Genomic DNA, 57671 nt, shown 5'->3' on the forward strand with positions numbered 1-57671 from the left:
TGGGCATGGCCCCTGAACACCCACCTTCGCGGGTGCCAGATGCTCCTTAGAAAGGAGGTGATCCAGCCGCACCTTCCGGTACGGCTACCTTGTTACGACTTAGTCCCAATCGCCAGTCCCACCTTCGACGGCTCCCCCCACAAGGGTTGGGCCACCGGCTTCGGGTGTTACCGACTTTCGTGACTTGACGGGCGGTGTGTACAAGGCCCGGGAACGTATTCACCGCAGCGTTGCTGATCTGCGATTACTAGCGACTCCGACTTCATGGGGTCGAGTTGCAGACCCCAATCCGAACTGAGACCGGCTTTTTGGGATTCGCTCCACCTCGCGGTATCGCAGCCCTTTGTACCGGCCATTGTAGCATGCGTGAAGCCCAAGACATAAGGGGCATGATGATTTGACGTCATCCCCACCTTCCTCCGAGTTGACCCCGGCAGTCTCCTATGAGTCCCCGGCATAACCCGCTGGCAACATAGGACGAGGGTTGCGCTCGTTGCGGGACTTAACCCAACATCTCACGACACGAGCTGACGACAACCATGCACCACCTGTACACCGACCTTGCGGGGCAACCATCTCTGGAAGTTTCCGGTGTATGTCAAGCCTTGGTAAGGTTCTTCGCGTTGCATCGAATTAATCCGCATGCTCCGCCGCTTGTGCGGGCCCCCGTCAATTTCTTTGAGTTTTAGCCTTGCGGCCGTACTCCCCAGGCGGGGCACTTAATGCGTTTGCTGCGGCACGGAACTCGTGGAATGAGCCCCACACCTAGTGCCCAACGTTTACGGCATGGACTACCAGGGTATCTAATCCTGTTCGCTCCCCATGCTTTCGCTCCTCAGCGTCAGTTGCGGCCCAGAGACCTGCCTTCGCCATCGGTGTTCCTCCTGATATCTGCGCATTCCACCGCTACACCAGGAATTCCAGTCTCCCCTACCGCACTCTAGTCTGCCCGTACCCGATGCAAGCTCAAGGTTGAGCCTTGAGTTTTCACACCAGACGCGACAAACCGCCTACGAGCTCTTTACGCCCAATAATTCCGGACAACGCTTGCGCCCTACGTATTACCGCGGCTGCTGGCACGTAGTTAGCCGGCGCTTCTTCTGCAGGTACCGTCACTTTCGCTTCTTCCCTGCTGAAAGAGGTTTACAACCCGAAGGCCGTCATCCCTCACGCGGCGTCGCTGCATCAGGCTTGCGCCCATTGTGCAATATTCCCCACTGCTGCCTCCCGTAGGAGTCTGGGCCGTGTCTCAGTCCCAGTGTGGCCGGTCGCCCTCTCAGGCCGGCTACCCGTCGTCGCCTTGGTAGGCCATTACCCCACCAACAAGCTGATAGGCCGCGAGTCCATCTCTGACCGATAAATCTTTCCAGACACTTCGGATGCCCGAGCGTCTCGTATCCAGTATTAGACCCCGTTTCCAAGGCTTATCCCAGAGTCAGAGGCAGGTTACTCACGTGTTACTCACCCGTTCGCCACTGATCCACCCAGCAAGCTGGGCTTCACCGTTCGACTTGCATGTGTTAAGCACGCCGCCAGCGTTCGTCCTGAGCCAGAATCAAACTCTCCGTGAATGTCTCATTGGCACCCACCACCCGAAGGCAGCGAGCAACCGACACACAAAGCGGCACCACACACGCTGACGAATGTGGCACCAATCAGATTCGGCTGTATCACACAACCCGGACGGGGTCCGGATCATGCATATCAACCAAAAGCTTCGACCACCCTTCACCCACCACCATGCTGGTAGTAGACTCCAAGCAAGCCGAGCCATTTGGCATCAACTACTTAGGCACACTGTTGAGTTCTCAAAGAACAGTCGCGCATCCTCTTTCGGCTCCTGGTGGAGCTTCCGGCCGGAGGCTTCTTCGTTTTCAAGCTTACCAGACCGTTTCGGGCGGATTCACCGGCCGTTTCCGGCTGATTCATCTTCCTGATCTGGTCTCAGCGCGACGAACGCGACGCCGAAGCGTCTGTCGGTCGATCTGAGGGGATGTCGCTCGTGGGACCAGCCACCGGGTTGATCCGCGGTGTCCGTTCCTCCCTGCCGGGCGACTCAGAGAACATTACGCGGACCCTCGGGTGAGCGTCAAATCAGCTTGACCGCGCGGTCATCCAGGGCATCTGACCTGCGTCGATGCCCGATGTCCGTGCTCGTGGCGCTGCGTCCCGTCGGTTCTCGGCCCGCTCGCGTCCTCGGTTGTGCGTCCAGACTGCACCCGGACCGATCGCGCCGCCAGCCGGGGCGACGACGGGGTGGCTCCACGCATCGGAGCCACCCCGTCGTCGTGGGTGGGTCAGGCGACGACCCGGCCGGCTGCCAGGGTGCGCTTGCCGCGACGAACCAGGACCCACCGCCCGTGCAGAAGGTCGTCGGCGGACACGGTGGCGGCGTCGTCGGTGACCTTGCGGTTGTTGACGTAGGCACCGCCCTCCGCGATCGCGCGCCGGGCTGCGCCCTTGGACGGGACGATGCCGGTCGCCGCCAGGACGTCGACGATCGGGTCGCCGACCCGCACCTCGGCGGTGGGCAGCTCGGCGGTGGCCGCACCCAGGGTGGCGGCGTCCAGCTCGCTCAGGTCTCCCCCGCCGAAGAGCGCCCGAGAGGCGGCGATCACCTTGTCGGTCGCGTCGGTCCCGTGCACCAGGCTGCAGACGTCGTAGGCCAGAGCGCGCTGGGCCTCGCGTGCGGCCGGGCGCTCGGTGGTCAGGCGTTCGAGCTCGGCGATCTCCTCCTGGGTGCGGAAGGTGAAAACCTTGAGGAAGCCGACGACCTCGGCGTCGTCGACGTTGAGCCAGAACTGGTAGAAGGCGTAGGGGCTCATCATCTCCGGGTCGAGCCAGATGGCCCCACCCTCGGACTTGCCGAACTTGGTGCCGTCCGCCTTGGTGATCAGCGGCGTGGTCATCGCGTGCACGGTGGTCTGCTCGCTCTTGCGGATCAGCTCCACCCCGGACAGCAGGTTGCCCCACTGGTCGTTGCCCCCGGTCTGCAGGGTGCAGCCGTAGCGGCGGTGCAGCTCGAGGAAGTCCATCCCCTGCAGGATCTGGTAGCTGAACTCGGTGAAGGAGATGCCCTCGTCGCTGGCCAGTCGACGCGCGACGGTGTCCTTGGCGAGCATGGTGCCGAGTCGGTAGTGCTTGCCGATCTCACGCAGGAAGTCGATCGCCGACAGTTCGCCGGTCCAGTCCAGGTTGTTCACCATCCGCGCCGGGTTCTCGCCGTCGAAGTCCAGGAAGCGACCGATCTGGGTCTGCAGGCGCTGCACCCACTCGGCGACGGTGTCCTTGGTGTTGAGCACCCGCTCACCGGACATCCGCGGGTCACCGATCAGACCGGTGGCGCCACCGACCAGAGCGAGCGGGTGGTGTCCGGCCAGCTGCAGGTGCCGCATGACGATCAGTTGGACGAGGTGGCCGTGGTGCAGGCTCGGCGCGGTGGGGTCGAAGCCGGTGTAGAAGGTCACCGGTCCCGCCGCGAGGGCCTCGCGCAGCGCCTCGACGTCGGTGTTCTGGGCGATGAGTCCGCGCCAGGCGAGCTCGTCCAGGATGTGGGTCACGTCGTACTCCTCGGGGAATCGACCGTGCGGGAGCACCGCACGGGGTGTCGGGGGCGACGGGCGGAGACAGCACGCCCGCGCGAAGGACTCATGCCGACGTCGCCCCGCGCTGCGGGCTGTTCCTCGACGTCGGCCGTCGATACGCCGGTCGATAGGCGGACACGGTCGGCTCACCGGTCAGCCACAGCCGCCACGGGAAACGGGTGGCGTCGCCGCCGTCACCGCTCACCCCGACCCGGGGGCCGGTCGCGTAGGGCGGGCGAGGCACATCCGGTCGACGGTGCAGGGTGATCGGGCCGCCGGGCTCGGTGATGTCCGCGCCGTTGGCCGACAGGTCGATCCCGAGCGCGACGGTGAGCCGGGCGGGCCCCCGGGCGATCTGGCGGTCCGAGTCGACCACACCCGCGGCGGCGCGCCGGGCGCGGGCCAACTCCACCCCGTCGACCACCTCACCGGCACGCAGCAGCACCGCCGAGGCGTGGCCCGCCGGTCCGGTGACGATGTTCATGCAGTGGTGCAGGCCGAGGTGGCGGTAGACGTACAGGCGGCCGGGCTCGCCGAACATCACCGCGTTCCGGGCGGTCCTGCCACGGAAGGCGTGCGAGCCGGGGTCGTTCGCGCCGTCGTAGGCCTCGACCTCGGTGAGCCGGATGGTGACGGTGCCCTCTGGCGAAGCGACGGTCAGCAGGGTGCCGAGCAGGTCGGCCGCGACGTCGAGCGACCCGCGCTGGAACCAGGTGCGGGCCGGGACCGGTAGCGCGTCGACCTGCACGTCGTCGGACGCCGGGGCCTCGGCCGGGGAGGTGACCGGGCCGTGGTCGTGCCCGGCGGGGGCGACGGGGTCCGGGGCCTGGCTCACGGGGCCATCCTGCCGCATGGACGGGGCGGGGCGGGTGAGGTGCCCAGAGCGGGTGGACGTCGACGGCTGCGCGCGGACCGGAGTCGGTCAGGGCAGGAGGTGGCCGTGGCCGTCGAGGCGGAGGTCCGCCCGTTCGCGGGTGCGCTCCGCGGTGTAGTGGGCCCGTTCGGCGGTCATCCAGCGCAGCCAGTGCGGTCGGGCGTCGTCCCCGTCGCGCGCGAGCCCGCGGGCGAGGCGCTCGGCGTCGTCGGTCTCGACCCAGAGCACGGTGCTGGCCGAGCCGGCGGTGCGACGGGCGGCGGAGCCACAGCCTTCGACGATCAGGTGATCGGCGGCGGGGACCTGGACGGTCTCCGCGAGTTCCCCGGAGAACCAGTCGTACCGGCGGTAGGCGGCGGGTCGGTGGTCGGCGAGGGGGCGCAGCACCTCGTCGCGGAGTCGGTCGATGCCGGCGTCCAGTCCTGACCAGCCGAGGTAGAGGTCGTCCATGTGGATCAACGGCGGGTGGTGCAGGGCCGCGGCGAGGGCGGCGGCCAGGGTGGTCTTGCCGGAGCCGGCCGGGCCGTCGACCAGGATCAGGCGGGTGTGACCGAGGTGGGCGGGGGCGGACCGGATCCGGGCGAGCAGGGTCGCCAGCGTGGGGATGTCGGCCCTCGGCGACCCGGGCGACATATCGCCTTCGGTGGAGGGGTGGGGTGCCGGGGTACCGGGAGGCTCGGCGGGGTGGTCGCCGGGGTGGTCGGGCGGTGCGGCGGCGCCCGGGGCGGACGGGTCCGTGCGGGACGGCCTCCGCCCCGGGCGCGCCTGGGTCACCTCAGCGGGTCCACTCGCGCAGCTCCGCCGCCCGGGTACGGGCACGGGTGAGCTGCTCGGCGACCCGGATCGGGGCGGTGCCGCCGCGGGCGTCGCGGGAGGCGACCGACCCCTCGACGGTGAGCACCTCGCGGACTGCGGGGGTGAGGTGCTCGGAGATGGCCGCGAGTTCGTCGTCGGTCAGTTCCCACAGCTCGATCGGCGGGGTGTGCTGCTCGCACGCCTGGACGCAGGCACCGGCGACCTCGTGGGCGATCCGGAACGCGACGCCCTGGCGGACCAGCCACTCGGCGATGTCGGTGGCCAGGGAGAATCCCTGCGGCGCGAGGGAGGCCATCCGGTCGGTGTCGAACCGGAGGGTGGCGACCATGCCGGCGAAGGCGGGCAGCAGCACCGAGAGGGTGTCGACCTGGTCGAAGACCGGCTCCTTGTCCTCCTGCAAGTCACGGTTGTACGCCAGCGGGAGGCTCTTGAGCGTGGTCAGCAGGCCGGTGAGGTCGCCGACCATCCGGCCCGCCTTGCCACGGGCGAGCTCGGCGACGTCCGGGTTCTTCTTCTGCGGCATGATGCTCGACCCGGTGGAGTAGGCGTCGTCCAAGCGGGCGAAGCCGAACTCGTGGGTGGACCAGAGGACGATCTCCTCGGCGAACCGGGACAGGTCGACGCCGAGCATGGCGGAGACCCAGGCGAACTCGGCGACCACGTCCCGGCTGGCGGTGCCGTCGATGGAGTTCTCCACCGACGAGTCGAAGCCCAGGTCGGAGGCGACGGCGACCGGGTCGAGTCCGAGGGAGGACCCGGCCAGGGCACCGGAGCCGTAGGGCGAGACGGCGGCGCGCCGGTCCCAGTCGGTGAACCGCTCGACGTCCCGCAGCAGCGGCCAGGCGTGCGCCAGCAGGTGGTGGGCGAGCAGCACCGGCTGGGCGTGCTGCAGGTGGGTGCGACCGGGCATGATCGCCTCCCCCGCCGACTCGGCCTGCGCGACCAGGGCGTCCACCACGTCCAGGGCCAGACCGGCGAGGTGCCGGGCCTCCTGGCGCAGGTACATCCGCACCAGGGTGGCGATCTGGTCGTTGCGGGACCGGCCCGCGCGCAGGCGACCACCGAGGTCGGCGCCCGCACGCTCGATCAGGCCGCGCTCCAGGGCGGTGTGCACGTCCTCGTCGTCCGGCGCCGGGGTGAAGGCACCGGAGGTGACATCGGCGAGCAGCCGGTCCAGGGCGTCCAGCATCCCGGCCAGCTGCTCGTCGGTCAGCAGACCGGCAGCGTGCAGCACCCGGGCGTGCGCCGTCGACCCGGCGATGTCCTGCGGGGCCAGCCGCCAGTCGAAGTGGGTCGACTTCGACAGTGCCGCCAACGCATCCGCCGGGCCGCCGGCGAACCGGCCACCCCAGAGCGCGACGTGCTCCGTCGGCTCCCCCGTGGGCTGCTCAGGCACTGATGCCGCCCTGCTCGCCCAGGTCCTCGCCGCGGCCGAACTTCACGTCGCGGGCAGCCGCCAACTTGGAGGACAGGCCGTAGATCTCGATGAAGCCGCGGGCCGCCGCCTGGTCGAAGGTGTCGCCGGTGTCGTAGGTGGCGAGGTTGAAGTCGTACAGGCCGGAGTCGGAACGCCGACCGGTCACCGTGGCGCGGCCACCGTGCAGCTCCATCCGGATCTCGCCGGAGACGTAGCGCTGGGTGTCGTCGATGAAGGTGTCCAGCGACTTCTTCAGCGGGGAGAACCACTGGCCGTCGTAGACCAGCTCGGTCCAGCGCTGCTCGACCTGGCGCTTGAACCGGGCCTGCTCGCGCTCGACGGTGACGTTCTCCAGCTCCTGGTGCGCGGCGATCAGCGCGATGGCGCCGGGCGCCTCGTAGACCTCGCGGGACTTGATGCCGACCAGGCGGTCCTCGACGATGTCGATCCGGCCGATGCCCTGGGCACCGGCGCGGCGGTTCATCTCCTGGATGGCCTGCAGCGGGGTGACGGCGACGCCGTCCAGGGCGACCGGGATGCCCTGCTCGAAGGTGATGACGACCTCGTCGGCGACCGGCGGGAAGGTCGGGTCGTCGGTGTAGGTGTAGACGTCCTTGGTCGGACCGTTCCAGATGTCCTCCAGGAAGCCGGTCTCGACGGCGCGGCCCCAGACGTTCTGGTCGATGGAGAACGGGTTGTGCTTGGTGGTGGCGATCGGCAGCTGCTTGCGCTCGGCGAACTCGATCGCCTTGTCGCGGGTCAGCGCCAGGTCACGAACCGGGGCCAGGCACTTCAGGTCCGGGGCGATGGAGGTGATGCCGACCTCGAACCGGACCTGGTCGTTGCCCTTGCCGGTGCAGCCGTGGGCGACGGTGGTGGCGCCGAACTGCCGGGCGGCGCGGACCAGGTGCTTGACGATCACCGGGCGGGACAGCGCGGAGACCAGCGGGTAGCGGTCGAGGTACATGCCGTTGGCGCGCAGCGCGGGCATGCAGTACTCGGCGGCGAACTCGTCCCGGGCGTCGGCGACGTAGGCCTCGACGGCACCGCAGTCCAGGGCGCGGCGACGGATGGTCTCCAGGTCCTCACCGCCCTGGCCGACGTCGACCGCCACGGCGATCACCTCGGCACCGGTCGCCTCGGCGATCCAGCCGATACCCACGGAGGTGTCCAGTCCGCCGGAGTAGGCGAGGACGACGCGCTCAGTCATGTGTGTTCCTTCTTCGATCTCGTGGAGACAGGGAGGGTCAGGTCAGGCGGTGGTTGATGCTGGCGAGGCCAGCTCGAGGAAGCGGGCAGCCAGCGCGCTGCCCTCGGTGCCCTCGCGGGCGATCACCAGGATGGTGTCGTCACCCGCGATGGAGCCGAGCACGCTCGGCAGCACCGAATGGTCGATGGCGGAGGCCAGGAACTGCGCGCCACCGGGTGGGGTGCGCAGGACGACCAGGTTCTGGTTGGCCTCGGCGGTGACCAGCAGCTCGCCGCACAGCCGGGCGAGCCGGGCCGCCAGGGCCTCGGTGTCGGCGACCGGGGTCGGGGTGCGGTCGCCGCCCTCGGCCGGGACCGCGTACGCCAGCGCGCCGTGCGGGGTGCGGATCTTGACCGCGCGCAGCTCGACCAGGTCGCGGGACAGGGTGGCCTGGGTGACCGTGACCCCGTCGGCCGCGAGCAGGTCGGCCAGCTCGGACTGGGAGTGCACCGGCTGGCGGGCGAGCAGGCCGGTGATCAGGGCGTGCCGGGCCGCCTTGGTGCTGGGCACCCGGCCGGTGGTGGTGGCGGGCTCGGTCATGCCCGCTCCAACAGCCAGACCAGCAGCGCCTTCTGCGCGTGCAGGCGGTTCTCGGCCTCGTCCCAGACCACCGACTGCGGCCCGTCGATCACGTCGGCGGCGATCTCCTTGCCGCGGTAGGCGGGCAGGCAGTGCAGGACCAGTGCACCGGGGGCCGCGTGGCCGAGCAGGTCGGAGGTCACGGCGAACTCGTCGAACTGATCGGTGCGAGCCAGCGACTCGTTCTCCTGACCCATCGAGACCCAGGTGTCGGTGGCGATGGCGTCGGCACCGGTGACAGCGGCGATCGGGTCGGTGCCGACCTGGACCGATCCCCCGGTGGTCGCGGCGATCTGGTCGGCACGGGCGACGATCTCCGGGTCGGGCAGGTACCCGGCCGGACCGGCGATCCGCACGTGCAGCCCCGCGGTGGCACCTCCGAGCAGATACGAGTGCGCCATGTTGTTCGCGGCGTCCCCGACATACGTCAAGGTCTGGCCGGGCAGCGCCGCCACTCCCCCGCGATGCTGGGCGATGGTCATCAGGTCGGCCAGGATCTGGCACGGGTGGAACAGGTCGGTCAGGGCGTTCACCACCGGCACCGAGGCAGCCGCCGCCATCCGGTCGACGTTGTCCTGGGCGAAGGTGCGCCAGACGATCGCGGCGGCCTGGCGGTCCAGCACCCGCGCGGTGTCCTCGATCGGCTCGCCGCGACCGAGCTGCGACGAGCCGGAGTCCATCACCAGCGGATAGCCGCCCAGCTCGGCGATCCCGACGCTGAACGACACCCGGGTCCGGGTGGAGGGCTTGTCGAAGAGCACAGCGACGGCGCGCGGTCCGCTCAGCGGGGTGTGTGCGAACCGGTCGGCGCGCAGGTCGAGTCCGAGCTGCAGCACCTCGGCCTGCTCGGCCTGGCTCAGGTCGTCGTCGCGCAGGAAGTGGCGGGTCATCGTCAGGCCCCCAGATGGTGTGGCAGGTCGGCCAGGAAGGCGGTGAACGTCGCCGCCTGGTCGGAGGTCAGCAGATAGGGCGGGGCGAGCCGGATCGTGGTCGGCGTGCAGGGATTGACGATGAAGCCCGCGGACAGTGCCCGGGCGGCGACCTCGGCGGCCACCGGGGCGGTGAACTCGACGGCGATCAGCAGTCCGGCACCCCGCACCTCGGCGATCAGCGGGTGCGCGGCCGCCAGCTCGGGACGCCAGGCGGCGCCGAGCCGGTCGACGTGCGCGAGCAGGCCGTCCCGTTCGATCACCCCGATGGTGGCCAGCGCGGCAGCGGCGGCGACCGGGTTCCCGCCGAAGGTGGTGCCGTGCTGGCCGCGGCCGAGCAGCCCGGCGGCCCGCTCACCGTAGGCCACCACCGCGCCGACCGGGATGCCGCCGCCGAGGGCCTTGGCCAGGGTCACCACGTCCGGGGTGACCCCGCCGCCGATCTCCGGGCGGTGCGAGGCGAGCCAGGCTCCGGTGCGGCCCATGCCGGACTGCACCTCGTCCAGCATCAGCAGCGCACCGTGGGCGGCGGTCAGCTCCCGGGCCTTGGCGAGGTAGCCGGGCGGCATCGCGCGCACCCCGACCTCGCCCTGGATTGGCTCGATCATCAGCGCGGCCACCGTGTCACCGTCGGCGAAGGCGGCCTCCAGCGCGTCGGTGTCGCCGAAGGGCAGGAACTCCACCCCGGCGGGCAGCGGCGCGAAGGGCTCGCGGTAGGCGGCCTTGGAGGTCATCGCCAGGGCACCGAGCGTCCGGCCGTGGAAGGAGCCCTCCAGCGCCAGGATCCGGGTGCGCCGACCGGAGTCGTTGTTCCGGCGGGCCATCTTGAACGCCGCCTCGTTCGCCTCGGTGCCGGAGTTCGCGAAGAACACCCGGGAACCCGCCGGGGCGCCGGTCAGGCCGATCAACCGCTCGGCGAGGGCGATCTGGGTCGGGCTGGCGAAGAAGTTCGAGATGTGCCCGATGGTGCCCAGCTGCGCCGAGACGGCGGCGGTCAGCGTCGGGTGGGCGTGGCCGAGGGCGTTCACCGCGATGCCGCCGAGCAGGTCGAGGTAGCGCTGGCCGTCGGCGTCCCAGACGTGGCAGCCCTCGCCGCGCACGAGGACGCGCTGCGGCGGGCCGAAGGTGTCCATCACGGCGCTGCTGTACCGCTCGGTCCAGTGCTGGACGGAGTCGGTGCCGGTCAGATCGAGGTCGGTCATCAGTGCTGCACCTCCGGGTGGACCAGCGGGATGGGTGCGGTGAACGGGGAGGGCACCGGCTCGTCGTCGGGCAGCACCATGGTGCCGATCCCCTCGCTGGTGAAGACCTCGACCAGCACCGAGTGCGCGGCACGCCCGTCGATCACGTGCGCCCGGCCGACACCGCCGGTCACCGCGCGCCAGCACGCCTCCATCTTGGGGCGCATGCCGGAGGCCAACGACGGCAGCAGCTCGGCCAGCGCGGACGCCCGGATCCGGCGGACCAGGGAGCCGCGGTCCGGCCAGTTGGTGTACAGACCCTCGACGTCGGTGAGCACGATCAGCTTGCGCGCGTTCAGCGCCACGGCCAGAGCGGCGGCGGCGGTGTCGGCGTTGACGTTCAGCACCTGGGTCGGGTCGTCCAGGTCGGGTGCCACGGTGGAGACCACCGGGATCCGGCCGGCGTCCAGCAGATCCAGGACGGCGCCGGGGTTGACCTGCACCACATCGCCGACCATGCCGACGTCGACCTGCTCACCGTCCACCACGGCGGTGCGCCGACGCGCCTGCAACAGCCCGGCGTCCTCGCCGGAGAGACCGACCGCGTAGGGGCCGTGCGCGTTCAGCAGGCCGACCAGCTCGCGGGAGACCTGGCCGGTGAGGACCATCCGGACCACGTCCATCGCCTCGGGGGTGGTCACCCGCAGGCCGCCGCGGAACTCGCTCTCGATGCCGAGCTTGGTGAGCATCGCGTTGATCTGCGGGCCGCCGCCGTGCACCACGACGGGGCGCAGCCCGACCTGCCGCAGGAACACCATGTCCTCGGCGAAGGCCCGCTTGAGCCGGTCGTCGATCATCGCGTTGCCGCCGTACTTGACCACCACCAGCGAGCCGGCGAACCGCTGCAGCCACGGCAGGGCCTCCAGCAGCACCTCGGCCTTCTGGTCCGGCCGCAGGTCGGTGTGGATGTCGAAGTCGTCGGGGATGAGGTCGCTCATGTGGAGTACGCGCTGTTCTCGTGGACGTAGTCGTGGGTCAGGTCATTGGTCCAGATCGTCGCGGTGGCGTCCCCGGCGTGCAGGTCGACGTCCACCCGCACCTCACGGTGGGCGGCCAGGTCGACGCCCTCGCGCGGATCCCCGACACCCCCGGCGCGGCAGACCTGGACCCCGTTGATGGCGACGTCGATCAGCGCCGGGTCGTAGGGGGCGACCTCCTCCGGCACGGTCCCGGCGGCTGCCAGCACGCGGCCCCAGTTCGGGTCGTTGCCGAACACCGCGGCCTTGAACAGGTTGGAGCGGGTGATCGCCCGTGCGACCGCGACGGCCGCGTCCTCGGTGCTGGCATGGGCGACCGTGACCGCGATGTCGTGGCTGGCGCCCTCGGCGTCGGCGACCAGCTGTCGGGCCAGGTCGGCGGTGACGGTCTCCAGGGCGGCGGCGAACGTCGCGGGATCCGGGGTGATGTCCGAGGCACCGGAGACCAGCAGGAGCACGGTGTCGTTGGTGGACATGCAGCCGTCGGAGTCGACCCGGTCGAAGGTGACCCGGGTGGCGGCGCGCAGTGCGGCGTCGGCCTGCTCGGCGGTCAGCACGGCGTCGGTGGTGAGCACGACCAGCATGGTGGCCAGGCCCGGCGCGAGCATGCCCGCACCCTTGGCCATCCCGCCGATCGACCAGCCGTCACCGGCGGCGTGCGCCTGCTTGGACACGGTGTCGGTGGTCATGATCGCGGTGGCGGCGTCCGGACCGCCCTGCGCGGAGAGCTGCGCGGCGGCGGCGTCGATGCCCGGCAGCAGCTTGTCCATCGGCAGCCGTTCGCCGATCAGACCGGTGGAGCAGACCAGGACGTCGCCGGGCAAGGTGTTCAGCACCGTGCCGACGTGCTCGGCGGTGCTGTGCGTGTCGCCGAAGCCCTCCGGCCCGGTGCAGGCGTTCGCACCACCGGAATTCAGCACCACGGCATGCGCGACACCGTCGGCGATCGCCTGCCGGGACCACACCACCGGCGCGGCGACGATCCGGTTGCTGGTGAACACCCCGGCGGCGACCTGCAGCGGCCCGTCGTTCACCACCAGGGCCACGTCGGGCTTGCCGGAGGGCTTGAGACCGGCGGTGACACCGGCCGCCCGGAAGCCACGGGGTTCGGTGACGCTCACGGAGCGACCCCTTCCACGGTCAGGCCCAGGGTCTCGGGCAGGCCGAGGGCGAGGTTGAGGGACTGGACGGCGGCACCGGCGGTGCCCTTGACCAGGTTGTCCAGGGCGCAGACGACCACGACCTTGCCGGCCTTGCGGTCGACGGTGACCTGCACCAGGGCGGTGTTCGCACCGGTGGTCCAGCCGGAGGCGGGCCACTGACCCTCGGGCATCAGCTGCACGAAGGGCTCGTCGGCGTAGGCGGTCGCCCAGGCGGCCCGCACGTCCTCGGCGGTGCTGCCCGCGGCCAGCGGGGCGGTGATGGTGGCGAGGATGCCCCGGGACATCGGCACCAGCACCGGGGTGAAGGACAACCGCAGGTCGGGGTGGGCGAGGTTCTGCAGGATCTCCGGCACGTGCCGGTGGCTGCCCCCGACGGCGTAGGGCAGCGCGGACCCGGCAGCCTCGGCGGCGAGCAGGTGCGGCTTGAGGCTGCGCCCGGCACCGGAGTAGCCCACCGACAGCACGGCGACCACGTCCGGCTCGATCACCCCGGCCGCGATCCCGGGCTGGATGCCGAGGGTGACGGCGGTGACGTTGCAACCGGGCACCGCGATCCGCTTGCTGCCCGCGAGCGCCGCGCGCTGGACGGACGGCGTGGTCTCCCCGGCGTGCAGCAGCTCCGGCATGCCATAGGGCCAGGTGCCCGCGTGCTCGCTGCCGTAGTACTCGGCCCAGGCGGCGGGGTCGGCGAGCCGGTGGTCGGCACCGAGGTCCACGACCACGGTCTCCGGGGGCAGGGCGGCGGCGATCTCCCCGCTGGCACCGTGCGGCAGTGCCAGGACGACGACGTCGTGCCCGGCCAGTTCCTCGACGGTGGTGGCGGCGAGCACCCGGTCGGCGAGGCCACGCAGGTGGGGCGCGTGCTGGCCGAGGGGGGTGCCGGCGTTGGAGTGCGCGGTCAGGGCACCGATCCGGGCCTCGGGGTGGGCGAGCAGCAGGCGGAGGGTCTCGCCACCGGCGTAACCGCTGGCACCTGCGACGGCGACGGAGAAGGGCATGTGCATGACCATACATCCGACTGCACGACGATTCATCATCGGCGACGGCGTGTCAGCGAATCGGCAGCGGCTCCGTCACCGGCTCGGGGTCCATCGCGAGCCGGGCGTGGGTCTCGACGTCGAAGCGTTCGTCACCGTAACGGAGCTTCGCCCGCTCCAGCCCCTCGACGGCGAACCCGGCGGCGGTGGCGACCCGGCAGGACGCGGGGTTGTTCACCCGGTGACCGAGCTCGAGCCGAAAGAGCCCGGCCGTGAAGGCCCAGGCCGCGACCGCCGTCAGCCCCGCGGACGCCAGGCCACGGCCACGGGCGACCGGCGCGAGCCAGTAGGACACCCAGCCCGTGTCGTGACGGGGGTCGATGGCGGTCACCGCCACATTGCCCACCACCCGGCCGTCGAGCACCAGCGCGAACGGCGCGCGGCTGTCTGCGGGCGTGAGGTGGGCCGCGATGTACTCGGCGAGGTCATCGGCGTCCCCTCCGAGCTGGCGCCCCAGGTCCGGGTCGGCGTGCAGAGCGTCGGCCAGATCCGCGGCGTCGGACCGTGACCAGCGGCGCAGGTGGGGCATCCGGACATGGTGCCACTACCGTGACCAGGATGATCGAGCTGCACACCCCGGACCAGAACCCCGACTCCCCCGGCACCGTGCTGGTGCTCGCCGGCGGCGGGTACCACGACCGTGCCGAGCACGAGAGCGTCGACGTGAGCCGGTTCCTCGCCGACCACGGGGTGCGCGCCGCCTGGCTGGACTACCCGGTGGCACCGGCCCGCTACCCGCAGGCGCTGCACCTGGTGCTGCGCGCGGTCGCCGAGCTGCGCAGTCACGGGCCGGTGGCGGTGCTGGGCTTCTCGGCCGGCGGGCACCTGGCCGGGACGGCGGCGACCGCCACCGCCGACGAACTCGCCGCCGTGGGCGGACTGGCCCGCCCGGATGCCGCGGTGCTCTGCTACCCGGTGGTCTCGATGGTGGACCACCCGCACCTCGGCTCCCGGATGAACCTGCTCGGCACCGAGGAGGACGCCCCGGCCCGCGCGTTGTCCGTCGAGCTGCGGGTGGATGCCGACACTCCCCCGGTGTTCGCCTGGCACACCGCCGACGACGCCCATGTCGGGGTGGAGCACTCCCTCGCGCTGACCGCGGCGCTGCGTCGGCACCAGGTGCCGGTCGAGCTGCATGTCTACCCGCACGGGCGGCACGGGCTCGGGCTCGCCGACGGGCTGATCGACTGGACCACACCGCTGCTGCGCTGGCTGGGCGAGCAGGGAATCGCCTGACGGCACCGGGTGTTGTCGGCGGTTATGCACGCGATCATCGCCACCGCCGCAGGTGGACCCGACGTCCTGGACCTGATCGAGGTCGACGACCCGACCCCCGGCCCGCGTGACCTGCTGGTGCGCACCGTCGCGGCCGGGGTCAACTTCATCGACACCTACCGGCGGGCCGGGGTCTACCCGATGACCTACCCGCACGTGGTCGGCTCGGAGGGCGCCGGTGAGGTGGTCGCCGTCGGGTCGCAGGTCGACGGCTTCGCGGTCGGCGACCTGGTGGCCTGGGCGGACGCGCCGTCGTCCTACGCGGAGCTGGTGGTCGTGCCCGCCCGGGCGGCGCTGCCGGTTCCGGCCGGGGTGGACCCGCTGGTCGCCGCCGCGCTGCCGTTGCAGGGCATGACGGCGCACTACCTGGTCGCCTCCACCTTCCCGGTGACCGAGGGCCAGGAGGTGCTGGTGCACGCGGCCGCCGGTGGGGTGGGCCTGCTGCTCACCCAGCTCGCCGTCGCGCGCGGCGCCCGGGTGATCGGCACCGTCGGCACCCCGGAGAAGGAGGAGCTGGCCCGAGCCGCCGGTGCCACCGACGTGATCCGGTACACCGAACTGCAGGACCTGACCGAGGAGCTGCCCGCCATCGTGCGCGGACTGACCGGGGGCAAGGGCGTGCACACCGTCTTCGACGGGGTCGGCAGGTCCACCTTCGACGCGTCGCTGGCATCGCTGCGGCCCCGAGGCGGGCTGGCCCTGTTCGGCGGGGCATCCGGGCAGGTGCCGCCGGTCGACCCGCAGCTGCTCAACCGCGCCGGGTCGGTGTTCCTGACCCGCCCGACGCTGGCGCACTACACCGCGAGCGCCGAGGAGACCCGCTGGCGCTCCGGCGAGCTGTTCGCCGCGGTCGCCGAGGGCACGCTGGACGTGCGGATCGGCGCGCAGTACCCCTTGGAGGAGGCCGCCGAGGCGCACCGTGCGCTGGAGGGCCGCGAGACCACGGGAAAGGTGGTCCTGGTCGCATGAGCAACACCCTGACCGTGGAGATCTGGTCGGATATCGCGTGCCCGTGGTGCTACATCGGCAAGCGCCGGTTCGCGGCCGCCCTGGAGCAGTTCGACCGCAAGGACCAGGTCGAGGTGATCTGGCGGTCCTTCGAGCTGGACCCGAACGCCGAGCACTCCCACGAGCACGCCGGGATGACCGAGGCGCAGCTGCTCTCCGAGCGCAAGGGCATGCCGGAGGCCCAGGTGCGGCAGATGTTCGCCCAGGTGACCGAGGTGGCCGCCGGCGAGGGGCTGCACTACGACTTCGACACCGTGGTCCCGGCGAACACCTTCGACGCGCACCGGCTGGTGCACATCGCGGGCGACCGCGGTGCCGAGCTGGTCGAGCGGCTGATGAGCGCGCACTTCGAGCACGGCCGGGTGGTGGACGACACCGACGAGCTGGTCGCCATCGCCGTGGAGGCCGGGTTGGACGCGGACACCGTGCGATCGGCGCTGGACTCCGGCCAGGGTGCCGACGCCGTGCGGTCCGACGAGGCCGAGGCGCAGGCGCTGGGGGTGAACGGGGTGCCGTTCTTCGTCGCTGACCGTCGACTCGGGGTCTCGGGTGCGCAGCCGGTCGAGGTCTTCACCCAGTTCCTCACCCAGGCACTCCCCGCCCCGGCACCCGCGTTCGTCACCGTCCCCGGCGCGACGGACGCCGAGACCTGCGGCCCGGACGGCTGCTGACGGGCACTCGTGCGCAGCCGGCCGCTGCGCACGGGCACTGACGGGCACTGACGGGCCGTCGAGACTACGGAGACCGTCGCGTCAGATCGGATATTGCGCCGAATTCCGTAGTCTCGGCGACTACGCGACGCGGGCGCGGCGGCGGACTGGCGGCGCGGCGCGGGGACGGCCCGGGGCCCCCGGATGGGGGTCCCGGGCCGTCGTGTGTGCTCAGCGCACGCGGACCGTGACCGGGGCGCTGGTGCTGCCCGCGACGGTGCCCGGGTCGGTGGGCACGAAGGTCGCCGTGTACTGGTGGGTGCCGACCGAGGTCGACCGCGGCACCGTGGTCAGGGCGATGCCCAGCACCACCCGGGACCGGGCGATCACGGTGTCACCGTCCCGGAACTCGACCGTGCCGCTGGGGAACCACTGGCCCTCGACGTGCACGGTGGAGATCAGCACCGCGGGCAACAGCGTTCCCCGGGGCATGGAGCTGCGGGTGGTGAGCAGCGATGTGCTGGACTGCTTCAGCTCCGGTCCGGCCGGTGCGGTGACCGACAGCGGCACGGTGGCGGTGGTGCCGCTGGGTGCGGCGACCAGGGAGACGGTGTGCGCCCCGGCGGTGGTCCCGGCCGGGACCGTGACCGACACCGACCCGGCACCGGCGGTCAGGGCCGCCGATCCGATGGAGGTCCCGTCGAGCTGGACGTCCAGGGTGGTGTTCTCCGGCGCGCCCAGGCTGGTCAGGTTCAGCCCAGCGACGTCGAAGGTCAGGGTGGCTCCCGCCTCGGTCTCCGGCAGCGCGGGCACGTCGACCGCACGCTCCCGGAAGTCCGGGGCCAGCCCCGGGTGCGCCTCCAGGTAGGCGATCCAGGCGTCCCGGTCGATCAGACCGGAGTCAGCGGTGTCGCTGCCCTCGGAGAAGACCCGGAAGTTGTCACCGCCCTGGGCCAGGAAGGAGAACGTGCCCACCCGGTACTCGGCGGCCGGGTCCAGCGGTGCGCCGTCGACGGTCACCGAGGTGATGTGCTCCCCCGCGGCGGCATCCGCGTCGTAGGTGTACGAGATGTTGTCCGACAGCCCCAGCTGCAGGTACGGCCGGGACGGCACGGTGCCGTCCGCGTTCGTCTGCCACTGCTGCTCCAGCATCGTCTCCACCTGGTCGCCGGTCAGCGTGGTGGTCCAGAGGTTGTTCACGAAGGGCAGCACCGCGTTCGCCTCGGCGTAGGTGACGGTGCCGTCCGGGGCGTACAGCAGCTCGGCGCGCAGGCCACCGGGGTTCACCACGCCGATCTGGGCACCACCACGGTCGCTGTCCGACAGGGTGTCCAGCAGGGCGTCGGCCACCAGGTTGCCCAGCGTCGACTCCTTGGAGCGGTCGTCACGACCCGTGGTCGGCTGCGGGCCGGGGCCCTGGTAGCCGTTCGGGCCGTAGCTGCCGCCGGCGAAGGCGGTGGTGATGTCACCGGTGACCGACCCGACCGGCTGGCGGCCGATCTCGTCGGCGGCGGCGATCGCGGCCTTGACGATCTGCTGCACCTCGGCCACCCGGGGGTAGGTCGCGGCAAGCTGGTCGTCGAAGGCTGCCTGGGTCTGACCGGCGGCCGGTGCCAGGCGGGCGACGTTCGTGCCCTCCAGTGCCGAGACGTCACCGGTGGCCGGGTCGTAGGTCAGCGAGACCTTGCCGATGTTCTCCCCGTACGAGCCGGTCTGCACGATCGGCCGGGTGTTCTCCGCACCGACCGGGCCGTACCAGGCGTACTGCTTGTGGGTGTGACCGGTGAAGATCACGTCCACCGCCGGGTCGGTCGCGGTGACGATGTCGGCGAAGGCACCACCGGCGGCGATCTCCTGCTCCAGGGTGGCACCGTCCGGGGTCCCGGCACCGGCACCCTCGTGGTACTCGGCGACGATCACGTCGGCCTCACCGTTGGCCGGATCACCGTCGGTCAGCTGCGCCGCCACCCGGTTCACCGCCTCCACCGGGTCGCCGAAGTCCAGGTCCGCGATCCCGCCCGGGCTCACCAGGGTCGGGGTCTCCTGAGTGACGACCCCGATCACGCCGACGGTGATGCCGCCGACCTCGACCAGGCTGTACTCGTCCAGCGCCGGGTCCTGGGTCCCCTTGGTGTAGACGTTCGCACCCAGGTAGGCGAAGTCGGCGGCCGGGATCACCCGGTCGGTGAGGTCGGCGAACCCGCGGTCGAACTCGTGGTTGCCCACCGCGGAGGCGGACAGGTCCAGGGAGTTCAGCACGTCGATGGTCGGCTGGTCCTGCGCGGAGGACGACGCGAACAGCGAGGCGCCGATGTTGTCACCGGCGGAGAGGAACACCGCGTTCTCGGCGGCGGCCCGTTGCGCTTCGACGGTCCCGGCGAAGGCGACCGTGTTGGCGTCGATCCGGCCGTGGAAGTCGTTGATGTTCAGCAGGGTCAGGTCCACCGGGCCGCTCGGCTCACCGGGTCCGGCGTCACCGGCGGTCAGCCCGACGATCACCGGGTCGTGGTCCGATGACCGGTAGGCGTCCGGGGCGTAGATCAGCGAGCCGTGGTAGTTGTACCGGCTGTATTCCAGGGCGATCGACTCGCCGGAGTTGATGTTCCAGATGTCCGCGCCGGTGGCCCGGTCCAGCGCGGCCTGGTTCAGCAGCACGTGGTCGAGCGAGCCGGACAGGCCGGAGAAGGAGTAGCTGTACTCCCCCGGGGCCAGCGTGCTCCCGGCGTCGGTGTACCCGGCGGTGTAGAGCACCTGCAGCGGGTCCTCGGCGGTGTAGGAGTTGAAGTCGCCGACCAGCGCGACCGCCTCGGCGTCACCCTGCACGGTCGGGATCCAGTCGCGCAGCGCCTCGGCCTGACGGATCCGGGACTCGACCGAGGAGCCCTGCCCGTCGCCGGCGTCGGCGTCGCCCGGCCACGGACCGGCCGAGCCCTTGGACTTGAAGTGGTTCACCGCGACGAACAGCTGCTCGCCGCCACCGACCGGGGCGAAGGCCTGGCCGATCGGCTCGCGCGCGTTGCCGAACGCCTGGCCGTCCGCCGACTGGTCGCCGAGCGCCCGGGCGTCGCCCACGGTCTCGACGGCGGCGGGGCGGTAGATCAGCGCGTTGGTGATGACGTCCTGGGTGTCGATCGCCGGCAGCTCGGCCGAGCGGGGCACGAAGGCCCAGGTCTGCTCACCGGTGGCGGCGTTCAGCGCCTCGACCAGGGTGCGGACGGCAGAGTCGTCGGCGGAGTTCTCGATCTCCATCAGACCGACGATGTCCGCGTCCAGGGCGTTGATCGCCGCGACGATCTTGTCCTGCTGGCGGGTCAGGTCGTCGGCGTCCCAGGCACCACGGGGTGCGCAACCGTCCTTCACCGTGACGCCGTTGCCCGTGCGGTCGGTGTACGCGACGCAGCCGGCGGTGGTCGCACCCAGCGTGGTGAAGTAGTTCAGCACGTTGAAGCTGGCGACCGACAGGTCACCGCCCACCGGGTCCGGGGCGTCGGTCCGGGTGTCACCGAAGCGCACCTGCGCCGCACCGGGTGCGGTCGGGTTCAGCTTCCAGGCGTTGTTCCGGTAGTCGACGATCACCGGGGCGTCGAAGGCCACCGGAGCACCCACCCGCACCGGGTCGGTCAGGGAGATGTACGGCGGGGTCTGGCTCTGGTTGGACGCGGACAGGAAGTTCGTCGACGCGCCGTCGTCCAGGGTCACCGCCCGGGCGGCGTTGTCGGCCGCGACCGCAGCCGCCTCGGGCGAACCCGGCGCGGCGACCTCGGTCGGCTGGATCAGCGGGGTGGTGCCGGTGGCCAGACCGACCTCGCCGTACTGGTTGGTGCTGTAGGTGTTGCTGACCGTGAAGTCGCCGGAGGGCAGGTAGAGCATCGACTCCAGCGCCTCGCGCCCGGCGTCGTCCGCGGGCCACGGGGTGGTCACCGGAGTGACCGGGGCGGCGGTGGTGGCGTCGAGCTGCTCGACCCCGGCCGCCGCGTTCACGGTGATCTCGGTCAGCCCCTGGTACTCGGAGACGGCACCGGTCACCCGGACGTAGTCGCCGACCTGCACCGAACCGACCGTGTTCGGGGAGAACACGAACACCGCGTCCGAGGCGGTGCGCGGCGCGTCACCCCCGGTGCCGGGGGTCTGGATCACGTAGCCCCGGAAGCCACCGGTGGGGTACGCGGCGGTCACCAGGCCGGAGGTGGTCACGGTCTGGCCGTTCAGCGGGGAGGCGTCCCCGGTGCCCTGGACCTGGGCGATGGATGCCGTATCGGCGGTGGTGGTGTCGACCGCGGCGGCGGCGCTGCCGACCGGGATCATCACCAGGGCAGAGAGTGCGGCGAGCGCCGCCCCTGCTCTGCGGTTGCGGGCCGCTGCTCTCACCGAGTTCTCCATTCGTCAGTCACACGGCCGTGTCACGGAGGTCACACAGCCGCCGAACAGAGTTTCAGAGATGTCCGGTTTGCGGAACTATCTGGGGGTAACGACCTGGTGAACTCCTCCCAGGTCTGCGGGTGGGTGACACACGAACGGGGGACCGCACCTGGTGGTGCGATCCCCCGTGGCGTCGATCGGCGGTCAGCCCCGCAGGGTCGCCCCGAACCGCTGGGCGGCCTCGGCGACCACTGCCTCGCGCACCCCGGCGGTCTCCTCCGCCGTCAGGGTCCGGTCGGATGCCCGCAGGCGCAGGGCGAAGGCCAGCGACCGCTTGCCCTCCCCGAGTTGCTCGCCGGAGTACACGTCGAACAGCCGCGCGCTCTCCAGCACCGGACCCGCGGGGCTCGCGTCGGCGCCGGTCCGCACCGCCGCCAGCACCTCGGCCACCGGCACCTCGGCGTCGACCACCAGGGCGACGTCCTCCTTGGCCGCCGGGAAGGTGGACACCTCGGCGGCCACCACCGGCGCGGTGGGTGCCGCCGCCAGCAGCAGGTCGAGGTCCAGCTCGAAGGCCACCGGACGTCCCGGCAGGCTGAGCGCACCGGCGACCTTCGGGTGCAGCTCGCCGGCCCAGCCGACGGTGGTGCCCTGCGCGGTCTCCACCCGGACGCACCGGCCCGGGTGGAAGGGGGCGTGGTCGGCGTCGGCGACCAGGGTCAGCTCGACCCCGAGCACCTGGGCCACGTCCTGGACGGCCTCCACCGCGTCGGTGGCGTCGACCTGGCGGACGCCGGGCTCCCGCCAGCCGATCGCCACCCCGGCGATCCGCCGCGGCTGATCCGGCACCGCCGCGTACAGCGCCGCCAGCACGTCGTCGGTCGGCCGCTCACCGAGGGCCGGGACCGGCGCCGCCGGGGTCCCCGGCGTGGGCAGCGTGACGGCGCCGACCTCGAAGATCGCCCACCCGTCGGTGGCCGAGGAGCCGCGCGCGACGTTCCGCTTCGCGGTGTCCAGCAGCGTGACCAACAGCGAGCTGCGCAGGTACGGCTGCTCCTCCGACAGCGGGTTCGCCAGCCGGAGCAGGGTGCGCCGCCGGTCGTCGGCCGGGATGCCCAGGGCATCGAGCTGACCGGTGCCGATGAACGGGTAGGACAGCGTCTCCACCCAGCCGCGGTGGGCCAGAAGGTCGGACACCGCGCGCCGCCGCAGCTGCTCGCTGGTCAGACCGGCACCGGCCGGGGCGGTGGGCACGATCGACGGGATCAGGTCGTAGCCGTGCAGTCGCGCGACCTCCTCGACCAGGTCCACCGGCTCGGTGAGGTCCGGCCGCCAGCTGGGGACGGTGACCGCGACGGTCGCCTCCGCCCCGGTGCCGGCGATCTCGCCCACGGTGCAGCCGATCCGGCGCAGGATGCCGGTCACGGTCGCCGGGTCCAGGTCCAGGCCGATCAGCCGGGACGGCAGGTCCAGCGGCAGGTGCAGCACCGGCGCCGGGGCGACCCGGTTCACGTCGGTGACCACCGGATCGGCGGCACCGCCACCGTGCTCGACCAACAGCTCGACCACGCGAGCCACCGCCACCGGTGCCAGCAGCGGGTCGACCCCCCGCTCGAACCGCTTGGCCGCCTCCGATGACAGCTTGTGCCGCCGGGCGGTGCGGGCCACCGACACCGGGTCGAAGTGCGCCGCCTCGATCAGCAGATCGGTGGTCGCCTCGGACACCTCGCTGTCGGCACCGCCCATCACCCCGGCAAGTCCGAGCACGCGGGTGCTGTCGATGATCAGCAGGTCCTCGGGGTCGAGGGCGCGGTCCTGACCGTCCAGCGTGGTCAGTCGCTCCCCCGCGGTCGCGCGCCGGACCACGATCGGCCCGTTCAGGGTCGCCAGGTCGTAGGCGTGCAGCGGCTGGCCCAGGTCGAGCATCACGTAGTTGGTGACGTCCACGGCCAGGCTGATCGGCCGCATCCCGGCCTCGGTCAGCCGGCGCTGCATCCAGGTCGGCGACGGCTGGTGGGCGGACACCCCGCGCACGATCCGCGCAACGAACCGGTCGGCGCCCGGCACCCCGTGGATCGGGGCCTCGTCCCGCAGCTCCACCGGGTAACCGCCCTCCGTGGGCAGGTCCTCGACCGGAGCCAGCCCCGGGTCGGTGAACACCGCGCCGGTGGCGTGCCCGTACTCGCGGGCCACCCCGCGCAGGGAGAAGCAGTACCCCCGGTCCGGGGTCACGTTGATCTCCAGGACCTCCTCGCCCAGCCCGAGCAGCTCGCGCGCGTCGGTGCCGGGTGTCGCAGTGTCGATCCCGATCCGGGACAGCACGATGATCCCGTCGTGGTCCTCGCCCAGCCCCAGCTCACGGGCCGAGCAGATCATGCCGTCCGAGATGTGGCCGTAGGTCTTGCGCGAGGCGATCGGGAACGGCCCGGGCAGCACGGCACCCGGCAGCGCGACGACCACCCGGTCGCCGACGTCGAAGTTCTGCGCGCCGCAGACGATGCCGCGCGAGCCGTCGACATTGTGCTCCGGGCCGACGTCGACCTGGCACCAGTTGATCGTCTTGCCGTTCTTCTGCGGCTCGGGGACCCGGGAGACCACCTCACCGACCACCAGCGGACCGGTGACCTGCGCGGGGTGGATCGTCTCCTCCTCGAGGCCGACGCGGACCAGATCGGTGGCCAGGGTCTCCGCGGTGATGCCCGCGGGCAGCTCGACGTGCTCGCCGAGCCAGGTCAGGGGAATGCGAGGCATCAGATCACCGCCTGGAACTGGGTGGAGAAGCGGATGTCGCCCTCCACCATGTCGTGCATGTCAGCGATCGAGTGCCGGAACATCAGCGTGCGCTCGATGCCCATCCCGAACGCGAAGCCGGAGTACTCGTCCGGGTCGATCCCGGCGGCACGCAGCACGTTCGGGTGGACCATGCCGCAGCCGCCCCACTCGATCCAGCCCGGGCCGCCCTTCTTCTGCGGGAACCACAGGTCCATCTCCGCGCTCGGCTCGGTGAACGGGAAGAACGACGGGCGCAGCCGGGTCCGGGCCTCCGGACCGAAGATCGCCCGCGCGAAGTGGTCCAGGGTGCCCTTCAGGTGGGCCATGGTCAGGCCCTTGTCGATCGCCAGGCCCTCGACCTGGTGGAAGACCGGGGTGTGCGTGGCGTCCAGCTCGTCGGTGCGGAACACCCGTCCCGGGCAGGCCACGTACACCGGCACGCCGCGCTGCAGCAGGCTGCGGGCCTGCACCGGCGAGGTGTGGGTGCGCAGCACCAGGTGCGGGTCCTCGGCCTGGTCGCCGACGCCCTGCACGAAGAAGGTGTCCTGCATCTGCCGGGCCGGGTGGTCCGGACCGAAGTTCAGCGCGTCGAAGTTGAACCACTCGGCCTCGATCTCGGGGCCCTCGGCGATCTCCCAGCCCATCGCGACGAAGACGTCGGCGATCCGCTCCTGCAGTGCCGACAGCGGGTGCCGAGCGCCGGCCGGTCGGCGGTCCACCGGGGCGGTCAGGTCGAGCGTCTCGGCGACCAGGATCCGGGCGTCGCGCTCGGCCTCCAGCTCGGTCTGCCGGGCGGCGATCGCCTGGTTCACCCGGCCGCGGGCCTGGCCCAGGGTCTTGCCGGCGGTGGCCTTGTCGGCGGGTTCGAGGCCGCCGATCGCCCGGTTCGCCAGGGCGAGGGGGCTGCGCTCACCGGTGTGCGCCGTGCGCACGGCCTTCAGGGCATCGAGGTCGTCGGCGGCGGCAACGGCGGCCAGCGCGTCGGCGACGGCGGAATCGACGCCAGCAGCGTCGAGCGGGGACAGAGGTGTCTCGGACATCCGGACCTTCCGGGCGGGTTTGAACGCACGTCAGATCACTGACGTGCCGACGGACGAGTCTAGTCGCGCCCGCCCCCGGGTCCGTGGCCTCGTCGGTGCGTCAGCCGAGGATCCCGGGAACGGGCCCGGGAAATCGGCGCGCGAGCAAGGTCATGCGCAGCATCGTGTCACAGCTGCCAGGCGTCCACCACGGTGTCGAGCCGCCCACGGGACTGACCTGCGGTCGAGGCCGCTCCCGGTGGTCCGATGTCGCTCCGTTCAGCGGTGGGCGCGGGACGAGGCGTAGAGGCAGACCGCCGCGGCGGTGGCCAGGTTCAGCGACTCGGCGTGTCCACGCAGCGGCACCCGGACCACGGCGTCGGCCAGCGACCGGTCCTCCTCCGGCAACCCCCAGGCCTCGTTGCCGAACAGCCAGGCGGTCGGTCGGCGCAGGTCGGCCTCGTGGTCGGTCGCACCCAGAGCAGCGGCGTCCTGGAGGTCGTCCAGGTCGAGGGTGCCGGCACCGTCGGCCGCCAGCACCTGCGATCCGGCGCCGCGCAGCGCCGCGACCGCCTCGGCCACCGGCAGCCCGTGCACCACCGGCAGGTGGAACAGCGACCCGGCGGTCGACCTGACCACCTTCGGGTTGGTCACCTCCACCGCGTCACCCGCGATCACGACCGCGTCCGCCCCGGCGGCGTCGGCGACCCGGATCACGGTGCCCAGGTTGCCGGGGTCGCGGACCCGGGCGAGCAGGGCGATCAGCCGCGGGCGGGTGTCGAGCAGCTGCGGCAGCGCGGTGGCGGGCAGCGGGCCGACCGGCATGGCGCGGGCTGCCCCGGTCGCGGCCTCTCGGGCAGCCGGGCCGTCCTGCCCGGGTCCGACGTGCCGGCCGGGCGCGGTGTCGTTGCCGGGCGCGGAGTGCTGGCCGGACGCCAGGTCCTGGCCGAGGGCGATGTCCTGAGCCGTCGGGGTGGTGGCGACCGCGAGAACGCCCTGGGCGTCCGCCGACATCGCGTGCAGCACCTCGGCGGTGCCGATGTGCCGGTACAGCCCCGCCGAGTCGGCGACCAGCTCCGGGTAGCGTTCCGCCGCCTCCGGCGTGAGGTACACGTCCCGCACCCGCTCCGGCGACCAGCGCAGCAGCTCCCGCACCGCCTGCGGCCCCTCGACCAGGTACTGCCCGGTCCGGCGCCGCGCTGTGCGCTGACTCAGGTTGTGCACCACCCGCACCCGATCGGCGTGCGGGTTGGTCAGCGTGGGCAGCTCGATCTGATCGCGGGACACCGGGCCATCATCCCGTAACCGGCGGGTGCGGTGCACCGAGCAGCGAGCACCGGGCGGCGACGCACGACACGATCTGCCCCGGACATGCGACGACCCCCGCCGGACCGGAGTCCGACGGGGGTCGTCGTCAGTGCGAAGCTGCTCAGGCAGCGGCGCGCGGCGCGTTCACGTCCGCGGGCAGCGCCTTCTTGGCGACCTCGACCAGGACGTTGAACGCCGGGGCGTCGTTGACCGCCATGTCGGCGAGGACGCGACGGTCCACCTCGACACCGGCGAGCTTGAGGCCCTGGATCAGACGGTTGTAGGTCAGACCCTGCTCGCGGGACGCAGCGTTGATGCGCTGGATCCACAGCTTGCGGAAGTCGCCCTTACGGACCTTGCGGTCGCGGTAGGCGTAGACCAGGGAGTGGGTGACCTGCTCCTTGGCCTTGCGGTACAGACGGGACCGCTGACCGCGGTAGCCGCTGGCGCGCTCCAGGGTCGACCGGCGCTTCTTCTGGGCGTTGACCGCCCGCTTCACGCGTGCCACGTGATGCTCCTTGCTTGTCGGGGCTCGGGTGTGCCGCGGCCCTCAGGGCCGCACGGCATCAACGACCGAGCAGCTTCTTGATCTTGGGGGCGTCAGCCGCGGAGACGACCTGGTCCTGGGCGAGGCGCCGGGTGCGACGGCTCGACTTGTGCTCGAGTAGGTGGCGGGCGTTCGCCTGCTCGCGCATGAGCTTGCCGGTGCCCGTCACCCGGAAGCGCTTCTTGGCACCGGAGTGCGTCTTGTTCTTCGGCATGGCTGCCGCTCTCTCCTTGTCTCGTGTCCCGCACCTCGCGGTGTGGGACGCGTCCTGACGGGCCGGTGGGACCCGCAGGTGGGGTGGTGGTCCGGTTCAGCTCGTGGCCGACCGGCCGCGGGGGGCCGGACGGGCCGCGGGCTTCGGCGCGGGCCGCGGGGTGGGCTTCGGCGCACCGGCCTCCGCGTCGGCCGGAGCCGGTGCGGAAGGCGTGGCGGGCGTGGGCGTGGCGGCCGCAGGCTTCGCGGCGGCTGCCGACGTGGCTGCCGCGGGCTTCGCGGCAGCGGGCTTGGCAGCTGCGGCGGGCTTGGCGGCGGCCGGCTTGGCAGCAGCAGCGGGCTTGGTGGCCGGCTTCGGTGCCGTGGCGGGCTTCGGCGTGGCCGGAGCGGCGCTGGTGGCGGGCGCGGGGGTCTCGGCAGGGGCCGGGGTCTCGGCGACCGGCTCAGCAGGGGTCTCGACCGGGGCCTCGGCGGAGTCCAGCGGGGTGAGGTCGTCCTCGGAGGGCATGTCGAAGTCGACAGCCTCGGCCGGCGCGTCGGACTCGCTGCGCCGCGCACGACGCTGCTCGTTCTTCTGCTCGGACTTCTTCTTCACCGGGCCGAGGACCATGGTCATGTTGCGACCGTCCTGCTTCGGCATGCTCTCGACGAAGCCCAGCTCCGCCACGTCGTCCGCGAGCCGCTGCAGCAGTCGGACACCCATCTCCGGGCGGGACTGCTCACGACCACGGAACATGATCATGACCTTGACCTTGTCGCCGGCCGAGAGGAACCGCACGACGTGGCCCTTCTTGGTGGCGTAGTCGTGCGGGTCGATCTTGAGCCGGAAGCGGATCTCCTTGAGAACCGTGTTGCTCTGGTTGCGCCGGGCTTCACGGGCCTTCATGTCGGCCTCGTACTTGAACTTCCCGTAGTCCATGATCTTGCAGACCGGCGGACGGGCGGTCGGCGCGACCTCGACCAGGTCGAGGTCGGCGTCCTGAGCCAGGCGCAGTGCGTCCTCCACGCGGACGATGCCGACCTGCTCGCCGTTCGGGCCGACCAGGCGGACCTCGGCGACGCGGATCCGATCGTTGATGCGGGGCTCGCTGATGTGGTGCTCCTCGGTGTCTCGACGTAGTGACCACCAGGAACGGGAAAGGCCCCCGATCCTGAGCACAGGTGGGGGCCAACACGGTCGCGGGGTACACGAAGGCACCTACCGCACGGATCCACCACGGGGGCGATCCGCTGACCGAGACCTGGACTCTGCTGCGATCCGAGGATCGGCGGTCGAGACTCAGGTGGGAATGGCTTCCACTTGTGCACCCGGGTCATATGCGAGACACAACCCAGGCCAGTCGTAGACAACTGTACCAGACCCCCCGCCCGGGACGACGGGTTGCTGACACTCCGTCAGATGCCTACTTGAACAGTTCCAGAAAACCTGCCAGGGTTGCGGCCATGGAGCTCGACCAGCACGTCCACACCGACCCGGGCGACCTGCTGCGCGACCACGGGTTGCGGGTGACCGCGCCCCGGGTGGCGGTGCTGGCCGCCGTCGGTGCTCTCCCCCACGCCGATGCCGACACCATCCTCAAGCAGGCGCGGGCCACGCTGCCCACGGTGTCGGTCCAGGCGGTGTACGACGTGCTGCACGCGCTGACCGGCGCGGGCATCCTGCGCCGGATCGAACCCGCCGGGCACCCCGCTCGCTACGAGCGTCGGGTCGGCGACAACCACCATCACGTCGTCTGCACGTCCTGCGGCGAGGTCGGCGACGTCGACTGCGCCGTCGGTGCGGCGCCCTGCCTCACCCCGAGCTCGAGCTCGGGGTTCCAGATCCACACCGCCGAGGTCACCTACTGGGGACTGTGTCCCCGGTGCGCCGCGACCCCCTGAACTCCCCTCCCCCTGATCCCCCTGGACCGACCGGACACCCGTCCGGGCGGTGCCCAGCATGCCCGCGCACCGGGTCGCCCCGGTCGCACCCACGGAAGGAACACTCCATGACTCAGGAGAACCCCCCGACCACCACGACGAGCTTCGGCACGCCGGTCGCCTCCGACGCCCACTCGCTGACCGCCGGACCGGACGGCGTCACCGCGCTGCACGACCACTACCTGGTCGAGAAGCTCGCGCAGTTCAACCGCGAGCGGATCCCGGAGCGCGTGGTGCACGCCAAGGGCACCGGTGCCTTCGGCGAGTTCGTGGTCACCGAGGACGTGTCCGCCTACACCCGCGCCGCCCTGTTCCAGCCGGGCGCCACCAGCGAGATGCTGCTGCGGTTCTCCACCGTGGCCGGCGAGCAGGGCAGCCCGGACACCTGGCGGGACGTGCACGGCTTCGCGCTGAAGTTCTACACCTCCGAGGGCAACCTGGACATCGTCGGGAACAACACCCCGGTGTTCTTCATCCGGGACGGCATGAAGTTCCCCGACTTCATCCATTCCCAGAAGCGGCTGCCCGGCTCCGGTCTGCGCGACGCCGACATGCAGTGGGACTTCTGGACGCTGTCGCCGGAGTCCGCGCACCAGGTCACGTACCTGATGGGCGACCGTGGCCTGCCGACCACCACCCGGCACCTGAACGGCTACGGCTCGCACACCTACCAGTGGATCAACGCCGCCGGTGAGCGGTTCTGGGTCAAGTACCACTTCATCTCCCGCCAGGGGCTGGAGTCCTTCACCCCGGAGCAGGCCGAGCAGATCGCCGGCGCCGACGCCGACTACCAGCGCCGGGACCTCTACGAGGCGATCGAGCGCGGCGACTTCCCGACCTGGGACGTCTACGTCCAGGTGATGCCCTACGAGGACGCCAAGACCTACCGGTTCAACCCCTTCGACCTGACCAAGGTGTGGCCGAAGGGCGACTACCCGCGGATCAAGGTCGGGCACTTCACGCTGAACCGGAACCCGCGCAACTTCTTCGCCGAGATCGAGCAGGCGGCGTTCTCCCCCGCCACCCTGGTGCCGGGCACCGCGATCTCGCCGGACAAGATGCTGATGGCCCGGGTGTTCTCCTACCCGGACGCCCAGCGCTACCGGGTGGGCACCAACTACGCCCAGCTGCCGGTGAACGCCGCCAAGTGCCCGGTGCACTCCTACACCGCCGACGGTGCGCAGCGGCACGACTTCAACGCGCCCGAGGTGCCGGTGTACGCGCCGAACAGCTTCGGCGGGCCGGTGGCCTCCGCCGTCGCCGCCGGTGAGGGATCGTGGGAGTCGGACGGCGAGCTGGTGCGGGCCGCCGCCACCCTGCACGCCGAGGACGACGACTTCGGCCAGGCGGGCACCCTGTACCGGGACGTCTTCGACGAGGGTGCCAAGGTCCGGTTCCAGGAGACGCTGGTCGGGCAGTACCGCGCTCTCACCGTCGACCGAGTCAAGGAGCGGTTCCTCTGGTACTGGACCCAGGTCGACGCCGGCCTCGGCGCCACCCTGCGCGAGCTGATCGCCGCCGGTGACGGCGGCGCGCCGATCGACCAGCCCAGCGACACCGACGTCTGAGGTGCGCATCGGCCGTCCACTCCCTCGGGGGTGGACGGCCGATCACCACCGGCATGTGAGGATCAGTCCATGACCGAGAACCCGGATGCCACCGCCGCCGTCCGTGACATCGCCGATGTCGCCGCCGTCGAGGTGATCACCACCGCCGCCGTGCACCTGATGAGCGCCGCCGCGGTGAAGTGCGGCCTGTCGCCGGACACCGACGAGTACACCGGTGCCGAGCTCCAGGACCTGGACGAGGCGCGCAAGTTGATCACCGCCCTCGCGGCCCTGGTCACCGCGTCCGCGCCGGACATCGGCAACCAGCACGCGCGGTCGCTGCGGGACGGCCTGCGGTCGTTGCAGCTGGCGTTCCGCGAGGCGTCGCCGTTCCCGGACGCCCTCGGCGAGGGGCCGGGCGAGAAGTTCACCGGCGCCGTGAGCTGACCGAGGTCCGTCCGCCCCGGTCGCTCCGTCCGCCCCGTCTGCCCGGTCGTCGCAGCACCGCCATCGCCGCCAGCCCGGTCCCGGCCAACACGACACCGGCGCCGCCCGCGAAACCGAATCCCGCCTGGGCACCCAGCGCGTCGATCACCGCCCCGGTCACCGGGGCGCCCACGGCACCGCCGAGGGTGTTCGCGGTGCCGCTCCACCCCATCACCTCGCCGCGCCGGTGCTCCGGCACCATCCGGACCAGCGAGGCGTTGATCGAGGACAGCGCCGCCGCACAGGGCAGTCCGGCGATCACGATGGCCACCGCCAGCTGGGTCGGGGTCTGCGCCAGCGCGGCCGGCACGGTGAACAGGCCGAACAGGGCGACCAGGGTCAGCGGGTGCAGCTCCCACGGCGCCGCCCCGTAGACCAGACCGCCGACCGCCGAGCCCAGGCACCACAGCGCCACCACCCAGCCCACCGACCCGGGCCGACCCCAGTCCTCCAGCGCCGCCACGATGCTCACATCGGTGCCGTTCAACAGCACGGCCACCGAGGACGCCGCCGCGAGCACGATGAGCAACCCGGGGCTGAGCCAGCGACGGTCCGCCACCGGCTGCTCGACGGTGGGGGCGGGAGCGGTCACCGGCAGCACCGTGCTCGTGCCCCCGTGCCGGGCGTCGCGCTGGACCGAGGTGGTCGGCGGGTCGGCCCAGAACAGTGCCACCCCGGCGACCACGGTGCTGGCCCCGACCACGGTGAGCGCCACGGTGGTCGAGAGCGACGTCGCGAGGAACGCCGCCAGCACCGGCCCGACCATGAAGGTCAGCTCCGTGCACACCGAGTCGAACGCGAAGGCGGTGCGCTGCTGCTCGGCCGGGACCAGCACCGACAACGACTGGCGCACCACGCTGAACACCGGCACCAGGAACGCCCCGGCCACCACCGCCGCCACGATCAGCCAGCCGTAGCCGAGCCGGGGCGCGATCACCCAGATCACCGACGACACCAGCACCGAGGGGATCAGCGCCCGGCGCAGGCCGATCCGGTCCACCCGACGGCCACGCCACGGGGCACCGATCGCCATGCCCACCGTCATCGCGGCGGCGACCAGGCCCGCCTCGGCGTAGCTGCGGTGCAGGGACAGCACGACGTGCAGCGTGAGGGTCACGCCGGTCATCGCATGCGGGATCCGCGCGACGAAGGCGATCAGGGTGAGCGGCAGCACGCCGGGCAGGCGCAGGACGGAGCCGTAGGAACCGAGGGACACGAGTGACCATTCTTCCTGCCGGTCACCGGTGCTCCGGACCGTGGTCGCGCGGTTCCGTCCCGGGGACGGTCCCCGTAGGGTGATCCGGTGACCGTCGCCGGAACCGGGGACCCCGTGGGTCCGTTCCCCTCCCCCGACGAGACCGTCGTGTCCGGGGCAGCGACCGAGGCCCTGGCCATCGAGTCCCGCAAGCGCCGCCGCCTCCGGTCGATCGCCCTCGTGCTGGCGGTGCTGCTGGTCGGGGTGTCGGCCCTCGCCACGTTCTTCTGGGTGCGCGGCGACCGGTGGGCCGCCTATGCCGCCGGGGTCGAGTCGGACGCCGGGGAGATCGGCGAGGACCTGGCCCAGTTACGCGCCGAGCACGAGGGCACCGTCGCGGAGCTGACCACAGTGCAGGAACAGCTCGCCGCCTCCCAGCAACGGGTCACCGAACTGGCCGCGGAGAAGGCCGAGGTCGGCGACGACCGCGAGGCGCAACGCCAACTGGTCGACTACCAGGAGCGGATCTCCGCCGCCGCCGGGTCGGTCGCCACCTCCTTGAACGAGTGCATCAACCGGCAACAGGAACTGCTCGGCTACCTGGACAACGCCGCCGCCTACGACCCGGCGGACGTGACCCGGTTCCGCCAGCAGGTCGATGCCCTGTGCGCCAGTGCCTCCACCGCCAACGACTCCCTGCAACAGGAGCTGGCCCGCGGCGCGACCGGGACCGGCGGATGACGGCACGGCCCACGCGAACGCGGTCGGTGCTGATCGGCGTGAGCGTGCTGCTGCTCGCCGGGTGCTCGTCCTTCACCCTCCCCGGCGACCCGCCCACCGATCTGGTGCCGTCCAGCGCGCCCTTCGCCACCCCGACGTCGACCGGCAACCTGTCGCCGGACGGCTTCGACGCAGCACAGCGGATGTCGGTCAGGGTGCGCAACGTCGGCTGCGGGTCGGTCAGCACCGGCTCCGGCTTCGCGATCGACGAGCACACGCTGATCACGAACAAGCATGTGGTCGCCGACTCGGCCGAGCTGCAGCTGAGCACCTACGACGGCCGGGACGTCACCGTCGCCACCGCCGCCTCCGCCTCCCTCGCCGACCTCGCGCTGGTCCGCACCGATGACGCGCTGCCGTCGGCGACCCAACTCGGCGACGCCGATCCGGCACCCGGCGACCCGATCACGGTGGTCGGTTACCCCGAGGGCGGCGAACTCACGGTCACCAGTGGCCGGGTGATCGGCACCACCCCGGACCCGCTGAACAGCAACCTCGGCGAGGTGCTGCTCACCGACGCCGCCGTCGAGCCGGGCAGCTCCGGGTCGGCGGTGCTGGACAGTGCCGGTCACGTGGTCGGCGTGGTGTACGCCAAGAACCAGGCGGGGCAGAGCTTCGTGGTGCCGGTCAGCACGTTGCGCACGATCCTCGGCGACGAGGGTGCGCTGATCCCGACGGTGGCCTGCTCAGCGGGATGACGGCGCGTCACGCCCCGGGGCTTCCGGGCGCGCCGTCGACGTGCCACGGTGGGACCGATTCCGCGTCAACGACCACAGGAGAGACCCGATGAGCGAGCACGACGTCACGAGCGGACCGGACGAGAGCGACCTGTCCGCACTGACCGCGGCTGCCAGCGACACCCTCTCGGTGCGGCGGGTGTTCGGCGATGCCTACGAGCAGGACGGCGCGTTGATCATCCCGGTGGCGGTGGTGCTGGGCACCCACGTGCGCGCCAGTGCGGGCGGCCGGGGCCGGGTGGGCGACGGACGGCGCCGAGGTCGATCCGGTGGCCAGGTGACCGGGGCGGACGGCGGGGTGAGCGCGGACGCACCGACGGCCGGCTCGGGGACCGCGACCGACGCGTCCACGGCCACCGCCGCATCCGCGCCCGGTGCGACCAGCACCACCGCCGAGTCCGCACCCGGCGGGCCGCACGTCCGCGGTGGTGCCGCGCGGTGGTGGGGGCATCTGCGCCCGGTGGCCGGTCAGGCTCGCGGGGCGGGCCGCGCCGGGGCGGGCGGGTTCGCCAGTCACGCCCGACCGCTCGGGGTCTATGTGGTGCGCGACGGCGAGGTGACCTGGCGGCCGGCGCTCGATCTCAACCGGGTGATCCTCGGCGGGCAGATCGTCGGAGCCGTGGTCGGGACCGCCCTCGCGGTGACGCTGCCGATCGCCGCGGCGCTGGCCCGGCGCCGCTGACCGGAACCGGTGAACGAGGCTGACCGCAACCGCTGGGCGGCGCAGCCGACCGACGCCGTGTGGGGGCCGGTCAGCGCAGCCGCACCTGCACGGAGTCGACCCGGCGGGTGACGGTCTCACTGCCCGCCAGGGCGGCACCCACGGCACGGAGCACCGCATCCACGGTGCCGCGGTCCAGTCCGGGCACCAGGTGCAGGTCGACCGAGACTTCGGCGCGGTCGCCGGGGACCACACGCAGCTCCCGGATCGCCGGGCGTTCCGTGGTCGGTGCCGAGGTCGCGGGGGCCGAGCGCCGCCACCAGCGGCGAGGCTGCTCGGTCGCGGCGGCGGCCGGTGCCGGGTCGCCGACCGCGACCGCCGCGGTGATCGCCTCGCGCACCGCGTCCCGGACCTCCGGTGCCACGATGCGGTCGGCGCCGGTGCCGGTGACGGCGGGCGACCAGTCGATCTGCTGGGCGAGGGCCCAGACCGCGGGACGGGGCACCAGCACGGTGACCGGACCACCCGGGTCGAGGACCAGCAGCTCCCAGCCCTCCTCCACGGCGGACAGCGCCGCCCGGGCGATCTCGGTCGGCACCGGGCGGGCGTCGGCGCGCCAGGCGGTCATCGCCGCCACCGAGCTGAACACCGGCAGTGCGGTGCGGCCGTCCGGCGCTTGCAGGGCGACGATGCCGGCGGACGCCTGCCGGTCGACGGTGTGGGCGTGACCGTGCACCTCGACGGTCTCGGTCGCCTCCGCCTCGGCGAGCACCGGCACCAGCACCCGGGTCCCGGCCAGCGCGGCAATCACGTCCGCGAGCTCGGCGACCGCTCGGGGATCGCCGGAGCCCGTCGACCGCGTCCGGCCGTAGGCACGGAGCACCGCCGCGAGCGTCGGGTCCGCCGACCCGTCGTCGCCGGAGAACGCCGAGGTCGGCGGCAGTTCCCGCCCGGTCACGGACGGCCCGCGACGTCCAGCGCCTCGGGCAGCGTGAACGCTCCGGCGTACAGCGCCTTGCCCACGATCGTGCCCTCGACACCCTCGCCGACGAGTGCCCGCAGCGCCCGCAGGTCGTCGAGGGAGGAGATGCCACCGGAGGCGACCACGGGGGCGTCGGTGCGACGGCAGACCTCGCGCAGCAGCTCGACGTTCGGTCCGCGCAGGGTGCCGTCCTTGGTGACGTCGGTGACGACGTAGCGGGCGCACCCGGCGTCGTCGAGTCGCGCCAGCACCTCCCAGAGGTCGCCGCCCTCCTGGGTCCAGCCGCGGGCGGCCAGCGTGGTGCCGCGGACATCGAGTCCGACCGCGATCTGGTCCCCGTGCCGGGCGATCGCCGCGGCGGTCCACTCCGGGTCCTCCAGTGCGGCGGTGCCGAGGTTGACCCGGGCGGCGCCGGTGCTCAGCGCACGCTCGAGCGAGGCGTCGTCCCGGATGCCACCGGACAGCTCGACCCGGACGCCCCGGCCGGTGAGGTCGGCGGTCACCTCGGACAGCAGTGCGGCGTTCGACCCGCGACCGAAGGCCGCGTCCAGGTCGACCAGGTGGATCCATTCGGCGCCCCCGGCCTGCCAGTCGAGCGCGGCGGACAGCGGGTCACCGTAGGAGGTCTCCGAGCCTGCCTCGCCCTGGACCAGACGCACCGCCTGACCATCGGCGACGTCGACGGCGGGGAGCAGCACAAGGCGGTCGGTGGTCATGGAACTCCTCGGTGGGTGGTGCGGGAAGGGGGCGTCAGGACAGGGTCTGGACCCAGTTGCGCAGCAGGGCCGCGCCGGCGTCACCGGACTTCTCCGGGTGGAACTGGGTGGCCGACAGCGGGCCGTTCTCCACCGCGGCGACGAAGCGGCCGCCGTGGTCGGCCCAGGTGACCCGGGGCGCGGTGAACAGGTCGGGATCGGCGGTCTGCTCCAGCGGGAAGGACCGGGCGGCGTAGGAGTGCACGAAGTAAAACCGTTCGTCCTCGATGCCGTCGAACAGTCGGCTCCCGCTCGGCGGCTCGACGGTGGCCCAGCCCATGTGCGGCACCACGTCGGCCTCCAGGCGGTCGACCAGACCGGGCCACTCACCGAGGCCGTCGGTCAGCGTGCCGTGCTCGTCGCCCTGGGCGAACATCACCTGCATCCCGACGCAGATGCCGAGCACCGGACGCCCACCGGCGAGGCGCCGGTCGACGATCTGGTCGCCCCGGACCTCGCGCAGCCCCGCCATCACCGCGGCGAACGCCCCGACGCCGGGCACCACGAGTCCGTCGGCCTCGGCGGCACGATGCGGGTCGCCGGTCAGCTCGACGGCAGCGCCCACCCGTTCCAGGGCGCGCACAGCGGATCGGACGTTGCCGAATCCGTAGTCCAGGACGACGACATCAGGTGCAGACACGGGTTCAGGTTAACGGTCACCACGGACAGAGCGGGCGGCGTCTCAGTCCTTGCCGCGCTTGCGTCGACCGGCGGACAGGGCACGCATCGCGGTCCATCGCGACATGCCGACACTGGTCACCACGCCGGGCACCTGGTCGACGGTCCGGGTGCCGAGCAACAGGTCCTCCAGCTCCGGCGGGGCACCGGAGAGCACCAGACCGGCCGCCAGGTCGTCCTCGTGCTCGCCACCGTTCCACCGGCTCGCCGCGATCCGCCCGCCGCGCCGGTCCAGGAGCAGCACCGGGGCCATCGGGAGCAGGCGGGACAGCGCGGCGGCGGCCTCGGTGGCCACGGCCGCCCGCGGTGCCGACCGCAGCACCGCGAGCGCCCCGATCGGCGACGGCACGACGTCCACGTCGAGTCCGGCCAGCGAGCAGGCGGCGGCCAGCGGCTTGGCCTCGGCGACCTGGGTGACCAGCAGGGTGATGGTCGGTTCCTGCGGGGAGGCGGCGTCGTCCAGCCCGGACAGGTCGTCGGGGATCTCGATGTCCCCCAGGTCGGTCAGGTCGTCGGGCAGGTCGTCGGGTCGGTCCTCGGGGCGGTTCTCGCTCACAGGGCACCCTTCGTGCTCGGGATGCCGTCCACCCGGGGGTCGACGGCCACCGCTGCGCGCAGGGCTCGTGCCAGGGCCTTGAACTGCGCTTCCACGATGTGGTGCGGGTCGCGACCGGCCAGCACGCGCACGTGCACGGTGAAGGCGGCGTGGTGGGCGATCGACTCCAGGACGTGCCGGGTCAGCGACCCGGTGAAGTGCCCGCCGATCAGGTGGTATTCCTGGCCGGCCGGCTCACCCGAGTGCACCAGGTAGGGCCGACCGGAGACGTCGACGACCGCCTGGGCCAGTGCCTCGTCCAGCGGCACGGTCGCGTCGCCGTAGCGCGAGATGCCGCGCTTGTCCCCGAGCGCCTCCCGCAGCGCCTCGCCCAGACAGATCGCCACGTCCTCGACGGTGTGGTGCGCGTCGATGTCGGTGTCGCCGGTGGCTCGGACGGTGAGGTCGATCAGCGAGTGCTTGCCCAGGGCGGTGAGCATGTGGTCGTAGAACGGCACCGTGGTGCTGATCTCGGTGCGGCCGGTGCCGTCGAGGTCCACCTCCACCACGACGCTGGACTCACTGGTCGTCCGCTCGATCCTGGCCGTGCGTGCGCTCACTGCCCCACCACCTCGCTCAGTGCGGCCTTGAACGCCGCCGTCTCCTCCGGGGTGCCGACCGACACCCGCAGCCATCCTTCGGGACCGACCTCACGGATCAGCACCCCCCGGTCCAGCAGTCCCTGCCAGACGGCGTGCCGGTCCGGGAACGTCCCGAACAGCACGAAGTTCGCATCCGAGTCGGCGACCCGGTGTCCGCGCGCCCGCAGCCAGTCCACCAGGGCGTCCCGCTCGGCGCGCAGCGACCCGACCTGGGCCATCAGCGCGGTCGAGTGCCGCAGCGCGGCGCGGGCGGTCGCCTGGGTGACCGCGGACAGGTGGTACGGCAACCGCACGATCCGCAGCACGTCGACCAGCTCCCGGCTCGCCGCGAGGTACCCGATCCGCGCACCGGCCAGACCGAAGGCCTTGGACATGGTGCGGCTGACCGCCAGGTGCGGGTACTCGGCGAGCAGGGTGAGCGCGGACGGCACACCGTCGCGGCGGAACTCGCCGTAGGCCTCGTCGACCACCACCACGCAGCCGCCCGGCACCTGCGCCGCGGCGTCCAGCACCTCGCGGACGGTGTCCAAGGACAGCGCGGTGCCGGTCGGGTTGTTCGGGCTGGTCAGCAGCACCACCGACGGGGCCTCGCGGGCCAGCAGCGCGCGAGCCTCGGCCGGGTCGACGTCGAAGTCCTCGGTCCGGCGACCGGCGACCCACCGGGTGTGGGTGTCCCGCGCGTACTCCGGGTACATCGAGTAGGTCGGCGCGAAGGACACCGCGGTGCGGCCGGGGCCGCCGAAGCCCTGCAACAGGTGCAGCATGACCTCGTTCGAGCCGTTGGCGGCCCAGATCTGCTCGGCGGGCAGGCGGACGCCGGACTCCACCGCGAGGTAGTCGGCCAGGTCGGCGCGCAGGTCGAGGAACTCCCGATCCGGGTAGCGGTTCAGCCCGTGCGCGGCCTCCGCCACCGCCTCGGCGATCTCGCGCACCACCGCGTCGGAGGGCGGGTAGGGGTTCTCGTTCACGTTCAGCAGCACCGGCACGTCGAGCTGCGGGGCGCCGTAGGGCGCCTCACCTGCGAGCTCGGGGCGCACCGGCAGCACCGGGGTGCCGGGCAGGTCGCGCGCGGCGTCGGGGGAATCGGTCACCGGGCAAGGGTATCCGCGCCGCGCCGTCGGAGGTCGCCCCTAGGCTCGCGGCCATGAGTTCGTCGGATCTGCGAAGTGAGGCCGAGGCCGTCCTGCGCCGCCTGGTCGGCCGGGAGGACGCGCGGCTGCGCGACGACCAGTGGCGGGCGATCGAGGCGCTGGTGCGCGACCACCGGCGGGCACTGGTCGTCCAGCGCACCGGGTGGGGCAAGTCAGCGGTCTACTTCGTGGCGACCGCGCTGCTGCGCGCCCGGGGTGCCGGTCCCACCGTCCTGGTCTCACCCCTGCTGGCGCTGATGCGCAACCAGGTGGCGTCGGCCGCCGGTGCCGGGGTGCGGGCGGCGACCCTCAACTCCGCGAACGTCACCGAGTGGGACGCGGTGCACGCGGCCGTCGCCGCCGGGGAGATCGACGTGCTGCTGGTCAGCCCGGAGCGACTGAACAACCCCGCCTTCCGGGACGAGGTGCTGCCGTCCTTGGCCGCCGACGCCGGGCTGGTGGTGGTGGACGAGGCGCACTGCATCTCGGACTGGGGGCACGACTTCCGCCCCGACTACCGACGGTTGCGCACCCTGCTGGCCGAGCTGCCCACCGGCATTCCGGTGCTGGCGACCACCGCCACCGCGAACGGGCGAGTCACCGCGGACATCGCCGAACAGCTCGGCACCGGGGGCGACCAGGACGTGCTGGTGCTGCGCGGGCCGCTGGACAGGTCCAGCCTCGACCTGTCGGTGGTGCGGCTGCCGGACACCGCCGCGCAGCTGGCCTGGCTGACCGCGAACCTGCCGGCGCTGCCCGGCTCCGGGATCATCTACTGCCTGACCATCGCCGCCGCCGGGCAGGTGGCCGACCACCTGCGATCGGCCGGGATGGACGTGCAGGTCTACACCGGGCAGACCGACCCGGCCGAGCGGGAGCAGGCCGAGGCCGACCTGCTCGCCAACCGGGTCAAGGCGCTGGTCGCCACCTCCGCCCTCGGCATGGGCTTCGACAAGCCGGATCTCGGCTTCGTGGTGCACGTCGGCGCGCCCTCGTCGCCGATCAGTTACTACCAGCAGGTCGGCCGGGCCGGTCGTGCCGCCGAGGCGGTCGGCGGCCGGGCCACCGCCGTGCTGCTGCCGGGCCGGGAGGACCGGGCGATCTGGGAGTGGTTCGCCCAGAACGCCTTCCCGCCGGAGCCGGAGGTGCGGGCGGCCCTCGACGCGCTGACCGAGGCGGGCACGCTGTCCACCACCGCGCTGGAACCCCGGGTCAGCCTGCGCCGCGGACGGTTGGAGCAGATGCTCAAGGTGCTCGACGTCGACGGCGCCGTGCACCGGGTCCAGGGCGGCTGGCAGGCGACCGGCAGACCGTGGAGCTACGACGCCGAGCGCTACGCCCGGGTCACGGCGACCCGGCAGGCCGAGCAGCAGTCGATGCTGGACTACATCGCCACCGACGGGTGCCGGATGGCCCACCTGCGCCGGGCACTGGACGACCCCGACCTGACCGACGACAGCACCTGGCGGTGCGGACGGTGCGACACCTGCACCGGCCGGGTGACCGGCGCCGCCCCCGACGCCGAGCAGATCGCCGCCGCCCGGGACCAGCTCGCGGTCGCCGGCGTGCCGGTGGAACCGCGGCGGCAGTGGCCGAGCGGGATGAGGACCCTCGGGATCGAGCTGTCCGGCCGGATCGCCGAGGGTGAGCGCGCGGCCACCGGTCGCGCGGTGGCCCGGATGGACTCGGTCGGGTGGGGCGGGTTGCTGCGCGACCTGTTCGCCCCCGGCGCTCCGGTGCCCGACGGCCTGCCCCCGCAGCTGCGCGGGCCGGTGCTGGCGACGGTGGACGCCTGGGACTGGTCGGCCGCCCCGGAGGGGGTGGTGCTGATCGAGTCCGCCCAGCACGGCACCCTGGTCCGGCACCTGGCCGAGGGCGTGTCCCGGCACCTCGGCATCCCGGTGGTCGGCGCCGTGCGGCCCGCCGCGGACAGTGCGCCCGGGCGGCACGACGTGAACTCCGCGCACCGACTCGCCGGGGTGGTGCGGCGGTTGGAGCTGGACCTGTCCCCCGCCGCGGCCGCCGGTCTGCCCGGTCGGCGGGTGCTGCTGATCGACGACCGGGTGGACAGCGGGTGGACCCTGACCGTGGCCGCCCGGTTGCTGCGGCAGGCCGGGGCGCAGGAGGTGCTGCCGTTGGTGCTCGGCCTGGGGTGACACAGCGCGTCCGCGCGCCGGAGTCGGCGCGGTGCGTCCGCGCGCCGGAGTCGGCGCGCGGACCCTCAGAACCGCGCGGTGACCGCCTCGCCGTGCGCGGGCAGGCCCTCGGCCTCGGCCAGCGCGACGATCTTGTCCGACACCTCACGCAGTGCGTCGGCGTCGTACTCGATCACCTGGACCGGCCGCACGAAGGAGTGCACCCCGAGCCCGGCGGAGAAGTGCGCGCAGCCGCCGGTGGGCAGGACGTGGTTCGACCCGGCGATGTAGTCACCGAGCGACACCGGCGAGTACGCGCCCACGAAGATCGCACCGGCGCTGGTCACCCGCTCGGCCAGCTCGGCGGCGTTCGCGGTCTGGATCTCCAGGTGCTCCGCGCCGTAGGCGTTCACCACGTCCAGCCCGGCCTGCAGGTCGTCGACCAGCACGATCGCCGACTGCCGACCGCCGAGCGCCTGGGCCACCCGCTGGGCGTGCCGGGTGATCTGCACCCGATCCACCAGCTTCGCCTGCACCGCCATCGCCAGCTCCACCGACGGGGTGACCAGCACGGAGGCGGCCATCGGGTCGTGCTCGGCCTGCGACACCAGGTCGGCGGCCACGTGCACGGCGTTCGCGGTGCCGTCGGCCAGGATCGCGATCTCGGTCGGCCCGGCCTCGGAGTCGATGCCGACCAGTCCGCGTACCAGACGCTTCGCGGCGGCGACGTAGACATTGCCCGGCCCGGTGATGACGTCCACCGGGTCGCACAGCACCGAGCCGTCCGCCTCGTTCGCGCCGTACGCCAGCATGCCGATCGCCTGGGCGCCACCCACCGCGTAGACCTCGTCCACGCCGAGCAGGGCACAGGTCGCCAGCACCACCGGGTCCGGCAGACCACCGTTGTCCCGCTGCGGCGGGGAGGTCACCGCCAGCGCACCGACCCCGGCCTCCTGCGCGGCGACCACGTTCATGATCACCGACGACGGGTACACCGCCAGGCCACCCGGCACGTACAGCCCGACCCGGCGCACCGGGATCCAGCGCTGGCGCACCTGTGCACCGGGCGCCACCTGCACGGTGAAGTCCTGCGGCCGCTGCGCGGCGTGCACGGTGCGCACCCGCCGGATGGTCTCCTCCAGTGCTGAGCGCACCTCCGGGTCCAGCACGGTCACCGCCGCGCTGATCGCCTCGGCCGGTACCCGCAGGTGTTCGGGCCGCACGCCGTCGAAGCGCTCGGCCAGGTCACGCAGGGCGTCCGCACCGCGATGGCGCACGTCGGCGAGGATCGGGGCGACCGCCTCGGTGGCGGCCTCCACGTCCACCTCGGGGCGGGGCAGCTCGTCGAGCAGCTCACGACGGGTCAGGGTGCGACCGCGCAGGTCGATCCGGGAGATCACCCGGCCGAGTGTAGGCGGTGCGGCTGAGGTGCGGCTGGGTGATCCGGTCGGTGGGCGGCATGCACGGGCGGTCGGCGGCCTGGGCGGGTGGACGGGCGGTCGGCGGCCTGGGCGGGGTCGGGCGATGTGCCTGGCAGGATGGGCGGGTGGACACCGTGCCGATCTCCGATGACGTCATCCGCCTGGGTCAGTTCCTGAAGCTGGCGAACCTCGCCGAGTCGGGTGCCGACGCCAGGACCCTGATCGAGAACGGCGACGTGCGGGTCAACGGTGAGGTGGAGCAGCGGCGCGGTCGCCAGCTGCGCCGGGGCGACCGGGTCGAGGTGGACGCCCCGACCGGCACCGACGGCGCCGAGGTCGGCTGACCGCACACCCCGCGGACCCCACGGACCGGGGGTACCCCGCAGACCCGGCGGGGTGGGGTCAGAGCGGTGCGGCAGCCGTCGCGGCGAGGCAGCTCGGACCCAGCAGCGCCTTGAGGTCGCCGTAGAGCGCGGGTGAGCGCTCCACGCGCAGGGTCGGGTCGAGGCGCATCACGGTCGCCCGGCCGGGCCGGGTCAGCCGCAGGTGCACCTCGGAGACCCCGGGGTGGGTGGTGAGCACCTCGCGCAGCCGGTCCACGACCGGGACGGTGGCCCGCGACTCGGGCAGCGTGACCACGACCGGCGCGTCCGCGACCGCCGAGACGTCCGGCAGGGACACCTCCATCGCTTGCAGCTGCATCTGATCGTCGCGGCGGCGTACCCGGCCCCGGACCACGATCACCGCGTCCTCGGACAGCACCGTCGAGTAGGCCAGGTAGGTCTCGCCGAAGAACATGATCTCGACCGAGCCGGCCATGTCCTCCAGGGTGACGGCCGCCCACGGGTTGCCCTGCTTGGACATCTTGCGCTGCAGGGAGGTGATGAGGCCGGCGACCAGCACCGTGGAACCGTCCGGTCGGTCCTCGTCGGCCACCAGGGTGGCGATCGGCACGTCGGCGGCCGCGCTCAGCACGTGTTCCAGACCGGACAGCGGGTGGTCGGAGACGTACAGCCCGAGCATCTCGCGCTCGAAGGCCAGGCGCTGCTTCTTGTCCCAGTCCGGCACGTCGGGCACCTGGACGGCGAAGCTCGGACCGTCGTCGACGCCACCGAGGTCGGCGAACAGGTCGAACTGGCCCTCCGCCTCCTTGCGCTTGACGCCGATCACCGAGTCCACCGCCTGCTCGTGCACCAGCAGCAGCGCCCGGCGGGCGTGGCCGAGGGAGTCGAAGGCACCGGACTTGATCAGCGACTCGATGGTCCGCTTGTTGCAGACCACGGCCGGGACCTTGTCCAGGAAGTCGGTGAACGAGGTGAACTCGCCCTTCTCCTGGCGCGCCTTGACGATCTCGGTCACGACGTTGGCGCCGACGTTGCGCACCGCGGTCAGGCCGAACCGGATGTCGTCGCCGACGGCGGTGAACAGCGCGTCCGAGGAGTTCACATCCGGCGGGAGCACCGTGATGCCCATCCGTCGGCACTCGTTCAGGTACAGCGCCGACTTGTCCTTGTCGTCGCGGACGCTGGTGAGCAGCCCGGCCATGTACTCGGTCGGGTAGTTGGCCTTGAGGTACGCGGTCCAGTACGAGACGACGCCGTACCCGGCCGAGTGCGCCTTGTTGAAGGCGTAGCCGGCGAAGGGCACCAGGGTGTCCCAGACCGCCTGGATCGCGCCCTTGGAGTAGCCGCGCTCCTTCATCCCGGCTTCGAAGGGGACGAACTCCTTGTCCAGGATCTCCTTCTTCTTCTTGCCCATCGCGCGGCGCAGCAGGTCCGCCTGGCCCAGGGAGTACCCGGCGAGCACCTGCGCCGCCTTCTGCACCTGCTCCTGGTACACGATCAGGCCGTAGGTGCCGTCCAGCACCTCCGCCAGCGGCTCGGCCAGCTCCGGGTGGATCGGGGTGATCTCCTGCAGGCCGGTCTTGCGCAGCGCGTAGTTGGTGTGCGAGTTCATGCCCATCGGGCCGGGGCGGTACAGCGCGATGACGGCGGAGATGTCCTCGAAGTTGTCCGGGCGCATCTGGCGCAGCAGCGCGCGCATCGGGCCACCGTCGAGCTGGAACACGCCCAGGGTGTCACCGCGGCCGAGCAGCTCGTAGGTGGCCTTGTCGTCCAGTTCGATCTCGTCCAGCTCGATCGCCGACTTGTCGTTCGCCACGATGTTGCGCAGCGCGTCGTCGAGGATCGTGAGGTTCCGCAGTCCGAGGAAGTCCATCTTGATCAGGCCGAGGCCCTCGGACGTCGGGTAGTCGAACTGGGTGATGATCGCGCCGTCCTGCGGGCGCTTCATGATCGGGATGATGTCCAGCAGCGGCTCGCTGGACATGATGACGCCGGCCGCGTGCACGCCCCACTGGCGCTTCAGGTTCTCCAGGCCGCGCGCCGTCTCCAGCACCCGCTGGGCCTCCGGGTCGGCCTGCACCACCTGGCGGAACTCCTCCGCCTCCGGGTAGCGCGGGTCGTCCGGGTTGTAGATGCCGGACAGGGTGATGTCCTTGCCCATCACGGCGGGCGGCATCGCCTTGGTCAGCTTCTCCCCCATCGCGAACGGCAGGCCGAGCACCCGCGAGGAGTCCTTGAGTGCCTGCTTGGCCTTGATGGTGCCGTAGGTGACGATCTGGGCCACCCGGTCGTCGCCGTACTTCTCGGTGACGTAGCGGATGACCTCGCCGCGCCGACGCTCGTCGAAGTCCACGTCGACATCCGGCCAGGAGACGCGCTCCGGGTTCAGGAACCGCTCGAAGATCAGCCCGTGCCGCAGCGGGTCGAGCTCGGTGATGCCCATCGCGTAGGAGGCCATCGACCCGGCGGCCGAACCACGGCCCGGCCCGACCCGGATGCCCTGCTTCTTGGCCCACTCGATGAAGTCGGCGACCACGAGGAAGTAGCCGGAGAACCCGAGCTGGACGATGACGCCGGTCTCGTAGTCGGCCTGGCGGCGCACGTCGTCGGGGATGCCACCCGGGTACCGGTTGTGCAGCCCGCGCTCGACCTCCTTGATGAACCAGGAGTTCTCGTCCTCGCCCGCGGGCACCGGGAAGCGCGGCATGTAGTTCGCGTCGGTGGGGAACTCGACCTCGCACCGCTCCGCGATCAGCAGCGTGTTGTCGCAGGCCTCCGGCAGCTCGGACCAGGTCCGGCGCATCTCCTCGGCGGTCTTGACGTAGTACCCGTCACCGCTGAACGCGAACCGGGAGCCGCCGTTGTCGTAGGTGGGCTCGTCCAGGGTGGAGCCCGACTGCACCGCGAGCAGCACCTCGTGCGCGTGGGCGTCGTCCTTCTTGGTGTAGTGCAGGTCGTTGGTGGCGACCAGCGGAGCGCCGATCTGCTCGGCGATGGAGAGCAGCCCCTTGATCGTGCGGCGCTCGATCTCCAGGCCGTGGTCCATCAGCTCGATGAAGAAGTTCTCCTTGCCGAAGATGTCCTGCAGCTCCCCGGCCGCACGGAGCGCCTCGGCCTCGTGGCCCAGCCGCAGCCGGGTCTGGATCTCGCTGGACGGGCAGCCGGAGGTCGCGATCAGGCCGTCGGAGTACCGCTCGATCAGCTCGCGGTCCATCCGCGGCCACTTGCCCATCTGCCCCTCGATGGAGGCGAGCGAGCCGAGCCGGAACAGGTTGTGCATGCCCTCGGTGGTCCGGGACAGCAACGTCATGTGGGTGTAGGCACCGCGGGCCGAGACGTCGTCGGACGCCTGGTGGGCCTCGCCCCAGCGCACCCGGTTCTGGTCGAAGCGGCTGGTGCCCGGGGTGACGTAGGCCTCGACGCCGATGATCGGCTTGATGCCGCGCTTACGGGCCTGGGCGTAGAAGTCGTAGGCGCCGAACAGGTACCCGTGGTCGGTGATCGCCATCGCGGTCTGGCCGACCCGTTGCGCCTCGTCCAGCAGCTCGCCGATCCGGGCCGCACCGTCCAGCATCGAGTACTCGGTGTGGACGTGGAGATGAACGAAGCCGTTGTCTGCGCCGCCAGCCGATGCCATGCCGACCATCCTAAGGTCGACCTCCGACGCCCCCGGACCAGATCGTGGGGTCAGCGGTAGGAGTCGCGCAGGGTGTCCAGCGCCGACTGCAGATCGGCCGGGTACTCGCTGGTCAGCTCCAGGTACTGGCCGGTCGCGGGGTGGTCGAAGCCGAGCTTCATCGCGTGCAGCCACTGCCGGGACAGGGCGACCTTCTCCGCCAGCGTCGGGTCGGCGCCGTAGGTCAGGTCACCGACCAGCGGGTGCCGCAGCGCGGAGAAGTGCACCCGGATCTGGTGGGTGCGGCCGGTCTCCAGATGCACCTCGCACAGCGACGCGGCGGGCAGCATCTCCAGCACCTCGTAGTGCGTCACCGAGGGCTTGCCGTCCGCGACCACCGCGAACTTCCAGTCGTTGCCGGGGTGGCGGCCGATCGGCGCGTCGATGGTGCCGGTGGTCGGCTCCGGGTGCCCCTGGGCGAGCGCGTGGTAGATCTTGCTCACGGTGCGCTCCTTGAACGCCCGCTTGAGCACCGTGTAGGCGTGCTCGGACTTGGCGACCACCATCAGGCCGGATGTCCCCACGTCCAGCCGGTGCACCACGCCCTGGCGCTCGGCGGAACCGCTGGTGGCGATCCGGTAGCCGCGGGCGGCGAGCACGCCGACCACGGTCGGTCCGGTCCAGCCCGGCGACGGGTGGGCGGCGACGCCGACCGGCTTGTCCACGACCACGATGTCCTCGTCGTCGTGCACCACCCGCAGCTCGGGCACGTCCTCGGCGATCACGGCCGGGCCCACCGGTTCGGGGTCGGGCAGCTCGACCTCCAGCCAGCTCTCCGGCAGCAGCCGCGCCGATTTGCCGACCGCCACGCCGTCGACCCGGACGTGTCCGGCCTCGGCGAGTTCGGCGGCGCGGGTGCGGGACAGGCCGAGCATCCGGGACAGGGCGGCGTCGATCCGCTCACCGGCCAGCGCGTCGGGGACCGGGAGGCTGCGCAGCTCAGGCATCGGCGCGCGGGACCTCGGTGGCGGCCGCCTCCGGGGCGGCGTCGGGCGTGCCGGAATCCGCCGTCGTGGCAGTGGGCGCAGCGGCAGGCGCAGCACCGGGAGCAGCGGCGGGCGCCACGGCGCCGGTGGCGGCGGGCGTCGCGGCGACGGGGGCGGCGTCGTCCGCGTCGGTGACCGCGCCCTCCCGGGTGCCGTCCAGCCGCACACCGCGGAACGACAGGATCATCAGCAGTCCGGCGGCCACCACGATGGCGATGTCCGCGACATTGCCGACGAACAGGTTCCCGTAGGCGATGAAGTCGATGACGTGACCGCGGCCGAACGCGGGCTCGCGTACCAGGCGGTCGATCAGGTTGCCGACCGCCCCGCCGAGCAGCAGGCCGAGCGCGATGGCCCAGCCGGTGCTGCCCAGTCGCCGGGAGACCCGCACGATCACCACGATCACCACCAGGGCGATCACGGTCAGCAGCCAGGTGGTGCCGGTGGCCAGCCCCAGGGCGGCCCCGGGGTTGAACAGCAGCTGGATGCCGAGGGCGTCACCCAGGACCGGGTGCCGCACCCCCTCCTCCAGCGCCGACAGCGCCCAGGCCTTGGTGACCTGGTCGATCACCAGCACGCCGACCGCCAGGGCGATCAGCCACCCGATCCGGGCGCGACGGGCAGGAACGCTGGGGTGCGGGTTCGTCGACATCGAGCAGGAGTCTACGCAGCGCTCAGCGCCGCTCCTCGCGCTGCTTGCAGGAGACGCAGAGCACGGCACGCGGGAACGCCTGCACCCGGGCCTTGCCGATCGCCTCGTGACAGGAATCGCAGCGGCCGAAGGTGCCGGCCGAGATCCGCTCCAGCGCCCGGTTGGTCTGCTCCAGCATGTCCCGGGTGTTGTTCACCAGGGTCAGCTCGTGCTCACGCTCCAGCGCGGAGGAACCGCTGTCCGCCTGGTCGTCGCCCGCGCCGTCACCGGAGTTGCGCAGCAGCTCGTTCAGCTCCTGGTCGGCGCTGGCCAGCTCCGCGCTCAGGCGATCGGACTCGGCGAAGAGCTCGTCGGCGATCTCCTGCACCTCCGCCGGGGTCCACGGGTCCTCACCGGCACGCACCGGGAAACGGTCGGCGGCGTCGGACAGATCGGGGAGGGCGGGGCGGGCGAGCGACTCGTTCAGGGCCACGGGGAGACGTCCTGTTCTCTCGGGTGAGTCCGCGAAGCGTATGTGTCCCACCCACAACGCACAACACACCACGCCCGACGAGCGGGCGTGGTGTGTTGTGAGGTGACGCGGAGTGTGTCTGGCTCAGATGTTGCTGGCCGGGGCCGCACCCTGCGCGCCACGGGGCGGCAGCGCGGAACCACGGTTGTCCAGGTCGCCGAGCAGGTTCTCCAGGTAGCTCTTCAGGCGGGTGCGGTAGTCGCGCTCGAACACCCGCAGCTCGTCGATCTTGCGGTCGAGCATCGACCGCTCCTCCTCGAGCTGGGCGAGGGTCCGGGCCGAGGTCTCCTCCGCCTCGCGCACGATCCGCGACGCCTGGGTCTTCGCCTCGGTGACCAGACGGTCACCCTCCTCCTGGCCGGAGCGCACGTAGTCGTCGTGCAGCTTCTGCGCCAGGGCCAGCATGCCGGTGGCGGACTCCGGCTCGCTCTGCCGCTGCGGCTGGACCGGAGCGGTGGCCTGCACCGGTGCCGGGGCCGGGGTCGGCACGACCGGAGCCGGCGCGGGCTTCTCAGCCTCGGGCTCGGGCTTCGGGGCGGCGGCGGGGGCCGACTGCTGCTGCGCACCGGCGCGGCTCAGCTCGGCGATCCGACGCTCGGCTGCGGCGAGCTTGCCCTTGAGGTCGTCGTTCTCGGCCTGGGTCTCCCGCAGGGTGTTGACGACCTCGTCGAGGAAGTCGTCGACCTCGTCCTGGTCGTAGCCCTCTCGGAACTTGGTCGCCTGGAACTTCTTGTTCAGGACGTCGTCTGCAGTCAGCAGTGCCATCGTCGTCACCTTCTGTCGAACTGGGTCGTGCCGGTGGTAGTCCGCCGACCACCTCGGCTCACCGTATCGGACAATCACGTATCTGCACGTCCCGGGGGACGTGTTGTGCGTAGTTACACGCCTGCTGCCAGCACTCCGAGGATCGACAGCAGGAACCAACACCCGAGCACCAGCACCATGAAGCCGAGGTCGAGCCGGACCGAACCCAACGTCAACGGCGGGATGATCCGTCGGAGCCAGCGCAGCGGCGGGTCGGTGACGGTGTAGACCGCCTCCGCGACCACCAGCGCGGCACCCCGGGGGCGCCAGTCACGGGCGAAGACCTGGACCCAGTCCAGGACGAGCCGTGCGAACAGCACCAGGATGAACAGCAGGACAGCGACCTGGAGCACCCCGAGGATGATGCGCACGCGTCAGCTCTGGTTGAAGAAGCTGCCGCGCGAGGTCTCGCCCGGACGCTCCACACCGCCGGAGATCTCCACGCTGGCGGGCGACAGCAGGAAGACCTTGTTGGTCACCCGCTCGATCGCGCCGTGCAGACCGAAGATCAGACCCGCGGCGAAGTCGACCAGACGCTTGGCGTCGGAGTCGTCCATGTCGGACAGGTTCATGATGACGGGGGTGCCCGCGCGGAATGCCTCACCGATCTTGCGCGCGTCGTTGTACGAGCGCGGGTGGATGGTGCTGATCCGGCGGACATCGCCCTCGTGCACTCCGGCGGCGTGGTGCTCGGTCGGCCGGGAGGGTGCCGACTGCGGACGCAGCGGGGTCACCTCGGCCTCGAAGTCGTCCACCATCGTTGCCTCCGGCTCGTCGTACTCGTCGACATACTGCTCGTGCTCGCCACGGTCGTCGGCAAGTCCGAGGTACAGCATGGTCTTGCGCAGCGCTCCGGCCATCGCGGTCACTCCATCCTGCGGAAACTGACATTGTCCTGCGCGGTCACGCTAGCAATGCCTCCGGTGCTACTCCGCGCGACACGCCCGGGTGTGTCGTGTGTTTCAGACCAGGGCGATGACTCCGGCGGTGCGACCGGTGAGCAGTCCGGCACGCTGGGCGCGTCGGTGGGAGAAGAACCGGTCGTCGACGGCGGTATCCAACTCGGTGTCCAGCACCCGGGCGACCCCGGACCGCGCCAGGATCGCCTGCACGCCGGCGGGCAGGTCGAGCCCGGGCGTGCCGTCGACGGTGGTGCAGGCGGTCTCCGGCAGGATCGCGGCCGCCTCATCCTGCATCGCGGCGGGGACCTCGTAGTGCGGGCCCCGGATGCACGGGCCGATGGCGGCGCGCATCCGGCCGGCGACGCCACCGTGGGCGATCAGGGTGTCCAGCGCTGCCTGGACCACGCCGGACAGCAGACCGCGCCGTCCGGCGTGCACCGCTGCGGCCACCCCCGCGTCGGGGTCGGCGATCAGGACGGGGACGCAGTCGGCGACCAGCACGGCCGCACCGCGACCGCGGGCGACCACGGCGAGCGCGTCACACTCCCCCGCGTCCGGCGTGCCGTCGACCAGCCGGACGTCGGTGCCGTGCACCTGGTGACCCCAGTTCAGCGGGACCCCTGCCCAGTCCTGCACGAGCAGACGGTTGGTGGCGACCCGGCCCGGGTCGTCGTCCACCATCAGGCCCAGGTTCGCCGACTCCCACGGGGCGGGGCTGACCCCACCGTGCCGGGTCGTGAAACCGGCGCGGACACCGGGGCCGAGATCGACCCCGATGACCGCGCCGTCGTTCAGCGGCACCGACCGCTCACTTGAGGAAGTCGGGCACGTCCAGGTCGTCGTCCCGGCGGCGCTGGACCTCCTCCTCGTAGATCCGCGGCGGGACCTCGAGCTGGGCGGTCCGGGCAGCTGCCTGCTCGGCGGACAGGAAGGCCGGGACGCCCTCACCCTCGGCGTCCGGGTCGACCGGCTGCGGGTGGACCGCGGCGTGCGCACCGGTGGTCGGCGGCACGGCCGGAGCCGCGGGGGCCGGCGGGATGCTGGCGGGCTGGCTCGGGGCGGCCGCGCGGCCCACCTGGCCGAGGGCGCGCTCGTCGCGCTTGGTGGGGGCACCGCCGTCGAACCCGGCGGCGATCACGGTCACCCGCACCTCGTCGCCGAGGGCGTCGTCGATCACCGCACCGAAGATGATGTTCGCCTCCGGGTGCGCCGCCTCCTGGACCAGGCGCGCGGCCTCGTTGATCTCGAACAGACCGAGGTCGGAGCCACCCTGGATGGACAGCAGCACACCGTGCGCGCCGTCGATGCTGGCCTCGAGCAGCGGGGAGCTGATCGCGAGTTCGGACGCCTGGACGGCACGGTCCTCGCCGCGGGCGGAGCCGATGCCCATCAACGCGGAGCCCGCGCCCTGCATCACGGACTTCACGTCGGCGAAGTCGAGGTTGATCAGACCCGGGGTGGTGATCAGGTCGGTGATGCCCTGCACACCGGAGAGCAGCACCTGGTCGGCGGAACGGAAGGCGTCCAGCACCGACACCGAGCGGTCGGCGATGGAGAGCAACCGGTCATTGGGGATGACGATCAGGGTGTCGACCTCGGCCCGCAGCGCCTCGATGCCGGCATCGGCCTGCACGGAGCGGCGACGGCCCTCGAACTGGAACGGGCGGGTGACCACACCGATGGTCAGGGCACCGAGCGACCGGGCGATCCGGGCGACGACCGGCGCGCCACCGGTGCCGGTGCCGCCACCCTCACCGGCGGTGACGAAGACCATGTCGGCGCCGCGCAGGACGTCCTCGATCTCCTCCGCGTGGTCCTCGGCGGCCTTCTTGCCCACCTCGGGGTCGGCGCCGGCGCCGAGTCCCCGGGTCAGCTCGCGGCCGACGTCGAGCTTCACGTCGGCGTCCGACATCAGGAGGGCCTGCGCGTCGGTGTTCACCGCGATGAACTCGACGCCCTTCAGGCCGACCTCGATCATGCGGTTCACGGCATTGACGCCACCGCCGCCGATGCCGACGACCTTGATGACCGCCAGGTAGTTCTGCGGAGCTGCCACGGTGGGTGCCTCTCGTCTTCGTGCGTGTCGGGCAACCTTCACCCTCAACTAGAGGGTTACAGTTATGTCATTTCTGTCCGGGTGCGACGGTATGTGCCGACTCTGCCGGGTTCAATCTGCCACGCCGCGCGTGTCGGTGTGATTCGCCCTCAGCCCACCACGGGCATCGTCGGCGCCGAGACGTCGTACCGGGTCGAACCGGCGGTCTCCGGTGCCGCACGCAGCGCCGACAGCACCGCGGCCTTCAGCGCCGAGTCCTGGCTGCTGCCCCACTCGACCGCCGCGCCGTCCCGCAGCGTGAAGTTCACCGAGTCCTGGGTGGTCGCCGACACCTGACCCACCTGCGCGAGCAGATCGGCCGGCAGCTGCTCCAACACGCCGAGCACCGCGCTGAGCACCCGCTCCTCCCCCACCGGCACCTCGACCACGGGCAGTCCCTCCGGTGCCTCGTCGGCGCGACCGACCTGGACCCCCTCCTCATCCACCAGGGCGAAACCGGTGCCGGTCGGGGTGCCCTCCGCCGACTGCGCGACATCCGAGCCCTCCGGCACCGCGGCCACCGGCTCCCGGGCGACCAGCGCCACACTCAGCCCGTGCGGCCACTCCCGGGTGACGGTGGCGTCCCGGACACCGGGCACCTCCAGCAGCTCCGAGCGCAGGGCGGCGGTGTCCAGCCGGGGCAGCGGCACCCGGTCCCGGGCATCGACCACGGCCCGCACCTGGTCGACGGCGACGACGCTGTCGGCACCGGTCACCTGGACCTGGGCCGCGTGCAGCGCCAGCACCGGGGAGAAGAACAGCAGCCACGCCAGGCCACCGGCCGCGACCAGGGCGCCGAGCACGATCAGGATCCGGCGCTGGGTGAGGCGTCGGTGCGCGCGGGCACGTTCGGCGAAGCGGGCGGCCGACCCCTGGGCGACGACGCCACCGGCCGGGGTGCGGGGGGCGGCGGTCGAGCGGGTGAGGCCGCGCCCGGTGGCGCGGCCCGACGTCCGGGCGGGCGTGCGGGGCGCGGTCCGGTCGACGGCGGATCCGGCGGTGCGGCGGGGGGTGCCCGGTGTGGAGTCGCCGGCCGCGGTGGTGGTGGCGCGGGTCGTGGACCGGGCGCGTGTGGCGGCGCTCTCGGCGCGGGGAGGGCTGCTGGCCCGGGGGGTGCTGGTGGCGGGGGTGCTGCCGGCGCGGGCGGCACCAGTGGCTGGGGTGGTGCCGGTGCGGGCGGTGCCAGAGGTTCGCGGGCCGGTGGTGGGCAGCGCGGCGGTGGTCTCGTCGGATCCGAGGAAGACGTCCTCGGATCCGTCCGGGGCGATCCGTTCCGGCGTCGCGGAGGGGGCGGCGGCGCGACGTGCCGTGCCGCGTCCGCCGTCGCCGGCGTCCCGGGCGGGCGCGGGTCGCGGTGTCGCGGGGCGACGGGGCGACGCGGGCCGACCGGGCTGCGGCGGACGGGGACGCTGGGGTGCCACGGGTCAGTCCCGCTCCGTGGCGTCGGGGTGCCGGTCGGTGGGGTCGGGCACGGCGTCGTCGGCCACGGCGTTCTCAGGCACGGCGTTCTCGGGCACGGCGTTCTCGGGCACGGCGTCGTGGGACGCGCTGGGCGCCGTGGGCGCTGTGGGCGCGGCGGACGACTCCGGAGCCGTGTCCCCCTCCGCCGCCAGCTCGGCCAGGATCACGGCGCCGAGGGCGGTCACGTCGCCCGCACCGACGGTCAGCACCAGGTCACCGGCGGCGGCGGCACGGGCGATCTCCCGCGCGGCCTCCTCCCGGTCGGCGACGAAGCGCAGCGTCTCCGGCCGGATCGCCTGCCGCACGATCGTGTCGCCGGAGACCTCCGGGTCCGGGTCCTCGCGGGCGGCGTACACGTCGGTGACGACGGCCAGATCGGCCAGGTCCAGGGCCGCGGCGAACTCCGAGGCGAAGGTCCGGGTGCGGGAGAACAGGTGCGGCTGGAACAGGACCAGCACCCGGCCGTCGCCGACCACGGTGCGGGCGGTACGCAGCAGTGCGGCGACCTCGGTCGGGTGGTGCGCGTAGTCGTCGACCACCCGGATGTCGCGGGCGGTCCCCCGGTCCTCGAACCGCCGGCCGGTGCCGCGGAACTCGGCCAGACCCTGCACGGTGTCCACGACGTCGGCCCCGGCGGCCCACGCGGCCAGGTAGGCGGCGGCGGCGTCGGCGGCGTTGTGGTCCCCGGGCACCCGCAGGTCCAACGTGGCGCCGGGCAGTCCGTCCAGCGCGGAGGTGAGCGGGGTGCGCCAGACGCCACCGGGCGCCTCGACGGTCTCCCCGAGCAGCAGGTCCACGTCGCCGGTCCGGCCGTAGGTGAGCATCCGCACCCCGCGCCCGGTCAGGTCGTCGGCGGTGCGCTCCAGCAGGCGCCGCACCCCCGGGTCGTCGGCGCAGACCACCAGTGCGCCGCCGGGGCGGATCCGCTCGGTGAAGTCGACGAATGCCTGCTCGAACGCATCGACGGTGCCGTAGTGGTCCAGGTGGTCCGGCTCGATGTTGGTGATGACGGCGACCGCGGGGCGGTAGTTCAGGAAGGAGCCGTCGGACTCGTCGGCCTCGGCGACGAACGCCTGTCCGGTGCCGGTGCGGTGGCCGGGCAGCGGTCCGGCCTCGGTGCGGATGGTGGCACCGATCGCGTAGGACGGGTCGAGCACCGCGTCGCGGCGGCCCACGGCGGTCAGGGCGGCGGCCGCCATCGCGGAGGTGGTGGTCTTGCCGTGCGCACCGGCGACCACGACGGAGATCCGGTCGTCCATCAGCGCGGCCAGCGCCTGCGAGCGATGCAGCACCGGCAGGTCGAGGGCGCGGGCGCGGGCCAGCTCCGGGTTGGTCTCCCGGATCGCACTGGACACCACCACGGTGTCCACGCCGTCCAGGTGCGCGGCGTCGTGACCGATCAGCACCGTGATCCCGGCGGCGCGCAGGCCCGCGACGGCGGGGCCCTCCTGGGCGTCGGAGCCCTGCACCGCCAGGCCGCGGTCGGCCAGCAGTCCGGCGATGGCGGACATCCCGGCGCCTCCGATGCCGATCAGGTGGACGGTGCCGAAGGTGGTCGGGTCGGCGGGGTCGATCCGGGCGGCGGGGCTGACGGTGCCCATCGCGACGGTGTCCGCGGTGTTACCGGTGCCCTCGGTGGTGACGGCGGGGCCGGACGGCGCGTGCGAGGCGGGGTCCGACGGGGCGGCGTCGGTCGTCGACGGGGCGGTGTCCGGAGTCGACGGGGCGAACGTCGGGGCGGCGTCCGGGACGGTCGGTGCCGACGGCGTGGTGGCGTCGATGGCCGGGTCCGCCGCCTCCTCGTCCACCGGCAGCAGGTCGTCCGTCGCGGCATCCCCGGGGTCGGTGGCAGACGTGTCTGCGGTCAGGTCGTCGGTGTGGGTCGGCCCGTCGTGGGTGGCGTCGTCGTGGGTGGTGTCGTCGGCGAGCTCCGCCAGCCGCTGCGCGCCGACCGCCAGCGCGTCCTCGACCAGGTCGGCCACCTGACGCGCGGCATCCGGGACGCCGATCGTCGCCGCGGCCTGTCCCATCTGCTCACGGCGCCCGGCCGAGTGCGGCTTCAGCAGCGGCACCAGGTGCTCGGCGAACCACTCGGGGGTCAGGTCGTCGTCGGCGACCAGCAGGCCACCGCCGGCCGCGACCACCGGCTGGGCGTTGAGCTTCTGCTCGCCGTTCCCGACCGGCAGCGGGACGTAGACGGCCGGGATGCCCAGCGCCGCCAGCTCGGACACGGTGCCCGCACCGGACCGGCAGAGCACCAGGTCCGCGATGGCCAGCGCCTGCTCCATCTCCCCCAGGTACTCGCGCACGTGGTAGCGCTCGGCACCCGGCACGCCACGGACCGCCGCGCGGACGGCGTCGGCCTTCCCGGCGCCGGTCAGGTGCAGCACCTCGGCGCCGGTGCCCAGGACGGCGGATGCCTGCGCGGCCACGGCGGTGTTGATCGACAGCGCGCCGAGCGACCCGCCGGTGACCAGCAGCACGGGGCGGGTGGGGTCGATGCCGAGCTCGGCCGCGGCCCGGCGGCGGGTGCCGACCAGGTCGGCGGCGCGGTCCTCGAGCAGGTCGAGGATCTCCGGTCGCAGCGGCAGGCCGGTGACCACCGCACCGGGCAGCCGGGTGCCCGGGAAGGTGACCGCCACCGACGCGGCCCACCGCGCACCGAGCCGGTTCGCCAGCCCGGGGCGGGCGTTCTGCTCGTGGATCACGACCGGCAGACCCCGGTTGCGGGCCGCGAGGTAGGCGGGGGTGGCGACGTAGCCGCCGAAGCCCACCACCGCCTGCGCACCGATGGTGTCGATCGCCTCACCGGCGGCGTCCACCGCCGCCCGCAGCCGACGGGGCAACCGGAACCAGTCCGGGGTGGGGCGACGGGGCATCGGCACCTTGGGCACCGTGAACAGCTCGATGCCGCGCTCCGGGACCAACCGTGACTCCAGGCCCTCCGCGGTGCCGAGGGCGGCGATCCGCAGTTCGGGGTCCCGGGCACGCAGTTCCTCCGCGACCGACAGCAGCGGGTTGACGTGTCCGGCCGTCCCACCGCCGGCGAGCAGCACCGCGCGGGGCGATCCCAGGTCCTCGACGGCGGGCTGGTCGGGTGCGGTCACAGTGTCCTCCGGGACGGTCATGCGGATGGTGCGGGGAGTTGAGGGGGCGCGGGTCAGCGCCGGACGCGCCCGATCACGGCCAGTGACCGGCGCAGCACATGCGGGCGGGCCGCCAGCGCCTCGGCGGCACCGGGCTCGCTGCGCGCGAAGGAGATCACCACACCGAGCGCCGCCATGGTCATGATCAACGCCGATCCACCGGCGGACACCAGGGGCAGCGGCACCCCGATCACCGGCAGCAGGCCGACGACGACACCCATGTTGATCAGCGCCTGGCCGATCACCCAGGCGGCGATGGCACCGGTGGTGATCTGGGCGACCGGGTCGGGGTGCCGGGCGATGATCCGGAACATGCCCAGGGCCAGCAGCGCGAACAGCAACAGCACCAACAGGGTGCCGATCAGCCCGAGCTCCTCCCCGATCACCGCGAAGATGAAGTCGTTGTGCGCCTCGGGCAGGTAGGACCACTTCTCCCGGCTCTGCCCGAGGCCG

At 72.3% G+C, this 57671-nt stretch carries 49 protein-coding genes, 1 rRNA gene and 1 pseudogene (1 of these 51 running past the window's edge); 11 read left to right on the forward strand and 40 right to left on the reverse strand.

Translation table 11 applies throughout. The annotated features are described in order from the left end of the window. Positions 1 to 50: 50 nt before the first annotated feature. The 13 genes from HGK68_RS09555 to HGK68_RS09615 form a co-directional block, all read right to left on the reverse strand. A 16S ribosomal RNA gene (locus HGK68_RS09555) occupies positions 51 to 1571 on the reverse strand. Between the two features lie 726 nt (positions 1572 to 2297). Next, positions 2298 to 3560, reverse strand: a complete 1263-nt coding sequence (gene tyrS / locus HGK68_RS09560) for a tyrosine--tRNA ligase (protein WP_169165758.1) — start codon at positions 3558 to 3560, stop codon at positions 2298 to 2300. An 88-nt stretch (positions 3561 to 3648) separates the two neighbouring features. Further along, positions 3649 to 4332: a DNA-3-methyladenine glycosylase gene (locus HGK68_RS09565; RefSeq protein WP_246260725.1), complete on the reverse strand. Its 684-nt coding sequence runs from the start codon at positions 4330 to 4332 to the stop codon at positions 3649 to 3651. 174 nt (positions 4333 to 4506) lie between these two features. Then, on the reverse strand, positions 4507 to 5091 hold the full coding sequence (locus tag HGK68_RS09570; protein WP_169165760.1) for a nucleoside/nucleotide kinase family protein: 585 nt from the start codon (positions 5089 to 5091) through the stop codon (positions 4507 to 4509). A gap of 142 nt (positions 5092 to 5233) precedes the next feature. Further along, positions 5234 to 6670 carry an argininosuccinate lyase gene (argH, locus tag HGK68_RS09575; protein WP_169165761.1) on the reverse strand — a complete coding sequence of 479 codons (1437 nt, stop codon included), beginning with the start codon at positions 6668 to 6670 and terminating at the stop codon, positions 5234 to 5236. After that, entirely contained in the window at positions 6663 to 7901 is a 1239-nt protein-coding gene (locus HGK68_RS09580) for an argininosuccinate synthase (RefSeq protein WP_169165762.1), read from the reverse strand. The genes argH and HGK68_RS09580 overlap by 8 nt, the downstream gene beginning before the upstream one ends. Positions 7902 to 7943: 42 nt before the next feature. Beyond that, entirely contained in the window at positions 7944 to 8480 is a 537-nt protein-coding gene (locus tag HGK68_RS09585) for an arginine repressor (RefSeq protein ID WP_169165763.1), read from the reverse strand. Beyond that, complete coding sequence (gene argF / locus HGK68_RS09590) at positions 8477 to 9409, reverse strand: ornithine carbamoyltransferase (RefSeq protein WP_169165764.1); 933 nt, start codon at positions 9407 to 9409, stop codon at positions 8477 to 8479. Before argF ends, HGK68_RS09585 begins: the two co-directional genes overlap by 4 nt. Positions 9410 to 9411: 2 nt before the next feature. Further along, on the reverse strand, positions 9412 to 10650 hold the full coding sequence (locus HGK68_RS09595) for an acetylornithine transaminase (protein WP_169165765.1): 1239 nt from the start codon (positions 10648 to 10650) through the stop codon (positions 9412 to 9414). After that, entirely contained in the window at positions 10650 to 11627 is a 978-nt protein-coding gene (argB, locus tag HGK68_RS09600; RefSeq protein ID WP_169165766.1) for an acetylglutamate kinase, read from the reverse strand. Before argB ends, HGK68_RS09595 begins: the two co-directional genes overlap by 1 nt. Beyond that, positions 11624 to 12787 (reverse strand): bifunctional glutamate N-acetyltransferase/amino-acid acetyltransferase ArgJ, encoded by a 1164-nt coding sequence (argJ, locus tag HGK68_RS09605; protein ID WP_169165767.1) that lies wholly within the window; start codon positions 12785 to 12787, stop codon positions 11624 to 11626. The genes argB and argJ overlap by 4 nt, the downstream gene beginning before the upstream one ends. Then, positions 12784 to 13833: an N-acetyl-gamma-glutamyl-phosphate reductase gene (argC, locus tag HGK68_RS09610; protein WP_246260246.1), complete on the reverse strand. Its 1050-nt coding sequence runs from the start codon at positions 13831 to 13833 to the stop codon at positions 12784 to 12786. Before argC ends, argJ begins: the two co-directional genes overlap by 4 nt. 46 nt (positions 13834 to 13879) lie before the next feature. Further along, positions 13880 to 14395 carry a GNAT family N-acetyltransferase gene (locus HGK68_RS09615; protein WP_169165769.1) on the reverse strand — a complete coding sequence of 172 codons (516 nt, stop codon included), beginning with the start codon at positions 14393 to 14395 and terminating at the stop codon, positions 13880 to 13882. A 29-nt stretch (positions 14396 to 14424) separates the two neighbouring features. Here HGK68_RS09615 and HGK68_RS09620 point away from each other — a divergent pair, with 29 nt between their 5' ends. From HGK68_RS09620 to HGK68_RS09630, 3 genes are read left to right on the forward strand one after another with little or no spacing between them, the layout of a single operon-like run. Continuing rightward, on the forward strand, positions 14425 to 15102 hold the full coding sequence (locus HGK68_RS09620; protein WP_169165770.1) for an alpha/beta hydrolase: 678 nt from the start codon (positions 14425 to 14427) through the stop codon (positions 15100 to 15102). A 24-nt stretch (positions 15103 to 15126) separates the two neighbouring features. Continuing rightward, the gene (locus HGK68_RS09625; RefSeq protein ID WP_169165771.1) at positions 15127 to 16110 is read left to right on the forward strand and encodes a quinone oxidoreductase family protein; all 984 of its coding nucleotides are present in this window, start codon (positions 15127 to 15129) and stop codon (positions 16108 to 16110) included. Continuing rightward, on the forward strand, positions 16107 to 16820 hold the full coding sequence (locus HGK68_RS09630; protein ID WP_246260247.1) for a DsbA family oxidoreductase: 714 nt from the start codon (positions 16107 to 16109) through the stop codon (positions 16818 to 16820). Before HGK68_RS09625 ends, HGK68_RS09630 begins: the two co-directional genes overlap by 4 nt. Positions 16821 to 17030: 210 nt before the next feature. On the opposite strand, the gene HGK68_RS09635 is transcribed toward HGK68_RS09630, so the two are convergent. From HGK68_RS09635 to infC, 7 genes and pseudogenes are all read right to left on the reverse strand, one after another. Further along, positions 17031 to 21167 carry an ExeM/NucH family extracellular endonuclease gene (locus HGK68_RS09635; RefSeq protein WP_246260249.1) on the reverse strand — a complete coding sequence of 1379 codons (4137 nt, stop codon included), beginning with the start codon at positions 21165 to 21167 and terminating at the stop codon, positions 17031 to 17033. Positions 21168 to 21362: 195 nt separating this feature from the next. Beyond that, complete coding sequence (pheT, locus tag HGK68_RS09640; RefSeq protein ID WP_169165773.1) at positions 21363 to 23909, reverse strand: phenylalanine--tRNA ligase subunit beta; 2547 nt, start codon at positions 23907 to 23909, stop codon at positions 21363 to 21365. After that, entirely contained in the window at positions 23909 to 24970 is a 1062-nt protein-coding gene (gene pheS / locus HGK68_RS09645; protein ID WP_169165774.1) for a phenylalanine--tRNA ligase subunit alpha, read from the reverse strand. The genes pheT and pheS overlap by 1 nt, the downstream gene beginning before the upstream one ends. 258 nt (positions 24971 to 25228) lie before the next feature. Further along, a complete protein-coding gene (locus HGK68_RS09650) occupies positions 25229 to 26236 on the reverse strand; it encodes a TrmH family RNA methyltransferase (protein WP_246260251.1) in 1008 nt (335 codons plus the stop codon). A gap of 142 nt (positions 26237 to 26378) precedes the next feature. Beyond that, the gene (rplT, locus tag HGK68_RS09655) at positions 26379 to 26765 is read right to left on the reverse strand and encodes a 50S ribosomal protein L20 (protein WP_169165775.1); all 387 of its coding nucleotides are present in this window, start codon (positions 26763 to 26765) and stop codon (positions 26379 to 26381) included. Between the two features lie 58 nt (positions 26766 to 26823). Next, a complete protein-coding gene (gene rpmI, locus HGK68_RS09660; protein ID WP_169165776.1) occupies positions 26824 to 27018 on the reverse strand; it encodes a 50S ribosomal protein L35 in 195 nt (64 codons plus the stop codon). A gap of 549 nt (positions 27019 to 27567) precedes the next feature. After that, positions 27568 to 28110: pseudogene (infC, locus tag HGK68_RS16355) on the reverse strand (translation initiation factor IF-3); the annotation flags it as partial. A gap of 350 nt (positions 28111 to 28460) precedes the next feature. Here infC and HGK68_RS09670 point away from each other — a divergent pair. The 3 genes from HGK68_RS09670 to HGK68_RS09680 all read left to right on the forward strand — a co-directional run bounded on the left by HGK68_RS09670 (position 28461) and on the right by HGK68_RS09680 (position 30931). Continuing rightward, positions 28461 to 28898 carry a Fur family transcriptional regulator gene (locus HGK68_RS09670; RefSeq protein ID WP_169165778.1) on the forward strand — a complete coding sequence of 146 codons (438 nt, stop codon included), beginning with the start codon at positions 28461 to 28463 and terminating at the stop codon, positions 28896 to 28898. 107 nt (positions 28899 to 29005) lie between these two features. Further along, positions 29006 to 30505 carry a catalase gene (locus tag HGK68_RS09675; protein WP_169165779.1) on the forward strand — a complete coding sequence of 500 codons (1500 nt, stop codon included), beginning with the start codon at positions 29006 to 29008 and terminating at the stop codon, positions 30503 to 30505. A 69-nt stretch (positions 30506 to 30574) separates the two neighbouring features. After that, on the forward strand, positions 30575 to 30931 hold the full coding sequence (locus HGK68_RS09680) for a DUF1844 domain-containing protein (RefSeq protein ID WP_169165780.1): 357 nt from the start codon (positions 30575 to 30577) through the stop codon (positions 30929 to 30931). Here HGK68_RS09680 and HGK68_RS09685 read toward each other — a convergent pair. Beyond that, a complete protein-coding gene (locus tag HGK68_RS09685) occupies positions 30912 to 32186 on the reverse strand; it encodes an MFS transporter (protein WP_246260253.1) in 1275 nt (424 codons plus the stop codon). The genes HGK68_RS09680 and HGK68_RS09685 overlap by 20 nt on opposite strands. Positions 32187 to 32273: 87 nt before the next feature. On the opposite strand from HGK68_RS09685, the gene HGK68_RS09690 reads away from it, so the two are divergent. From HGK68_RS09690 to HGK68_RS15955, 3 genes are all read left to right on the forward strand, one after another. Continuing rightward, positions 32274 to 32906: a hypothetical protein gene (locus HGK68_RS09690; RefSeq protein WP_169165781.1), complete on the forward strand. Its 633-nt coding sequence runs from the start codon at positions 32274 to 32276 to the stop codon at positions 32904 to 32906. Beyond that, on the forward strand, positions 32903 to 33643 hold the full coding sequence (locus tag HGK68_RS09695) for a S1C family serine protease (RefSeq protein WP_169165782.1): 741 nt from the start codon (positions 32903 to 32905) through the stop codon (positions 33641 to 33643). The genes HGK68_RS09690 and HGK68_RS09695 overlap by 4 nt, the downstream gene beginning before the upstream one ends. A gap of 88 nt (positions 33644 to 33731) precedes the next feature. After that, positions 33732 to 34364 (forward strand): hypothetical protein, encoded by a 633-nt coding sequence (locus HGK68_RS15955; protein WP_206155880.1) that lies wholly within the window; start codon positions 33732 to 33734, stop codon positions 34362 to 34364. 70 nt (positions 34365 to 34434) lie between these two features. On the opposite strand, the gene HGK68_RS09705 is transcribed toward HGK68_RS15955, so the two are convergent. Genes HGK68_RS09705 through HGK68_RS09730 form a run of 6 tightly spaced genes read right to left on the reverse strand, consistent with a single transcriptional unit; the run spans position 34435 to position 39046 of the window. Then, complete coding sequence (locus tag HGK68_RS09705) at positions 34435 to 35301, reverse strand: SseB family protein (protein ID WP_169165783.1); 867 nt, start codon at positions 35299 to 35301, stop codon at positions 34435 to 34437. Next, positions 35298 to 36041: a bifunctional 1-(5-phosphoribosyl)-5-((5-phosphoribosylamino)methylideneamino)imidazole-4-carboxamide isomerase/phosphoribosylanthranilate isomerase PriA gene (gene priA / locus HGK68_RS09710; protein ID WP_169165784.1), complete on the reverse strand. Its 744-nt coding sequence runs from the start codon at positions 36039 to 36041 to the stop codon at positions 35298 to 35300. The genes HGK68_RS09705 and priA overlap by 4 nt, the downstream gene beginning before the upstream one ends. A gap of 34 nt (positions 36042 to 36075) precedes the next feature. Beyond that, positions 36076 to 36720, reverse strand: coding sequence for an imidazole glycerol phosphate synthase subunit HisH (gene hisH / locus HGK68_RS09715; RefSeq protein ID WP_169165785.1), 645 nt, complete (start codon positions 36718 to 36720; stop codon positions 36076 to 36078). A 42-nt stretch (positions 36721 to 36762) separates the two neighbouring features. Then, positions 36763 to 37314 (reverse strand): hypothetical protein, encoded by a 552-nt coding sequence (locus tag HGK68_RS09720; protein ID WP_246260255.1) that lies wholly within the window; start codon positions 37312 to 37314, stop codon positions 36763 to 36765. Next, positions 37311 to 37913, reverse strand: coding sequence for an imidazoleglycerol-phosphate dehydratase HisB (gene hisB / locus HGK68_RS09725; protein WP_206155732.1), 603 nt, complete (start codon positions 37911 to 37913; stop codon positions 37311 to 37313). Before hisB ends, HGK68_RS09720 begins: the two co-directional genes overlap by 4 nt. After that, a complete protein-coding gene (locus HGK68_RS09730) occupies positions 37910 to 39046 on the reverse strand; it encodes a histidinol-phosphate transaminase (protein ID WP_169165787.1) in 1137 nt (378 codons plus the stop codon). The genes hisB and HGK68_RS09730 overlap by 4 nt, the downstream gene beginning before the upstream one ends. Positions 39047 to 39099: 53 nt before the next feature. Between HGK68_RS09730 and HGK68_RS09735 the strand changes: the two genes are divergently transcribed. After that, the gene (locus HGK68_RS09735; protein ID WP_169165788.1) at positions 39100 to 41241 is read left to right on the forward strand and encodes a RecQ family ATP-dependent DNA helicase; all 2142 of its coding nucleotides are present in this window, start codon (positions 39100 to 39102) and stop codon (positions 41239 to 41241) included. A gap of 65 nt (positions 41242 to 41306) precedes the next feature. Here HGK68_RS09735 and hisD read toward each other — a convergent pair whose 3' ends face one another. Next, the gene (gene hisD, locus HGK68_RS09740; RefSeq protein WP_169165789.1) at positions 41307 to 42620 is read right to left on the reverse strand and encodes a histidinol dehydrogenase; all 1314 of its coding nucleotides are present in this window, start codon (positions 42618 to 42620) and stop codon (positions 41307 to 41309) included. Positions 42621 to 42766: 146 nt separating this feature from the next. Here hisD and HGK68_RS09745 point away from each other — a divergent pair, with 146 nt between their 5' ends. After that, complete coding sequence (locus tag HGK68_RS09745) at positions 42767 to 42985, forward strand: RNA-binding S4 domain-containing protein (protein ID WP_246260257.1); 219 nt, start codon at positions 42767 to 42769, stop codon at positions 42983 to 42985. Between the two features lie 58 nt (positions 42986 to 43043). Here HGK68_RS09745 and dnaE read toward each other — a convergent pair whose 3' ends face one another. From dnaE to ftsW, 12 genes are all read right to left on the reverse strand, one after another. Beyond that, positions 43044 to 46622, reverse strand: a complete 3579-nt coding sequence (dnaE, locus tag HGK68_RS09750) for a DNA polymerase III subunit alpha (RefSeq protein ID WP_169165790.1) — start codon at positions 46620 to 46622, stop codon at positions 43044 to 43046. 50 nt (positions 46623 to 46672) lie between these two features. Then, the gene (locus tag HGK68_RS09755) at positions 46673 to 47608 is read right to left on the reverse strand and encodes an RluA family pseudouridine synthase (protein WP_169165791.1); all 936 of its coding nucleotides are present in this window, start codon (positions 47606 to 47608) and stop codon (positions 46673 to 46675) included. Further along, positions 47601 to 48299, reverse strand: coding sequence for a signal peptidase II (lspA, locus tag HGK68_RS09760; protein WP_169165792.1), 699 nt, complete (start codon positions 48297 to 48299; stop codon positions 47601 to 47603). Before lspA ends, HGK68_RS09755 begins: the two co-directional genes overlap by 8 nt. Before the next feature lie 22 nt (positions 48300 to 48321). Then, on the reverse strand, positions 48322 to 48771 hold the full coding sequence (locus HGK68_RS09765; protein WP_169165793.1) for a TraR/DksA family transcriptional regulator: 450 nt from the start codon (positions 48769 to 48771) through the stop codon (positions 48322 to 48324). Positions 48772 to 48894: 123 nt separating this feature from the next. After that, positions 48895 to 49575, reverse strand: a complete 681-nt coding sequence (locus HGK68_RS09770; protein ID WP_169165794.1) for a DivIVA domain-containing protein — start codon at positions 49573 to 49575, stop codon at positions 48895 to 48897. 113 nt (positions 49576 to 49688) lie between these two features. Beyond that, positions 49689 to 49985: a YggT family protein gene (locus tag HGK68_RS09775; RefSeq protein ID WP_169165795.1), complete on the reverse strand. Its 297-nt coding sequence runs from the start codon at positions 49983 to 49985 to the stop codon at positions 49689 to 49691. Positions 49986 to 49988: 3 nt separating this feature from the next. After that, on the reverse strand, positions 49989 to 50474 hold the full coding sequence (locus HGK68_RS09780; protein ID WP_169165796.1) for a cell division protein SepF: 486 nt from the start codon (positions 50472 to 50474) through the stop codon (positions 49989 to 49991). A gap of 102 nt (positions 50475 to 50576) precedes the next feature. Then, a complete protein-coding gene (locus HGK68_RS09785; protein ID WP_169165797.1) occupies positions 50577 to 51317 on the reverse strand; it encodes a purine nucleoside phosphorylase YfiH/LACC1 family protein in 741 nt (246 codons plus the stop codon). Between the two features lie 7 nt (positions 51318 to 51324). Further along, on the reverse strand, positions 51325 to 52572 hold the full coding sequence (gene ftsZ, locus HGK68_RS09790) for a cell division protein FtsZ (RefSeq protein WP_169165798.1): 1248 nt from the start codon (positions 52570 to 52572) through the stop codon (positions 51325 to 51327). Between the two features lie 149 nt (positions 52573 to 52721). Continuing rightward, positions 52722 to 54032 carry a cell division protein FtsQ/DivIB gene (locus HGK68_RS16120; RefSeq protein ID WP_246260259.1) on the reverse strand — a complete coding sequence of 437 codons (1311 nt, stop codon included), beginning with the start codon at positions 54030 to 54032 and terminating at the stop codon, positions 52722 to 52724. Between the two features lie 3 nt (positions 54033 to 54035). Next, complete coding sequence (gene murC / locus HGK68_RS16330) at positions 54036 to 57200, reverse strand: UDP-N-acetylmuramate--L-alanine ligase (RefSeq protein WP_343036865.1); 3165 nt, start codon at positions 57198 to 57200, stop codon at positions 54036 to 54038. A 32-nt stretch (positions 57201 to 57232) separates the two neighbouring features. Further along, positions 57233 to 57671, reverse strand: the 3' end of a protein-coding gene (gene ftsW, locus HGK68_RS09810) for a putative lipid II flippase FtsW (RefSeq protein WP_169165799.1). 812 nt of this gene lie beyond the right edge of the window; 439 of the gene's 1251 nt are visible here — the last part of the coding sequence; its start codon lies off the right edge, out of view; it ends in the stop codon at positions 57233 to 57235.

The organism is Cellulomonas taurus, assembly GCF_012931845.1.
GTDB classification, from domain to species: domain Bacteria; phylum Actinomycetota; class Actinomycetes; order Actinomycetales; family Cellulomonadaceae; genus Cellulomonas; species Cellulomonas taurus.

Coding starts and splice junctions, on each gene's coding strand:
- HGK68_RS09570 (WP_169165760.1), bottom strand. CDS start 5,091: ATGTCGCCCGGGTCGCCGAGGGCCGACATCCCCACGCTGGCGACCCTG.
- HGK68_RS09580 (WP_169165762.1), bottom strand. CDS start 7,901: ATGACTGAGCGCGTCGTCCTCGCCTACTCCGGCGGACTGGACACCTCC.
- HGK68_RS09585 (WP_169165763.1), bottom strand. CDS start 8,480: ATGACCGAGCCCGCCACCACCACCGGCCGGGTGCCCAGCACCAAGGCG.
- argF (WP_169165764.1), bottom strand. CDS start 9,409: ATGACCCGCCACTTCCTGCGCGACGACGACCTGAGCCAGGCCGAGCAG.
- HGK68_RS09595 (WP_169165765.1), bottom strand. CDS start 10,650: ATGACCGACCTCGATCTGACCGGCACCGACTCCGTCCAGCACTGGACC.
- argB (WP_169165766.1), bottom strand. CDS start 11,627: ATGAGCGACCTCATCCCCGACGACTTCGACATCCACACCGACCTGCGG.
- argC (WP_246260246.1), bottom strand. CDS start 13,833: ATGCACATGCCCTTCTCCGTCGCCGTCGCAGGTGCCAGCGGTTACGCC.
- HGK68_RS09615 (WP_169165769.1), bottom strand. CDS start 14,395: ATGCCCCACCTGCGCCGCTGGTCACGGTCCGACGCCGCGGATCTGGCC.
- HGK68_RS09620 (WP_169165770.1), top strand. CDS start 14,425: ATGATCGAGCTGCACACCCCGGACCAGAACCCCGACTCCCCCGGCACC.
- HGK68_RS09625 (WP_169165771.1), top strand. CDS start 15,127: ATGCACGCGATCATCGCCACCGCCGCAGGTGGACCCGACGTCCTGGAC.
- HGK68_RS09630 (WP_246260247.1), top strand. CDS start 16,107: ATGAGCAACACCCTGACCGTGGAGATCTGGTCGGATATCGCGTGCCCG.
- pheT (WP_169165773.1), bottom strand. CDS start 23,909: ATGCCTCGCATTCCCCTGACCTGGCTCGGCGAGCACGTCGAGCTGCCC.
- pheS (WP_169165774.1), bottom strand. CDS start 24,970: ATGTCCGAGACACCTCTGTCCCCGCTCGACGCTGCTGGCGTCGATTCC.
- rpmI (WP_169165776.1), bottom strand. CDS start 27,018: ATGCCGAAGAACAAGACGCACTCCGGTGCCAAGAAGCGCTTCCGGGTG.
- HGK68_RS09670 (WP_169165778.1), top strand. CDS start 28,461: ATGGAGCTCGACCAGCACGTCCACACCGACCCGGGCGACCTGCTGCGC.
- HGK68_RS09675 (WP_169165779.1), top strand. CDS start 29,006: ATGACTCAGGAGAACCCCCCGACCACCACGACGAGCTTCGGCACGCCG.
- HGK68_RS09680 (WP_169165780.1), top strand. CDS start 30,575: ATGACCGAGAACCCGGATGCCACCGCCGCCGTCCGTGACATCGCCGAT.
- HGK68_RS09695 (WP_169165782.1), top strand. CDS start 32,903: ATGACGGCACGGCCCACGCGAACGCGGTCGGTGCTGATCGGCGTGAGC.
- HGK68_RS15955 (WP_206155880.1), top strand. CDS start 33,732: ATGAGCGAGCACGACGTCACGAGCGGACCGGACGAGAGCGACCTGTCC.
- priA (WP_169165784.1), bottom strand. CDS start 36,041: ATGACCACCGACCGCCTTGTGCTGCTCCCCGCCGTCGACGTCGCCGAT.
- HGK68_RS09735 (WP_169165788.1), top strand. CDS start 39,100: ATGAGTTCGTCGGATCTGCGAAGTGAGGCCGAGGCCGTCCTGCGCCGC.
- dnaE (WP_169165790.1), bottom strand. CDS start 46,622: ATGGCATCGGCTGGCGGCGCAGACAACGGCTTCGTTCATCTCCACGTC.
- HGK68_RS09755 (WP_169165791.1), bottom strand. CDS start 47,608: ATGCCTGAGCTGCGCAGCCTCCCGGTCCCCGACGCGCTGGCCGGTGAG.
- lspA (WP_169165792.1), bottom strand. CDS start 48,299: ATGTCGACGAACCCGCACCCCAGCGTTCCTGCCCGTCGCGCCCGGATC.
- HGK68_RS09770 (WP_169165794.1), bottom strand. CDS start 49,575: ATGGCACTGCTGACTGCAGACGACGTCCTGAACAAGAAGTTCCAGGCG.
- HGK68_RS09780 (WP_169165796.1), bottom strand. CDS start 50,474: ATGGCCGGAGCGCTGCGCAAGACCATGCTGTACCTCGGACTTGCCGAC.
- murC (WP_343036865.1), bottom strand. CDS start 57,200: ATGACCGTCCCGGAGGACACTGTGACCGCACCCGACCAGCCCGCCGTC.